Source organism: Olleya sp. NP1-10, from assembly GCF_055804415.1.
In genome coordinates this window covers 3090418-3148088 of sequence record NZ_CM147840.1, presented here as the reverse complement: position 1 = coordinate 3148088, position 57671 = coordinate 3090418, and the positions used below count along the sequence as shown (strand labels likewise).

Here is a 57671-nt window from a genome sequence, read left to right as displayed (position 1 = left end):
CTTGTTTTCTGGATCACCAATTACTAAACACAGTAAGATTGCAGTAGTACCACTTTTTATATTACACGATTAAATAATTTAGTTTAATGTAGGTATTATTTGGTCTTCTTCCAAAACGGTAAGTAATAATTTTGCGTATTGATTTATAATTTTACTGCTATTTTCAGGGTCAATAATATCTATATAACCTTTCCAAACTAAGGTTCTGTCTTTAGTTGGACACAAACAGTACACTGAGGTTTCTGCATTGTAGACTTGATATTCTTTATAATTATCGGGATTAAAATATTGATCCTGATACATTAAATAGTCATCCTTAAACTTGTTATGGTTTAACATTTGAAAATTTTTCTTGTATTGTATCTTGTTTTTTATAGCAGCTACTTTAGTAAATATGACAGCATCATAACCTTCGGTTAAAAGTTGATTTTCTATGACTTTTAATTCGGTTTCTGTGCGTTCTTTTTCTAAAAATGAAGTATCAAATTTAGTTAAGCTTGTATTAGCCTCTAAACCTCTTAAAGTTAATTGACTTTGTAGTTTGTTTTCAAATTTTGCTCTGACTTCATTATCTTTAGTAAGCCCTATCACTAAAACTTTGTTTAGAGTAAAGTCATTAGCTTCTGGACTAATCCAATGTTCTTTTAACTTAGTAGATGCACAATTTAAGAAAGTTAAGCTAAGTAAAAGTATGATTAATTTTTTCATGATTTTGTTACTGTTTATGATCTTGTTTATCAATTTTCATTAAGTCTTTTACTAATTTAAAAATTTCAAATTTTACAGCTTTATAATCGTAAAAAAACTGACTTATAATTTTAGTAAATGCAACATGATTTGTTTTGTATTGTTGTTCTTTGTCTAGCTCGTCAATACCATCAATCATGATAGTTAGTTGATCTTCATGAGTTGTTAAGTCTGTAATTAATTTATGATTACCTCTTTTAGTACGTTGTAAAGCAGTTGCTGCATTTTGTGCTTTAATATAAATATCGTCGTTACTTATTTTTTGAGAGTAATCTGATATTAGATCTTCTAAAAATAGCTGCTCGTCTTTAATAAAGTGTAATTCTGATAACCATGTTTTGGTCATTTCGTGCATGCGGTCTGCACTATACCATTGTGTTGTTGTGGGTTGAGTTTTCATGTTGTATAGGTGTTTAAGGATTAATTTGTATTATTTCTGGAATTATTAAAAACGGAATGTGAGGTTTTATTCCTATTTTCTTTATTACAGGTTCATGTAGTATTCTTTTAACAATATTGTGTTTGTAGTTTACCATTATAAGCAGGTCTATATTCAGTTTTTCAATAAATTCGTTAATTATGGTTTCTTTTTTATTGTAATTAGAAATAGAATGGTAATGGGTTTCAATACTATTAAATCCTTGTTTTAAAATAGATAGATTATACTTCTGAATTTTATTTAAAGGTCTGTTTCCTTTAATGTTTAAAACCCTTAAAATAGCATTATGCTCGACGGTTATTTGTTTGATTAGGTTTATTTCACTTTCACTATAAAACCTATTTAAATCCGTAGGAAATAACACTTGTTGTATGGGCTGATGATTAAAATCATCAGGAATTATAAATATTGGACTATTAGTAATGGCATCCATAATATATTTTGTAGTAGTCCCAAATAGACTTGGTTTAAGTTTACAAGTCTGTTTTGTACCCATAATAATTTTATGAATGGAATACTTTTTTAAGCAAGACTTAATAGCTTTTGGTAAGCTTAAAAACTCGATTAATGTTTCAAAACTGTGTAAATTGTTTGAGTAGTTTTTTAAAATTTGTTCTTTAAAATCTTGTAACTGAATATTTGATTGTTCTATGATGCTTTTTAAAGTTAAAGCCGACATGTTTTCAATTGTTGAAGGTTTTAAAGGGTGTGTATGTAGTAAATAAAATTTACATACTTGCGCTTGATAATATTGTAAAATATATACAATAGCATTCCATGAATTTTTAGAAAAATCTGTAGGTATTAGTATATGCTTCATAACAATCAATTTTAAGGTCTACTTAAAGTTAATTGATTGATAACTTATAAAATATGATATATATTAGGTTTAATAAAAAAGCCTCTTATAATTTAATTATAAGAGGCTTATGGTATTATATTTACTAGCTGTTTTAATCTATCCTAAATGTTAAAACAGGTAATGCTGCGTGGTTTGCAATGTCCTCAGAGATACTACCACTTAAAAAGTGACTAAATCCTGTACGACCATGTGTTGCAATAGCTATGGCGTCTGCTCCAGTAACATTAGCGTAACTAAGTACACCTTTTTCAACGCTATAATCTGAAATAAATTCTACTTCTGATAATTTATCTAAATTACCATCTGCTTTTTGTAAAAAGTTGACAACTGTTTGTTCCATTTCTGAAGTACTATTAAAGTTTTCTCCAGGAGTGTTAATATATACTAAATGAATATTAGAACCTAAAGTTTCAAATAATTTACTAGCTTTTAAATATGGATTGACACTACTTTCTGTAAAGTCTGATGCAAACACAACATTATCAAAACTTAAAGTCGTTGGCTTGTTTTTTATTACAAGAACAGGTACTTCTGCATTTCTTACAACTTTTTCAGTATTAGAACCAATAAAGATTTCTTTTAGTCCGCTAGATCCATGAGATCCCATTACAATTAAATCTGCGCTGTGTGATTTAGCAACTTCGTTAACTTCACTAAATACTTTAAAGTGTTTTACTATAGGTGTAACTGTAACGTCTTTTAGATAATCTTGCTCTAAAAATTCGTTAAAACGTTTTTCGGCTAATTTTAATAAAAATAATGATTCAGATTGTTGTTCAGATTCACCTTGTGTTAATATAGTTTCAGAGATTTCTAACATATGTAAAGCTAATATTTCTGCATTATATTTTTTAGCTAAAATAGCTGCAGATTCTAAAGCAAAGCTAGAGTGATTAGAAAAGTCTACTGGTACAATTATTTTTTTCATTTTTAGTTTTTTAAGAGGTTATGTTGTTAGTTTAAAAGTAATAAATTTTAAATATAAAATGGTTGTTTTTATATATTGTTTAACAACTTATATTGTCATTGAAAATAGTTGTGTTTCTGGTTTGTTACGTTGTAATAATACATCAAAAGCCATACATATATTTCGTACAAATGGTTTTCCTTTTTCTGTGATATAAATTTTATTAGTTTCTATAACTAGTAAACCATCGTCTTGCATTTCGCTTAATTTGTAAAGGACTTCTGGTAATTCTTCAAAATACAAGCTATCATCAATCCAATTAGTATTAAAGTGACACATTAAATTTAGTATATGCTGTCTGATAATTAAGTCTTCCTGGTTTAAAATATGTCCTCTGTAAACAGGTATGCAATTGTTGTCCAATAGGTCATAATAAGATGCTATACTTTTTACATTTTGTGCAAAAGCATACCAACTATCACTAATAGAAGACACACCAAGTCCAATCATTACTTTTGTTTTAGAGGAAGTGTAACCCATAAAATTACGATGCATAGTTTCTGACTGGCTAGCTTTATAAAGCGCATCTGTTGGTAAAGCAAAATGATCCATACCAATATCGTAATAACCAGCAGCAACCAATAATTGTTTTCCTAATAGGTATTGGTTTTGTTTGCTAGTTGCAGATGGTAAGTCACTATCCTTAAAACCACGTTGTCCATTACCTTTTATCCAAGGGACGTGTGCGTAGCTGTAAAAAGCAATGCGATCAGGTTGTAGTTGTTTGGTTTTATTAATAGTCTCTTTAACATGAGCTTCAGTTTGAAAAGGTAATCCAAAAATAATATCATGACTAATAGAAGTATAACCTATTTTTCTTGCTAATTGAGTTACTTTTTTTACGTTTTCAAAAGGTTGAATACGATGTATCGCTTTTTGAACAACAGGATTATAATCTTGTACACCAAAACTAACACGATTAAAACCTAAGTCATGTAGGATTTGTAAGTGACTTTCTGTGGTGTTATTTGGATGTCCTTCAAAGCTAAACTCGTAATTTTCAGCTAAGTTAGCTTTGTGTTTAATACTGTTTATTAAAAGTTTTAAGTTTTCAGAATCAAAAAAAGTAGGAGTTCCACCTCCAAGATGAAGCTCTTTTATTACAGGTTTTTCAACCAATAAATCACAATATAATTGCCACTCTTTTATAATTGCTTTTATGTATGGTATCTCTACATCGTGACGTTTAGTTATTCGTTTGTTACAACCACAAAACGTACAAAGACTTTCGCAAAAAGGAAGGTGTATATATAAACTAATACCTTCAGTGCTGTTGCTTTGGTCAAATGCTTTTTTTAAATTTTGTTTCCATTGTTTTAATGAAAAAGCTTCAGGATCCCAATACGGAACCGTTGGATAGCTAGTATATCTAGGACCAGAAACATTATATTTATTGACTAACGAGACGCACATATATTTTTTATTTATACTTCAAAATTAGGTGGTTTTAATCAAGTAGTATATGACAAATATCATGTCTTTAAATTTTGTCTTTTCAATATGAAATAGCTTTTCAAAGTCTATTAATGTTAATTTAAAACTAATTAGATTGCTGTTGTAACGATAATTCTTACATTTATTTAATTCAAAAAAATAATAATAAGACTCCCATATTTGAAAACTAAAAAACCAGCATACAAGAAAAAAAGATACCTTTTACCCATACTAGTTTTATTAATTTTGTTGGCAGTAAGACTGTATTTGCCAACGTATGTAAAAAATTATGTAAACAAAGTTTTAGCAGATATACCAGGTTATTATGGTGAGGTAAAAAGTATAGATATTTCACTTATAAGAGGAGCTTATGTTATTAACGGATTGTACTTAAATAAAGTAGATGCAAATACACAAGTTCCGTTTTTAAATTTCCCAAAATCAGATATTTCAGTAGAGTGGAAGTCTATTTTTGATGGTAAAGTAGTTGCTGAAATTATTATGAGCAACCCAGAAGTTATTTATGTGTTTGAAGACCAGCAATCCACACCTGAAGATGGATTGCCTGAAGTTGAAGATTGGACCAAAGCTTTAACGGACTTGGTACCATTAAAGATTAACCATTTTCAAGTACATAATGGAAAAGTCGCTTTTGTACAATTATCTGCAGAACCTAACGTAGATTTATCCATAAGTAAGTTAGAGTTAACAGCAGATAATTTACGTAACGTTATAGAAAAAGAACGCATACTTCCCTCTCCAGTTACAGCAACTGGAGTGTCGTTTGGTGGTGGACAAGTCCAGTTAAACGGAAATGTGAATATTATAAAAGAAATCCCTGATATGGATTTAGCATTTTCACTTGAAAAAGCTAATGCTACAGCATTAAATGATTTTACAAATTATTATGCAGGAATTGATTTTGAAAGTGGTACAGTAGAGTTGTTTAGCGAAATTGCAATTGCAGATGGATATCTAAAAGGTTACATGAAACCATTATTGACAGATAGTAAACTAATTGGTAAAGAAGATGGGTTTTTAGAAACCCTTTGGGAAGGATTAGTTGGCTTTTTTAAGTTTGTCCTTAAAAATCAAAAAACAGATACACTAGCCACCCAAATACCTATTGAAGGAGATTTAAATAATGTAGAAACTGGTGTTTGGACGACTATTGGTGGTATTTTTAAAAATGCTTGGATTAAAGCTTTTAGAGGTGAAACTGACGACACTATTAATTTTGATGATGCTATTGATGGTGCAGATCAATTAACCAGAGAAGAAAAAAGAGAAGCACGAAAAGTAGCTAGAGAAGAACGACGAGAAGCACGTAAAAATGAATACTAATTAATGTCCTACAATTTCAAATCTTTCAAATAATTGTAATCTATAATATTAAGGTCGTTAACGACAACATTAGCTTGACTGTAATCTTGGTTTTTTGAGTGTAAACTATCATAACCAATACAAAAACTACCAGCAGCTTTAGCAGCTTTAATTCCGTTTGTAGAGTCTTCAATAACAATACATTCCTCTTGATTATATCCAGCTAATTTAGCAGCTTTTTCAAAAATTTCAGGATGAGGTTTAGAGGCTTTTAAATCTGCGCCACTAATTTTAGCTTTAAAATACTGGTCTAATTCAAAACGTGTAAAGACTTTGTTTATAGTTCCCATAGACGCTGATGAAGCTAAAATTAAAGTAATTCCGTTATGGTGATAGTCCTTAATAATTTTTAAAACACCATCAATTAATTTTAAACTAGGATCACTATGGAATAATCCTGAAAAGATTTCCCGTTTACAAAGCATTAATTCTTTTGGATCGTTTTGTAAACCAAAAACATCACATAATTTTTTGCAAACATTGATAGTAGATTGTCCTGTAGTAGACTCGTATAATGCTTTTGATACCTCAATATTAAATTGATCAAACATCAAAAAATAGGCTTTTTTATGTAAAGGTTCAGTGTCTACAATAACACCATCCATATCAAATAATACTGCTTTAACCATTTGTTTTTTTATTTAATGCGAATATACTTATTATGAGCTTTTTTACACACTATATTTTTTTCTAAGTCCTAATTGCAATATTTTGCAGTACAATTTTAAAATATGATTTACTTATTTATTTTTATAGTATTTGTTGGACTAGTTGCGTATGCGTTTTATCTAATGAAGCCTAAAGCTCTCAAACAATTTCCTAAACATTGGCATAAATTATTATTAGATAATGTGTTGTTTTATAAAAAGTTATCAGTTAAAGATCAATCAGTTTTTAGACAACGCATGTTGTTGTTTTTAAGCGAGGTAAATATAGATGCAGTCAACACAACTATTGAAGATATAGATAAAGTATTATTAGCCTCAAGTGCTATCATACCAGTATTTGGATTTAAGGAGTGGAGTTACAATAATTTATCTGGTATCATTGTTTATCCAGATAAGTTTAATGCAGATTTACAGTTTTCTGATCTAGATAAGGATAAAAAAATATTAGGTATGGTTGGGACTGGTCGTTTTGATAAGCAAATGATTTTATCTCAAAAAGCCATTAGACATGCTTTTTTAAATAAAACAGATAAACATAATACTCCAATTCATGAATTCGTTCATTTACTTGACAAAATGGATGGAGATACAGACGGAATTCCAGAATACTTTTTAGGTAAAGAATATATACAACCCTGGTTAACTTTAATGCATGAAGAAATGGAAGCCATTAATAACGACCAATCTGATATAAGAAAATATGGAGGCACCAGTCAAGCTGAATTTTTTGCTGTAGCTTCAGAATATTTTTTTGAAAGACCTAAACTATTCAAGCAAAAACATCCTGAGTTGTTCAATATGCTTTCCATATGTTTTCAGCAATCTAAAGCTGTTAAAAATTGATTTGCCAATTAGTTTTACTGTAACTATTGGTTAACTTTACAATTAAAATTAATAATATGTTAGAGGAGTTACAACAGCATTATGGGTATTTGTTTGAAGATGAATTAATTCAAGAAATAAATAATGTTGGGACATATAAAGATATATCTGAAGGTTTTAAATTAATCGAAATTGGAGACTACATCAAGTCTATGCCTCTTTTAGTTAGTGGAGCAATTAAAATTTTAAGAGAAGATAAAGATGGTGACGAGTTGATTTTATACTTTATAGAGCAAGGCGATACTTGTGCAATGACTTTATCTTGTTGTCTTGGTAATGCTAAAAGCGAAATTAGAGCTATAGCAGAAACTGATACTAAATTAATTATGGTTCCGGTAGCTAAAATGGAAGAGTGGTTAGGTAAGTACAAGAGTTGGAGACAATTTGTATTACAAAGCTATCATAATCGTATGTCAGAATTGCTAGAAGCTATTGATACTATTGCATTTTTGAAAATGGACAAACGCTTGTTTAAATATTTAAAAGACAAAGCAATGGTAAATCATAACGAGTTAATACACGTTACTCATCAAGAAATAGCTAGAGACTTACATACCTCACGTGTGGTTATATCAAGGCTTTTAAAAACATTAGAACTTGATGGTAAAATTGAATTACACCGAAACAACATAAAAGTCATAGATTTATAATAGTGTAACCTTTGTTACTATTAATACTAAATATCATAGTTACATTTGACAATATAAATTTTCAAATTAATGGATTTACAGCAAATAGTAACATATTTAGGAGCCTTTTTAATTGGAGCTATATTAGGATTGATAGGAGGAGGAGGTTCTATCTTAACAGTACCTTTATTGGTCTATTTTTTAGGTTTTAATCCTGTAATAGCTACAGCATATTCATTATTTGTAGTAGGATCCTCATCATTAGTTGGTGTAATTCAAAAATTTAGAAAAGGCTTAGTCGATTTTAAAATTGGTTTAGCATTTTCATTTCCTTCTTTTTTAGCAGTCTATTTATCAAGACGTTTTCTTGTGCCTGCAATACCAGATAATCTTTTTACTATAGGTGGTTTTACGGTAACAAAAGCTATGGCTATCATGGTATTTTTTGCATTAATCATGTTTATAGCAGCTTTTTCAATGATTAAAACCAAAAAGGAGGTTACTAATGTTACTGTGTCTCAACCGTATTATAAAACCTTTATTCAAGGTATTATAATAGGGTTAATCACTGGTCTTATTGGTGCAGGAGGAGGCTTTTTATACGTTCCTGCTTTAGTACTTTGGGCAGGATTAGATATGAAAAAAGCAGTAGGTACCTCTTTAGTTATAGTCGCGATAAATTCATTAATAGGGTTTTCGGGAGATGCACAAACATTAGCAATAGATTGGCATTTTCTGTTAAGTTTTTCTTTATTAACTATAATAGGAATCTTAATTGGAGGCTATTTTTCTAAATTTGTATCAGGAAAAAAATTAAAAAAGAGTTTTGGTTGGTTTGTTTTAGTGATGTCTATTTACATTATTTTAAAAGAGCTAGTTTTAAAATAATGTAACAAAAGTTGCTGTACAAACTTAAAAACATTAGTAAATTTGAATAATTAAGTAAAAAAGTTTTGCCTTTTGGCGAAATTATTGATAATACAGATAAAAATAAAATATATGAAGGTAGAACAAATTTATACAGGATGCTTAGCACATGCAGCCTATTATATAGAAAGTAATGGAGAAGCTGCAATCATAGATCCATTAAGAGAAGTACAGCCTTATATTAATAAAGCAAAAGCAGATAATGCTAAAATCAAATATATTTTTGAAACACATTTTCATGCAGATTTTGTGTCTGGTCATTTAGATTTAAAAGCTAAATCTGTAGCTCAAATTGTATTTGGTCCAACTGCAAATCCATCTTATGACGCAATAATAGCAGAAGATGGTCAAATATTTGAAATAGGTGATTATAAAATAAAAGCACTCCATACTCCTGGTCATACTATGGAAAGTACAACGTACCTTTTAATAGATGAAAATAATAAGGAGCATGGTATTATAACAGGAGATACTTTATTTATTGGTGATGTTGGTCGTCCAGATTTAGCACAAAAAATAGCTTCAGATTTAACACAAGAAAAATTAGCTGGTTTATTATATGATTCGCTTCGTAACAAAATCATGCCTTTAAGTGACGATTTAATCGTATATCCAAATCATGGTGCAGGTTCTGCTTGTGGTAAAAATATGAGTAAAGAAACAACAGATACTTTAGGTAACCAGAAAAAAGTGAATTATGCCTTGCGTGCAGATATGACTAAAGAAGAATTTATAGCTGAATTATTAGATGGTTTGTCAGAACCTCCAGCATATTTTCCTCAAAACGTTATGATGAATATTCGAGGTTATGAAAGCTTTGATAAAGTCATGACAAAATCGCAAACGCCATTAGCTCCAAAAGCTTTTGAAGCAACAGCAAACGAAACGGAAGCCATTGTTTTAGACGTACGTCACCAATCAGAATTTATTAAAGGACACATACCTCGATCTATTTTTATTGGTATTGATGGTGGGTTTGCACCTTGGGTTGGTGCATTAATTGCAGACGTTAGTCAACCTATTTTACTAGTGGCTCCAGAAGGTAGAGAAGAAGAAGTTATTACGCGTTTATCTCGTGTTGGTTTTGATAACGTTATTGGTTATTTAGATGGTAGTTTTAAAGCATGGAAAGATTCTGGAATGGAGTATGATACCTTAACATCTATTTCTGCAGAAGAGTTTGCAAACAGATACCAAGAGAATAAAGATGTTATTTTTGATGTAAGAAAAGATGGTGAGTTTACAGCCGAGCATGTTGATGGAGCAAATCATACGGCTTTAGATAGTATTAATAGTCATTTAAGCCAATTCCCTGAAGACAAACCTTTTTATGTACATTGTGCTGGTGGTTATAGATCTGTAATTGCTGCGTCAATTTTAAAAAGCAGAGGTATACATAATTTAATAGATATAGCTGGTGGTTATGGAGCTATTAAAAAAACAAATATTCCTAGAACAGACTTTGTTTGTCCATCTACATTAAACTAAAAAACTTAGTTTTTTAGTTATAAAAAGCGCGTATTGCAATCTTGCAATACGCGCTTTTTATGTAACAAAAGTTACTAATAATACGTCCTGTATTTATTAATTTTATAGTAAATAAATTATAAATGAAACACATAATTATCATGTCAATATTTACAGCCCTTTTTGGTTCTAAAACATCAAATAACAATTATATTAAAGTATTAAGCGCTCAAGAGTTTAAAGCACAAATCACAAACAAAAATGTGCAGTTAATAGATGTTAGAACTCCAAAAGAATACAATTCAGGACATATTAAAAACGCAAAAAATATTGACTTTTTTTCAAGTAAATTTAATGCTCAATTTGATAAGTTAGATAAAGATAAAGCAATATATGTATACTGTAGAAGTGGTAGTAGAAGTAAGCAGGCTTCTAAAAAAATAGTAACCTTAGGTTTTAAAGAAATTTACGACTTAAAAGGAGGTTTTTTAAATTATAATTAGTTTCAAAAAAATATAAAACACATAAATATGAAAACATCAATAATAGTACAAAATTTAAAATGTGGTGGTTGTGCAAACACAATTCAAACTAAATTATCTGAAATTGAAAATATATCAGATATTAAAGTAGATGTAGAGGCAAGTAAAGTTCAATTTACTTACACTAAAGAGGAAGATGCTTTTGCAGTGCAAGACAAATTAAAAGTTTTAGGCTATCCTTCAATAGAAGATACAAATAATATACTATCAAAAGCTAAATCTTTTGTTAGCTGTGCAACTGGCAAGCTTTCAAAATAATAAAAGTTAAAATGAAAAAAGTAATTGCATTTGGAGTATTAATAGTTGCGATTTTGGGTTGTAAAAATACAAAAAGTGAAGCTTATTCTGTATTTGACAAGCAAATGGAAGCTAATAAGCATCCAGGGAAAAAGTTAATGGAAATTAATTGTTATACCTGTCACAGTCCATCTGCTAGTCAATCAGATAGGATTGGGCCACCAATGATCGCTATTAAAAAGCATTACATTGACAAAAATACAACTAAAGCACAATTTGTAGAAAATATGCAAGCATGGATTAAAAATCCTAATGTCCAGGAAGCAAAAATGATTGGAGCAGTAAAACGTTTTGGTGTAATGCCTAAACAATCCTTTCCAAAAGAAACAATTACTAAAATAGCCGAGTATATGTTTGATTACAGTATTGATCAACCAGATTGGTTTGAAAAGCATTATAATGAAGAAAAAGGGCATGGTAATGGGGTTGGAAACAGCCAACAAAAAGAGACTAAGCAGCAACAAGTAGACGTAAATTATCATGATTTACCTTATTCAGAACGTGGTCTAAAATATGCATTATCAACAAAAGCAGTATTAGGTAAAAACCTAATGGGTTCCATTCAAAAAAGGAACCTTAGGTGCTTTAGCTTTTTGTAACGAAAAAGCTTATCCACTAACAGATAGTATGTCAGTAATACATAATGCTACTATAAAAAGAGTGTCAGATAAGCCAAGAAATCAAAATAATTTAGCAAATAAAAAAGAATTGACGTATATTAATTCTTTTAAAAACGATATTAAAAATAATACAGAGCCTAATCCAATAGTTGATGTCCTAGATGATACAATACAGGTATATTATCCAATTATAACAAACAGCATGTGCTTACAATGTCATGGTAAACCAAATCAAGATATAGAAATGCCAACATTAAAGAGCCTTGCTAATTTATATCCTGATGATAAGGCTGTAGGTTATGATTTAAATCAAGTTAGAGGGATTTGGAGTATTAGGTTTGATAAATAAATGATATAAATAATGAGTAAATTTTCAGAAATAATCAATCAAGATCAACCTGTTTTAGTAGATTTTTATGCAGAGTGGTGTGGACCTTGTAAAACTATGAGCCCTATTTTAAAGGATGTAAAAGACAATTTAAAAGACCGAGTTTCGATTATTAAAATTGATGTAGATAAAAATCAAGAATTAGCATCTAAATATCAAGTTAGAGGAGTGCCAACATTATTGCTATTTAAAAAAGGAAAACAAGTTTGGAGACAATCAGGTGTGCTTCAAAAAAACCAATTAATTGATGTTATAACTGCTACCTATTAATGGATTTAAGCGCAGATTTTTGGGATAATAGATACCAATCCAATGATATTGGTTGGGATTTAGGTGCTATTTCTCCACCTTTAAAAGCTTATTTTGATCAGTTAACCAATTTGGATTTAAAAATTTTAATTCCTGGTGGAGGTAATAGTTATGAGGCTGAATACCTCTATGAGAAAGGTTTCAAAAATGTATATGTAGTCGATTTATCTAAAACAGCTTTAGATAATTTTAAAAAAAGAGTACCATCTTTTCCTATTTCAAATTTAATTTTAAACAATTTTTTTGACTTAAATCAGACGTTTGATTTAATTGTTGAACAAACTTTTTTTGTGCTATTAATCCCATTTTAAGAGCTGATTATTCTAAAAAAGCTTCAGAAGTATTAAACCTTGAAGGTAAGGTTGTAGGCTTATTATTTGATGCAGTTTTAAATACAACTCATCCACCGTTTGGAGGTCATAAAACAGAGTATTTAAACTATTTTAAACCTTATTTTAATATAAAGGTTATGGATGAAGCGTATAACTCTATAAAACCAAGAGCAGGTCGAGAATTGTTTTTTATTATTCAGAAAAATAGTAACTAAAAAGGTGTCTTAAAACTGATAAATGTCATATTAATTGTGATAGTACATTAGTAATTTTACAGTATTAATTAATGATACAATTTTTACATTATGATATCTCAAAACATTGCATTATACAATTGGAACAACGGAGTAATTATGATTGCTATTTTTGCTCTTGTTTGTTTAGGACTTATTGGTTTATTAGTAAGCTCTATGGCAAATAGTGATAGAAAAGATGACGAAGCAAAAGAAAGATAATTTAAAACATTACAGATAATAATTTAAAAAGCGCATATTATGCGCTTTTTTTTATGCAATAAAGTGTTTGTTTTAGCTATTGTTAACACTTATAATAGTATAGGGAATACGCATGGTTTAAGTCACAAATGTTACAAACCAACTTGCACTTCTAGAGTAATTTTATACTATAAAATAATTAAAACTCGATATACTATGAATACATTAGAAACAACACAACAAGAAGTTTTTGCAATGCCAAGAATAGGAGACAAGGCACCAGAATTTAAAGCAGTAACAACTCAAGGAGATATTAATTATCCTTCAGATTATAAAGGTAAATGGTCTATATTATTTAGTCATCCAGCAGATTTTACGCCTGTTTGTACGTCTGAATTTATGACATTTGCACATTTAGAAGAAAAATTTGAAAAAGCAAATTGTAGTCTTATCGGTTTGTCAATTGATGGTTTGTACAGTCACATTGCTTGGTTAAGAACGATTAAAGATAAAATTGAATTTAATGGAATGAAAAACATTGAAGTTAAATTTCCTTTAATTGAGGACATCTCGATGGAAGTAGCCAAAAAATACGGAATGATTCAACCAGGTGAAAGTAAAACGCAAGCGGTTAGAGCGGTCTTTTTTGTAGATCCAAACGAAACTGTTAGAGCTATCATTTATTACCCATTAAGTTTAGGTCGTAATTTTGATGAGTTATACAGAGCCTTAATTGCAATGCAAACATCAGACAAATTTAATGTAGCGACTCCAGCAGATTGGAATCCTGGTGACGATGTAATTGTATCTCCAGCTGGATCTTGTGGTGTCGCAGAAGAGCGTATGACCTCTACTGAGGATTTAGACTGTAAAGATTGGTTTTTCTGTACTAAAAAATTAGATAAGGATTTAGTATTGGATTCAATCTTAAAAAAGTAATTAAAACTAATTATAAATAACAAAAAAGCCTCATTTTCGAGGTTTTTTGTGATAAAGGTTACACAGCGTTTAAGCGTTGTGTCGTATTTTTATAGTCTAAAAACTAGGATATGGAAGACATGCTCTTTTACGATAGGTTGCAGTTTGCATTTACTATCACATTTCATTATATATTTCCGCAATTAACCATGGGATTATCATTATTGATTGTCTTTTTTAAATGGAAATTTTTAAGAAATAACATCGAAAAGTATAACAATGCAGCAAAATTTTTAATGAAAATTTTTGCGATTAACTTTACCATGGGAGTGGTTACAGGGATTCCAATGGAGTTTCAATTTGGTACCAATTGGGCTAAGTTTTCAGAACTTACAGGTGGTATAATTGGTCAAACGTTGGCAATGGAAGGGATGTTCTCATTCTTTTTAGAATCCTCGTTTTTAGCACTCTTTATTTTTGGTGAAAAACTAATGGGACAAAAACTACACTTTTTAACAGGTTTTCTAGTCTTTTTAGGGTCTTGGGCAAGTGGATGGTTTATTCTAGCTACTAATGCTTGGATGCAACATCCTGTAGGTTATGAGGTTTTAGAAAATGGTAAATTTGTTTTAGAAAACTTTTCAGCACTCTTTACAAATCCTTGGCTATTACCAGCCTTTTTGCACAATCAAATAGCGTCGGTGGTTACGTCTTCGTTTGTTGTAGCAAGTATTGGTGCCTTTTATGTATTAAGAAATAAACAAGTAGAATATGGGAAACTATTCTTAAAAACAGGTGTGATTTTTGGATTAATATCAAGTGTATTGGTTGCTTTTCCAACAGGTGATTGGAACGCTAAAAATGTTGCAGAATACCAACCAGCTTCTTTTGCTGCTATGGAAGGGATTTTTGAAACGGAAGAGGCTGGAGCCGAAATTGTTTTAGTTGGACAACCTAACATGGTCGAAAAAAAGCTAGATAATAAAATAGCAGTACCTAATATATTAAGTTTTTTAACCCATCAAGATTGGAATAAACAGATTCCAGGGATGGATCAATTTAAAGAAGAAGAGTTGCCAAGTAATATTCCTGCGCTTTATTATTCTTATCATATAATGGTTGGTTTAGGGACTATTTTTATTGGTGTTATGGCATTAGCGCTTTTCTTTTTATGGCGAAAAAAACTATACACATTAAAGCCATTATTATGGACCATTATGTTTTTAGTACCATTTCCTTATATCGCAAATCTTACAGGTTGGTATACTGCAGAACTAGGGCGTCAACCCTATCTAGTGTATGGTTTATTAAAAACTAGCGATGGGATTTCGCCAACAGTATCTTCAGGAAACACGTTATTTACATTACTTGGTTTTGTTGCTTTATATATGCTTTTAGGCTTGTTATTTCTAGTCTTAGTTGGTAAAACTATTAATCAAGGTCCAAAACCTCAAACACATTAATTATGGAAATATTTTGGTATATAGCAATCGCTATTGTTTTAGCTGTATTTTTTGTTTTAGATGGTTACGACTTTGGTACAGGAATCATTCATTTATTTTTTGCTAAAAACGAAGAAGATAAAGAAGTCATCGCAAAATCTGCTGGTTTGTTTTGGGATTCTAACGAGGTATGGTTAGTTGCAGCAGGAGGGATGCTCTTTATGGCGTTTCCAACATTTTACGCCTCCGTTTTTAGTGGTTTTTATTTGCCATTAATAATTGTGTTGTGGTTAATTATTTTTAGAGCAATAGGTTTAGAGTTTAGAGGGCAATTTAAATATCAAATGTGGAAAGATATTTGGGATACTTCATTTGGTGTCTCTAGTTTACTATTAGCCTTATTTTTTGGTATTGCTTTAGGCAATATTGTTAGAGGTGTCAATTTAGGAGGTGTAGAAAATGGAGTTTCAGCTTATGAAGGACACTATTTTTTCTTACCCTTATGGGATAGTAGTTTTAGTCCATTAAGTGAGACACCAGGAATTATAGATTGGTTTACAATTATTATAGGATTAATTTCTGTGGTAACCTTGGCTATTCATGGTGCTAATTGGGTGATTTTAAAAACCAATTCGTCAATTAATACTAAACTGAAAGGTGTTGTTTTTAAGTTGAATATCGCATTAGCAATTCTAACCATATTTTCATTAGTTGTATGGCAAATGGTTAATCCAAAGTCGTTAGATAACTTTATGGATAGACCATATTTAATAGTCTTTCCTATTATTTATCTTACGGGATTAATTGGATTGTTTTTTATTAAAAAGTTAAAAAAAGAAAGTCACGGTTTTATGTTTTCAACCTTATTAATTTTAGGCGGAATTACATCGTCATTGGCGTCTTTATTTCCGGTTATACTGCCTTCTATAAATACTACTCATCAGGATTTAACTATTTACAATACCGCAGCAGAAAATTATGGTTTGTCTGTAGCTGTAAATTGGGCAATTATTGGTTTTATTCTTATTGTTATTTACTTCATTATTCAAAAACGATTAATGGCAGGTAAAGTAGATAAAATGGATTACGGACACTAGTCTAAATTAATAATCATGACAGGGACTTTAATTTCATTAATTAGTATTCTTATCGGTATTATTGCTGCAAATACATTTGGTTATTTTAATAAAAAATATTCTTTTGGATTTATAGGTAATACGCTAGTTGGTGTTTTTGGAAGCATATTTTTTATCAAGTCTTTTGGTAGATTAGGTTTTGATCCATGGTCAATAATGCAAAATCAAGATATTAACAATATATTATTTATTATTAATTGTATTGTCTCTGCTTTTGGAGGTGTTTTAGGACTTGTAATTGCTAAAGTAATATATACAAAGTTGAATAGGTAGTTGTTTTCGGAGTATTAAATAAAAAGTTATCTTAGTTAAAGGTGGCTTTTTTTGTAAAACATATTATGGTAAAATAAAGTTGGAACATACCTGTTATTAGTTATGTAACATAAGTAGCTGTATAGATTTTAAGGATATAATATCTTTATTAAAAATTAACAGTTTATGTCTAAAATAGTCATTTTAGGAGCAGGTATTTCTGGTCATGTTGCAGCAACTCATTTACGTAGAAAACTGCCAAAAAAACATGAAGTAATTGTAGTATCTCCTAACAGTAATTACCAATGGGTCCCTTCAAATATTTGGGTTGGAATTGGTAAAATGAAATCAGAAAAAATTTACTTTCCATTAGCAACTTTGTATAAAAAGAAAGGTATTGGTTATAAACAAGCCAAAGCAATTTCGTTTTTTCCTGAAGGCGATAAAACTGAAGAAAAACCGTATGTTTTATCAGAATATGTAGCAGGATCTAATAAAGGTCAACAAGAAAAAATCACCTACGATTATTTGATTAATGCTACTGGACCAAAATTAAATTTTGAAGCTACACAAGGCTTAATTCCTGGACAAAACAAAACCTATTCTGTTTGTACTTATACACACGCAGACCATGCTTGGGAAGGTTTAAATAAAGTCATCCAGCAAATGAAAGCTGGTAAAAAAATGAAGATTTTAATCGGCACAGGACATGCCAAATCAACTTGTCAAGGAGCAGCTTTTGAATATATATTAAATGTAGAACAGGAACTACGTAAGCATAATGTGCGAGATATGGCTGAAGTCAAGTGGATTTCTAACGAATACCAATTAGGCGATTTTGGTATGGATGGTATGTTGTTAAGCTACGGAAGTATGACCATGAAATCTCATGAAATGGTCGAAATGGTTTTTGAAGACAGAGATATCAAATGGATACTTGGAGCTGGCGTTAATAAAATTGAAGATGGCATTGCACATTACGAAAATCTACAAGGAGAATATAAAACTGAAACCTATGATTTTGCCATGTTAATTCCTTCGTTTTCTGGTCATGGGTTTAAGGCTTTTGATAAAAATGAAAATGACATCACAGAAAAACTATTTAAAGGCTTTATGATTGTAGATGCCGATTACACTCCAAAACCATACGAAGAATGGTCTGTAAAAGATTGGCCTGAAACGTATCAAAATCCGAGTTATAAAAATATTTTTGCACCAGGAATTGCATTTGCACCACCACACGCGATTTCTAAACCAAGAACTAGCAAAAATGGAACCGTTATTTCACCAGCACCTCCACGTACTGGTATGCCCTCTGGTATTACTGCAAAGTTGGTAGCGGATAACATCATTGATTCTATAAAAAATGGAAAAGAATCCTTACATCACAAAGGAAGTTTAGGTAACATGGGAGCAGCATGTATTGCTTCTGCAGGTTACGGGATGCTATCCGGAAGCGGAGTAAGTATTACAACGTATCCAATTGTACCAGATTATGAGAAATATCCAAAAACACAAGGTAGACAATTAGGAAAAACCTTTGGAGAAATAGGTTTAGCAGGACATTGGTTAAAATTAGCATTACACTATGCTTTTATCTATAAAGCAAAAATGAAACCATTCTGGTGGTTGATTCCAGAATAGAAATCAAACTAAAGCAAGTTGATTCCTAATTAAAAAATATAAATATTATGACACAAAGAATATCAAAATATCAAAGATTTAAAATGATGAATCCAATCATTCAGTTTTTTAAATTCATTTATTTAAGTGTAAAAATAATGGTTGTGGTAGCAGGAGGACATGGTGGTACTAGAAAAGTTAACTGATTTGATTATCAGTTTTTAGTTGGTTAGTAAAAAGCATTTGTAATTAAATATAAATGCTTTTTTTTGCTATGGGTGTTGTTGTCTTCACTAATGACAATCACTTGTATTACACTTTTATTATCAATAAGACTATCTAATAAATTATGATTTATAGGCTTTTTTTATAAGGTCTACTACTGATAAAAATAAATAAGAACTTAATTATTTTTTCTTATTACAAGAAGTAATCAATTGACTAGGTAAATAACCATATGTTTTTTTAAAAGCGACCGTAAAATGTTGTGCATGTTTATAACCTACACTATATGATGTTTCAGAAATGTTATAATTTTTTTCAAGAATTAATTCTTTTGCTTTTTCCATTCTCACTTTAGTTATGTACTTAAAAATTGTTGTTTCCTTAACAATTTTAAAATCATGTTTAAGTTTTGATGCGTTAATACCTGTGATAGACTCTAGTTTTTTGATTGTTAGGTTTTTATCTAGGTTTTTGTTAATGTATTCTGTTAGATTTATTATGTTTTTATGATCAAATTCTGATAAAGAAATATTTGTTTTTTCATAATTATCCTCATTAGTTTTAGCTAAAAGTAATATTAGTAATTCATTAATTTTTGCTTCTAAATAACTTTTTTTAACTCTTCTGGATAGTTACAATCTATTATTTTATAAATATGTGTTTTTAATTCTGCAGAAATGGGTTTACTTTTTTCCACATTACAAAAGAGGTTTTATTAGAGATTGAAGTACCTAATTTATGTAGTATTTGTTTAAAATTTTTACCAATAATATTTTTTAAATATTGTTCAGTAAATAATATTTCTAAGGTTTTTCTATTATTTGTTTTGTAATTTAAAGTACCATTTACTTCTGGTAAGTAAAATAAGTTATAGTGTGCATTTGGTATAAAAATTTCTGTTTGGGACGGATCTAAGGGTAAATAATGGCTATATCCTTCTATTTCAAACTGTAACTTAAACAAAGGAAAATCATGTTGCACATCTATTTTATAATGTTCAGTTTCAAAATCTTTTATTAAAATCCTTAAACCATTAATACTTATTTCTGTACTTATTCCCTTTACTGCATTGTAATTAATTTGTGTTGTTTTTTCGGTGTAGTTAGAAGATTTAAAATCTTTTTCAAACGATTTTACTAATACATTTTTTTCAAAAATATCACTTTTAAGTATTGTTTTCATTTCTTCTTTTTACGTTGATAAAAAACCTTTTTACGTTGTATAACTACGTTTTTACATTTCTACATTTGCACAAAAATAAAACATTATTAATAATTAGTCTAAATAAGAACAAGTAATTTGTGTAAGTGTTTGGTATAAAAAATCTTACTAAATATAACGAGTAAAATTAATATTATGAGAATATCAAAAAATCTAAAAAAAATAACAGTAATCATGTTGTTTTTAATCAATACAACCTATGCTCAACAAAATACAGGGAGTATTTCTGGAAAAATTATAACTTCAGATGGTAATCCTGCAACATTTATAAATGTAATTATAAAATCAACAAACACTGGAACTGTTTCTGATATTGAGGGTAAATATTCGTTTAAGAATATTCCCTATGGAGATTATGTTTTAGAGTTTTCATTAATGGGTATGCAAACTAAATCAATTAATCTCACAGTAAATACTTCAGAAACAACAATCTCAGATGTTCAGTTAGATGAAAATCAAGAAGAGTTAGGAGAGGTTGTAATTATAGCCGAACGGTTAAATCAATTTGCACATAAAGAATCAGAGTATGTTGCTAGAGTTCCGTTAAAAAATATTAATAACCCACAATCTTATTCTGTAGTAACAAACGCATTATTAAAAGAACAAGTTAATACAGATTTAGCTTCTGCATTTAAAAGTATTACAGGTGGTGGTTATGTACAATCTAATGACGGAAATGTAAGTGTTTATTTAAGAGGTTTTAGATCTGATGTACATATAAGAAATGGTGGTATTGCTTGGATAAAAGCACCAATTGATCCTCAAAATATAGAAAGAATAGAGTTGGTTAAAGGTCCTGCTTCTTTATTTTATGGTGCTAATGTTAATAATATAGCCAACTTTGGAGGTATTGTAAATAAAGTAACAAAGCAAGCTTATAATGGTAAGAAGTTAGATTTAGGATATATTACTGGTAGAAACGATTTGAATAGAGCAACTGTAGATTATAACACGGTTTTAAGTGAAGAAAAAAATGTTTTCTTTAGATTTAATGGTGCTTATAATAGCGAAGCTAGTTTTCAAGACCAAGGTATTATTAAAGAGTTTATGTTTGCACCTTCTTTAACTTTTGAGGTTTCAGATAAATTAACAGTAAAAGCAAATCTAGAATATAACCAAAGTAAACGTAATTTAAATTTTGCAAGAGGTGTCTCTGGAGCATTAATTTCTGATACTGTAAATTCTTGGGATGATTTAAATTGGGATTATGATACCAATTATGGGACAAATGAAATGGCTGGATATTTTTCTTCTGTAGTGTCTCAAATAAACCTAAATTATAAATTATCAGATACTTGGACATCAAAAACAAATTTCACACAAGCAAGTTCATTTACAGATGCCAATTATTTAAGAGTAGTTATGGGAGGCGAAACAACTGTAAATAGATATTACTTACAATTAGACCCAAGAGAAACTCAAAACACACATATTCAACAAGACTTTTTAAATGTTTTAGAAGGTGACAAAATTGATAACAAATTTGTAGCAGGAATTAGTTACTTAAACAATTTAGATGATACACAACGTACTGGAGTTTGGAATTCGGTAGGTGATGTAGACACTACAAATCCAGTTATTACAGGGTTAACAAACGAACAATTTGAAGCAAATTTAGCAGATGGCACAAAAAATAAAACCATAACAAAGTTTCAAACTTTAGGTTTTTATGCATTTGATGCCATTACAATAAACAAACAATTAACCTTAACAGGAGGTTTACGTTTTGATCGTTTTATGGCAAGTAACACAGTATCTAACGGAGTAGAAGGTACAAATGGTTATAATCAAAATGCAATAAGTACAAAATTAGGTATAGCTTATAATCCTTTTGAAGACAAAGCATCATTATTTGTTAATTACATGGACGGATTAAACAATAATGCACCATCAGATAACGGAAACGGAGAAATTATTACTTGGGATCCACAAAGAGCAAAACAATTTGAAGTTGGTACAAAATTAGACTTCTTTAATGGTAAATTATTAAGTACAATTAGTTACTATAATATTAAAATAGACAATGATATTATTGTTGATGAAAACGGAATTAACTCACAAACAGGAGAAACTTTAAGTAAAGGTTTCGAAATTGATTTAATAGCAAATCCATTACCAGGTTTAAACATTGTTGCAGGTTATACTAAAAACAATGCTACTCTAGAAAAAGTAAGTTTTGGTAACGAAGCGGTTTTAGGAAACAGTTTAAGTTATACACCAGAAACAGTTTGGGATTTTTGGTTAAGTTACCAAATTTTAAAAGGAAAATCCAAAGGATTAGGTTTTGGTTTAGGTGCCAATCATATGAGCGAAATTTATAATAGTACAGCCAATAACTTTGGGTCAGAAGCTTATACAACTGTAGATGCTACAGTTTTTTATAAAAAAGACAATTACAAAATAAGTTTTAAAGCCGATAATGTTTTTGATAATGAATATTATAATGGTTATGGTATACCTCAAAAACCATTTAACTTTAGAGTTGCCTTAGCATATAGTTTGTTTTAATTTTGAATTTAAAAAGAAGCATGTACTTTAAAGTACATGCTTCTTTTTTATTAACGTAAATATTTATGAAAGCGATATTAGTTTTTCTTTTTTGTATTTTATCTTCTTTATCTCACGCTCAAAAAGTAGAAATTGGAGAATTAAAAACAATACAATCTAACATATTAGGTGAACAAAGGGAGTATTTTGTTTCATTGCCAGAAAATTACTCGAATAAGAATTTTTCTAATCAAAAATATCCAGTAATTTATCTTTTAGACGGAGAAAAGTATTTTAATGTAACCACAGGTATTGTTCAAAAATTATCTGACGGATATTACCCATTAATGCCAGAATGCATTGTTGTGGCAATAAAAAACACCAATAGATCTAGAGATTTAACCCCTACAAAAGTTACTACTTTGTCTTATGAAAATGGAGGTTCTCAAAAATTTGAATCTTTTATTATAGATGAGTTAATTCCTGTAATAAACAAATCGTATAGAACAATCGATTTTAAAATACTTATTGGACATTCTTTTGGTGGTTTATTTGCGTTTAATACAATGTTAAAAACGCCATCAGTATTTAATGCTTACATTATTTTAGATCCTAGTTTATGGTGGGATAATAACGTGCTTGTAAAAAAGTTAGAAACAAAATTAGCAACATTAGATTTTAAAAAAAGCTCTTTGTTTATTGCCAATGCAAATTCTAAAGGCAATCAAAAAAATCCTAGTAAACAGCATTTTGCTCATTTTGAAGCAAAAAAGAAAGCGCTTAAATTAATGGAACTTACAATTCCTAAAAACTTAAATTATCATGTTAAATATTATAAAGATGAAGATCATGGAAGTGTCGTATTACCAGCATTAATTGATGGATTAAGAACCATATTTAAAGGTTACAGAATTAATGTAAAAGAGTTAGTTAAAAAGCCATCATTACTAAAAGAACAGTACACTATTTTGTCTAATACTATTGGTTTTAATTTAAATCCACAAGGTCCTTATATTGACAGAGTTGTAGATTTGGCAATAAAATTCGGAGAAAACGAAAACGCAAAAATTTTAAATAAAATAAACTTAGAATTAGATTCTGAGAATGATTATTTAAAAAAGAAATTAGTTAACTAAAAAGTTGAATTCAATTAAAAATAAAATCATGAAAATAATAAGTAAAATTGTAATAATAGTAATCTTAACAATTGTTGCTAGTTGTAATAAAGAAGAAAGTAAAGGACGATTTAATTACCCAATGATTAAATCTAAAATTGCTTTAACCAAAGAACAAACTACAAAGTTTGATAAAATTACAACAGAGTATACAGAAAAAGCAAAACAAGCTTGGATAGATGCAAACGGAAATAAAGAAGCTGCATTGGCTGCACAGAAAATAGTTTTTGCAGAACAAGATGCTAAAATAAAAGCCTTTTTAGAAGATAAACAATACGAAACTTATTTTACAGAAGTAAATATAGAACGTGGTGGAAGAGAAAGTTACAACATGAAATTAATTAAAAAAGAATTAGATTTAGACAGTCTGCAATCTGTAAAATATGATGCAGCAAATGAAACTTTTTTTACCGTATTAAGAGATAATCACGATAATTATCATGGTAAGTTAGATGTTTACATGCAATATCATAAAGAAATTGATGTAAGTAGAAGAGCTGCTTTTGAAAAAATGATGACAGAAGAGCAGTTTAATAAATACTTAAAACTAATTGACGAATACAAGGTTGGTAAAATTGAAGAATAATCGTTTATCGAAATATTAAAGACTATAAATGAGAACATATTTGCTTCGTAAAAGAAGAAAAAAAGAATCGTTTTTTAAATATATCATGTCCGTGTTGCATTTGTGGCTCGGACTTTTATCGTCTATAATTATTTTTATTGTTTGTCTTACTGGAAGTATTTATGCCTTTAAAACACAAATAGAAAATCTTATAAATAAAGATGTTGTTTATTACAAATCAAAAGAAAACAGCCCTAAAATAGCTATTGATACAATTGTAAATAATTTTGATAAACAATTTGGTGGCGCAACAAGTATTACCGTTTTTAAGCAAGCAGATAAAAGTGTTTTAGTTTCATCATTTAGTAAACAGAGTAATGGTGTTTCAGCTTATTACAATCCTAATTCTGGAGAGTTATTAGGTACTAAAAATAAAACATCTATCGCTTTTTTCGATTTTATTTTAGAAGTTCATCGTTTTTTATTAGCAGGTGATACTGGTAAATTTATAAACGGAGTAGCGGTTTTAATTTTTATTTTTTTACTCTTTTCTGGTTTCATCATTTGGTTACCAAAAAAGCTAAATCAACTTAAAACAAGTTTAAAAATAAAGTTTAAAGCAAAGTTTCATCGCATAAATTACGATTTACATAGGGTTTTGGGATTTTATTCCATGCTGCTACTTTTTTTATGTCTGTTACAGGTTTATATGTTTCTTTTCATTGGGTAAAAAATGCTGTTATTGTAGGTTTAGGCGGAGATTCTATAGTTATTTCGGATTCTAATATTGCTTTAAAAAAATCGTTATCAAATTCTTTTGATACTATGTTTGATGATTTGTCTACAGAAGACATAACAAATAAAAAACAAAAAAGCAATTTACAATCGCTACTCGTAAAAACGGATAATGTTTTTAAGTATGATGGAACAAAAATAATTCAACTAGCAAATGAGAATTCTAAAAGTATCAATATCATTAAAATGAATACAAATAATTTGTTACATTTTTATGTTCCAGATAAAATAGAATTTTCAATTAATGGTAAAATTAGGAAACAAGAATTATTTACAAATTTACCGTTAAACAAACAGTTTAAGTTAATTGCTAAGCCATTACACACAGGAGAAATCATGGGTTTACCAACTATCATTATTTATTTTTTAATAAGTTTAATTGGCTGCTCTTTACCAATTACAGGCTTTATAATTTGGTTTAAAAAAGTAAAATAGTAAAATAGTGTTGTTAATAGTTTAAAATGAAATATTATGTTTGATGTGAGTAACAGATACAAGAAGATTATATAATTAAATCAGTTTTTATAAAATATTAGCTATAAAATGAATAAATAAAAGCATTAATTCCCTTTCAAACGTTGCCATAATTCTGATAGTAGCTTTTTACCGTCATTAGAATCTTTTTCTGCTTCAATAAATGAAACTTTACCAGAAGAATCAACCTCTAATTTGTATTTAAAAACAAAGTTTTCTGCTTTTGGTTTTAAACTTAATAACCCAAAGCGTAAATCGTTAAAATAAAGCGTGTTTTCTGTTTTAGTAATTGTGTACCAACCTTCAGTAATAGCAATCATTTGTTGTACACTTTTATCTTCAACCAAACGCCCCAATAAGTCGTGGTTTTTTGGATAGCTGTCAAACGTTATGGGTTGACTATCAAAAAACGAATAATTTCCTAGTAAAAAAGCATCTTCAGTTTGCACATTAGCGCTCCAAAGAATGGTGTTTAATGCAGATGGTCTAGTATCAATATCTAAATAAGCTATGTTTTGGTCTTTCAAAGCAGATTCAAATTTTGTGTAAGCTGCCCATTTTAAAAGTAGCGTAATGGCTAAGTACGTCGTACTTATTATTAATCCCATATTGTTATAAAAACGACGTTTTGCAGTGGTACGTTTTTGACGCATTGCTAAAATAACGAATATCAGAAAAGGAATTGTGTACAAAGGATCGACTACAAATATGTTTTTAAAAGCTAATCGTAAATCAAAAGGCCAAAACAATTGCGTTCCCCAAGTGGTGTGAGCATCTAATATAGGATGGGTTACAAATGCTAAAAAGAATAACCAAGTCCAGTTTTTAAAGTTGTTATAGGTTTCGTATCGCGTGACAATCCAAGCTAAAATAGGTGCGAAAAGTACTGAAAACACAATAGAATGGGTAAATCCACGATGTACATAAAGCGCAGTGATATTGTCTGTAAAAAAGGAGGCTAAGACATCTAAATCAGGAATAGTTCCTGCAATAGCACCATAAAGCATGGCTTTATTTCCAACTTTTCTACCTAAAACAGCTTCTCCTACAGCTGCTCCTAATACTATTTGTGTTAATGAATCCATATAGCATGCAAAAGTAAGGGATACCAATTTATTTATAACAAGACTTTGGTTTTATGTTGCTTTTTGCTTGGTAACTTATGTTACCGACCAGGCTATTTATGTAATGTAAATTTGTACTGTAAATTAATAATTGATGAAAAAACACATTTATATACCATTATTGCTTTTGGGGTTAACACTTTCTGTTCAAGCGCAACAAGTTGTTCCTATTGCAAAATCTGATGTTTTGTCTAAAGTATCGGAACAAAATACGAGTATAAAAATCTCTGAAGAAGACTTTAGACAAGCCAGAGCAGACTACAGACAAACCAATGCTGTGTTTTTGCCAAACATTACAGCAAGTCACACTGCAATGGCGACAACCAATCCTTTAATGGCTTTTGGTTCTAAATTAAATCAAGAGATTTTAACACAGAATGATTTTAGTCCTGCGTTGTTAAACAATCCTTCTCAAATTGAAAATTACGCAACCAAACTAGAAATTCAGCAACCATTACTAAATTTAGACGGTATTTACCAACGTAAAGCTGCTAAGTCTAAAATGGAAGCCATGTCTTTAAAAACAGAACGTACACAGGATTATTTAGCTTTTGAAGTTGATAAATCTTACATGCAATTACAATTAGCTTACAAAGCAGTAAGTGTTTTAGAGAAAGCTTTGGACGCAGCAAATGCTAATAAAAAACTAGCTGACGATAGCTTTAAACAAGGGTATTTACAACGTGCAGATGTATTAAATGTTGAAGTACGTGTCACTGAAGTTCAAAACCAATTACAAACCGCTAAAAGTAATGTGCAAAATGCGTCTAATTATTTGTCTTTTTTAATGAATGATGACGCTTATGTTGTGTACATGCCTAGTGACGATTTAACTATTGGTACATTTACAATGGAAGACAAAGCAGTGTCTGAAAACAGATCGGATATTAAAGCCATGCAATTAGCCTCAAACGCTTATGAAGCAATGAATAAAGCAGATAAAATGGCATTTTTACCACGTTTAAATGCGTTTGGAAGTTATGAGTTGTATGACGATCAAATTTTCCAAGGAAGTGCTAATGGTTATCTTTTCGGAGCACAATTAAGTTGGGATATATTTCAAGGCTCAAAACGTATTGGAAAAGCTCAAAAAAGTAAATCAGAATTCGAAAAATCTAAATTAGAGTATCAACAATATGTATCTAAAAGTAATTTAGAATTAAACAAAGCTAAACGTGCCTTTATAGATGCCGACAATAAGTTGAAATTAACAACTTTAGCATTGCAACAGTCAGAAGAATCTTTACGTATTAGAACAAACAGATTTAAAGAAGGTCTAGAAAAAACGTCCGATTTATTAATTGCCGAAACGCAATATGCACAAAAGCAATTGGAATACTACCAAACTATTTTTGAATACAATTACACACAAGCATACTTACAATTTTTAACTAAAGAATAATTAAAAAAATAAGATAATAGAGTCAAGAATCAAGAATGATTTACTAGAATCTAAATGTATAAATACGGTCACACTGAGCGCAGTCGAAGTGTCTTAAATAAAAAATAACAACCATGAAAAAAACATATACAATCCTAACACTTTCTATAGCGCTATTAATAGCGAGTTGTGGTAGCGAAGACAAAAAAACTGTTGTAGATAATTCGCCAGCAATTAACGTAACAACTAGTCAAGTATCAGCAAACAGTAACAGTCCTTTTTTATCTGTAAGCGGAAAAATCCAAGCCACAAATAGTGCAGATTTAAGTACTAGAATGATGGGTTATGTTAATAAAGTACATGTTAATGTTGGCGATAAAGTCCGTAAAGGACAGTTATTAGTATCTATTAATAATAGCGATTTACAAGCTAAAAGAGCTCAAGTAAATGCAGGAATTACAGAAGCAAATGCAGCTTTAAGTAATGCGCAAAAAGATTACAACCGCTTTAAAAACTTGTTTGCAGACAATAGTGCGTCTCAAAAAGAGATGGATGATATGACTGCTAATTACGAAATGGCAAAAGCTAGAGTAGAAGGTGCTAATCAAATGAAAAACGAAATCAACGCCCAATTTGCTTACAGTAATATTACTGCACCTTTTAGCGGAACAGTAACTAGTAAAAATGTAGAAGCTGGTAACATGGCAAATCCTGGTGTATCATTAATAAGTATAGAAACACCTGGGAATTTTGAAGTGATGGCAATGGTTCCTGAAACTGAAATTTCTGCGATTAAAAAAGGAGCTACTGTTGATGTTTTGGTTAAATCGATTAACAAAACCATAAAAGGAAAAGTAAAAGAAGTGAGCACTTCTGCTAAAAATACAGGTGGACAGTATTTAGTTAAAATAGATTTAGATAAAACAGTAGCCAATATATTATCTGGGATGTTTACTACAGTTCAATTTCCTGTAGAAAGAAAAGCAACGTCATCTATGGTTTTAATACCAAATGAAGCTATTGTCACAAACGGACAATTATCAGGAGTCTATACCGTAAGTCAAAGCAATACAGCATTATTACGTTGGTTGCGTTTAGGCAGAACTTTTGGAGATCAAGTGGAAGTGTTATCTGGTTTAAATGCAGACGAAGCATACATTGTTTCTGCTGAAGGTAAACTGTTTAATGGAGCGAAAATTACAATTCAATAACTAATAAGTTGCGTTAAGGATAGAAGAGGAAATCCTTTTTACGTCAGTTCGAGTGAATTTGCCTAAGCAAATTTGTATCGAGAACAAGTAAAAAGATTGTAACGGATAGCCTGTTAAAACGCCCAAAATAATAAATTAAAATGAAAGAAGGAATCGCAGGTAAAATTGCCAAAATCTTTATGCAGTCTAAGCTTACAGTGCTTTTAATGATTGTATTTATGGTGGTTGGTGTGTACAGTTCGTTTTTAATTCCGCGTGAAGAAGAACCGCAAATTGATGTGCCTATGGCAGACATTTTTGTAGGGTATCCTGGAGCAAGTCCTACGGAAGTAGAGTCACGGGTGATTAAGCCTTTAGAGCAATTAATTTCGAATATTAAAGGTGTGGAATATGTGTATTCTACGTCTATGAAAGAGCAAGGAATGGTCATCGTACAATTTTATGTTGGCGAAGATATTGAGCGCTCTTTTGTAAAATTATACAACGAAATTAACAAGCACATGGACCAAATGCCGGAAGGTGTTACTTTTCCGTTAGTAAAAACACGTGCGATTGATGATGTGCCAATGTTGGGTTTAACGTTGTGGAGTGAAAATTATGACGATTACCAGTTAAACCAAATGGCTCAAGAGTTGGAAGCCGAAATTAAGAAGATAAACGATGTAGCTATTACATATAAAATTGGTGGTAGAGATCGTCAATTACGTGTCGTTTTAGATAAGGATAAATTGGCTGCAAGTGGATTGGACTTCTTGTCAGTTTCGGAAATGATTAAAGCAAATAACAGCCAATTAAGTGCTGGAAGTTTTGATAAAAATGATACTGAGTTTTTAGTAAATACAGGCTCGTTTTTAGCTTCGGTTACTGATGTTGAAAATCTGGTGGTTGGTGTGCAACAAAATCAGCCTATTTATTTAAAGCAAGTCGCAAAAATTATTGATGGACCAGAAGTACCACAAAATTATGTGAGTTTAGGTTACGGAAAAGGAAGTGTGAAATCGGCAGATTATAAGTCGGAATATCCTGCAGTTACCATTTCTGTTGCGAAACGTAAAGGTGCTGATGCCATGAAAATAGCTGATGTGATTATTGCTAAAGTAGAACATTTACGTAGTACTTTAATTCCAGATGATGTACATGTGGAAGTTACAAGAAACTATGGAGAAACAGCATCGCATAAAGTATCAGAATTACTGTGGCACCTTATTGGGTCTATCTTTGCTGTAACACTTGTAGTGATGCTAGCAATGGGTTGGCGAGGTGGATTGGTCGTGTTTTTATCGGTTCCAATTACGTTTGCTTTGACCTTATTGAGTTACTATATGATGGATTACACGCTAAACAGAATTACTTTATTCGCATTAGTATTTGTAACTGGAATTGTGGTGGATGACTCCATTATTATTGCCGAAAATATGCACCGACATTTTAAGATGAAACGTTTGCCTTTTAAACAAGCAGCTTTGTATGCGATTAATGAGGTTGGTAATCCAACCATTTTAGCAACATTTACTGTTATAGCGTCAGTTTTACCTATGGCTTTTGTATCTGGACTAATGGGACCTTATATGGCGCCAATGCCAATTGGAGCATCCATTGCTATGATATTGTCTTTATTTGTTGCCTTAACTATTACACCTTATTTAGGCTATATTTTCTTAAGAGAAAAATATAAAAAAGGCGCAGAAGAGAAACCAGAAAAAGCAGTAGAAGACACACTTATTTATAAGGTGTACAACAAGTTTGAACGTCCTTTATTAGAAAGTAAAGGCAAGCGTTGGTTGTTTTTAGGCTTAACTTTTATGGGTTTAATGTTAACAATGGTGTTGTTTTTTACCAAATCGGTTGCTGTAAAAATGTTACCATTTGACAACAAAAATGAATTCCAAGTGGTTATTGATATGCCTGAAGGTACCACACTAGAAAGAACAGGAGTTGTAGCACAAGAGGTATCGCAATATTTAGCGACGCGACCAGAAGTGGTTAATTATCAAAATTACGTTGGTACATCTGCACCAATAACATTCAATGGTTTGGTACGTCATTACGACTTACGTGGTGGATCCAATATGGCAGATATCCAAGTGAATTTAATTGATAAAGGCGAACGTGATATTCAAAGTCACGGAATTGCTAAATTAATGCGTCCAGATATTCAGAAAATTGCAGCAAAATATAACGCCAATATTAAATTGGTTGAAGTCCCACCAGGACCTCCAGTTTTGTCAACCATTGTTGCAGAAGTCTATGGACCTGATTATAATGAGCAAATTAGAATTGCTAATAGCGTTCAAGAGATTTTAAAAAACACAGATGATGTTGTAGATATTGATTGGATGGTAGAAGCAGATCAAACTGAATATCAATTTAATATAAACAAAGAAAAAGCCATGCTATATGGTGTTGCGCCACAACAAATTGCTTACACGATGAATATGGCACTATCTAACAGAGCCATCACTAATTTATACGATGAAGATGCTGTAAACCAAGTTGGATTAATATTGGCTTTAGATGAAAAAGAGAAATCTACAATTAGTGATATTTCTCAACTTAAAGTAAAATCTAAACAAGGAAATATGATGCCTATCGCAGATTTGGTAACTATTACAAAAACAACTGCTGCAAAAAGTATTTATCGTAAAAACCAAAAACGCGTGGTTTACGTGATGGCAGATATGGCAGGAGATTTAGAAAGTCCTGCGTATGCTATTCTTGGAATGGAAGAAAAGTTAAAAGAGATTCCGTTACCAAAAGGTTATGAGTTAAACGAAATGTATTTAGGTCAGCCAGATTTTGAAGATAATTATACCGTTAAATGGGATGGTGAATGGCAAATTACTTTAGAAGTTTTTAGAGACTTAGGAATTGCTTTTTTAGGCGCTATTATCTTAATCTATATTTTAATTGTAGGATGGTTTCAAAATTTTAAAGCACCAATTGTTATGATGGTTGCGATACCATTATCGTTGATCGGAATTATTTTAGGACACTGGATTATGGGAGCTTTTTTTACTGCAACATCTTTTATTGGTATGATTGCTTTAGCAGGAATTATGGTAAGGAACTCGGTTTTACTTATTGACTTTATAAATTTAAGAACAGCGGAAGGCGTGCCACTTAAAGAAGCTTGTATTGAAGCTGGAGCAGTACGTACAACTCCAATTTTGTTAACAGCAGGTACTGTGGTTATAGGTGCATTTGTGATTTTATTTGATCCTATTTTCCAAGGATTAGCGATTTCGTTAATGGGAGGGACTATTGTGTCTACAGTGTTGACGTTGTTGGTTGTACCACTTGTTTATTATATGATAGAGAAGAAGAATTATAAATAAAGGGAGACTGTGTTATGAATAATGAGATTCTGAAACAAGTTCAGAATGACGTGTGGTTTGTAGATAAGATTAAGTAAGAAAAGTTGTGAATGATGTATTTCTGAAATAAGTTCAGAATGACTTGAATATTAAGTTTTAAATTTTAAAAAAGAAGAAAAATGTTAAATACATATTTTAGAGTAATTGTTGGTGTAATGGTATTGTTAAGTGTAGTGTTATCTGTTTATGTTAGCCCAAAATGGATGTGGTTTACAGTTTTTATAGGTGTAAACTTAATACAGTCTGCATTTACAAAATGGTGTTTGTTAGAAACAATATTAGTAAAGTTAGGTGTAAGAAAAGAAGGTGCAGGTTGTGGTATTAAATAACAAGAGCTTTATAAAAAGTTAATTCCTATAAATTTACTAGGGTAAAATTCCATAAATTAATTTGTAGCATGTATTTTTGCGCAAATTTTATTTATGGATTTTTTATTTCAACCATGGCATTGGTTTGTCTCTGGTTTATTGATAGCACTAATATTGCTATTTTTATTATTAATGGGAAAAAAGTTTGGAATGTCTTCCAACTTAAGAACCTTTTGTGCTGCTTGTGGAGCCGGAAAAGTCAGTGCTTTTTTTAGATTTGATTGGAAATCTGACCAATGGAATTTATTAGTTGTTTTAGGAGCAATGTTTGGTGGTTTTGTGGCATCACATTATTTGTCATCCGCAGATATGCCTGCTATTAGCGATGCTACAAAAGCATCATTGTCTAGTATAAATATTTCGACTGAAAACCAATACTTACCTGTCGAGCTATTTTCAATTTCCGCTTTAAGCGATATAAAAACCATTGCAATTTTAATTGTTGGTGGACTTTTAGTTGGATTTGGAGCACGTTATGCTGGAGGTTGCACGTCTGGTCATGCTATTTCTGGATTAAGTAATTTACAATTACCATCCTTAATTGCTGTTATTGGATTCTTTTTAGGTGGATTAGTAATGGTTCATTTAATATTCCCTTTAATTTTTTAATAATGAAACAGATACTATTTATATTAATTGGGTTTTTCTTCGGAGTTATTATGTTTAAATCTGAAGCTGCGTCGTGGTTTAGAATTTATGAAATGTTTAGGTTTGAGTCTTTTCATATGTACGGAATCATTGGAACTGCTTTAGCGTTTGGAATTTTGTTTGTACAAATTATAAAACGTTATAAAATCAAGTCTTTTGATGGTAATCAAATTAAAATTACACCCAAAGATAAATCGTTTTCAAGGTACATGTATGGTGGAATTATTTTTGGCTTAGGATGGGCTTTAGTTGGAGCTTGTCCAGGACCAATTTTTGTGCTAATTGGAGCAGGTTATTTACCTATAATAATTGTATTTTTATCTGCAGCTTTAGGAACTTTTTTATATGGTTTGGTTAAAAACAAATTACCTCATTAAATACTAAAACCCTAAATGTTGTAAAACACTTAGGGTTTCTTTTTAATTAAGTTAAACTGTTTACGCTGTAATAGTTTGCCCTGTTTGTGCTGAAAAGGAATCAGAGAAAACTGTGTCCACAAATATCCAATCTGATGTAGCGCTTCCTGGAGTAAAAGTTACTTGCATGTAACCACGTTGCGCTGAATCAAAATAATTTAAATCATCGATTAATATAGTAATAGCATCTTGAAAAGCACTTACAAAAGTAGGTTCAGAACCTAAATAGGTGTCAAAACCAGGTGATGATACAGAGGATGTTGCAAACTCAGTTGCGGTAACGTTTCCGCTATTGGATACTATCTGACTAGACCAAGCATTGTGTGTATCGCCAGCAAGAACGACTAATTTTTTTCCTGCAAAAGCTTCTAAAATAACTTCTCTTTCTGTTGGATAGCCATCCCAAGCATCTAAATTATATGGTAAAACGGTTTGTATTCTAGCTAATTCTTCAGGAGTTAAAGTAGGATCGTTATTTAAGACTCTTACTTTTAACTGAACTAATTCTGTTAGTTGTTGTTGGAATGCAGCCATAGTAGCGTCTGATGCAGATCCTGTTGCGCTTATTTCTGCTATAATTGTGCCTAATGCATTTAATAATTCTGCAGGAACCATCATTTTACCCATCAAGACTTGTTGACCTAATACTTGCCACTCAGCTGTGTTACTAGATATTTCTCCTAATAACCAGTTTTTTTGTGTTGTACCCAACATCGTTCTATTGGGATCCAACCATTCTTGTTGGTAAGTTGTTGCATCAAAATTACCTGAAGTATCAAAATAATCAGTAATACTTAATTGTTTATCACGACCTACTAAACGAGTATCTAACATAATTAAGTTAGCTAAATCACCTATTTGAAAGCTTCTGTAAATGATACTAATATCATTGGTCATGGCAGGAAGATACTCGCTATAAGCTTGTAAAGCACTTTGTTTTCTAGCTTCAAAAGACCCTTCGTCTTCTTGATGATTTTCGGCTCCATTTACATAAGTGTCGTTAGTGATTTCGTGATCATCCCAAACCGAAATAAATGGCTTTTTCTGGTGTAATAACATTAAGTTTTCATCGCTTCTGTATTGCTTATAACGGGTTCTGTAGTCGTCTAAAGTAATAATTTCATGTGCAGGATTGTGTGTTCTTCCTAGTGCAGCTGTATATTGATTGGTACCATATTCATTTTCACCATATTCATATATATAATCACCTAAATGTACTACAATATCTATGTCAGAATTAGCCATAGCATTATAAACATTAAATAAACCTGCAGCATAATTTGCGCAAGAGGTTACACCAAGTTTTACTTGATTTACATTACCTGTAGGTAATGTTATAGTTTCTCCAATAGATGAAACAGTTTGATCATTTAAATTAATAAAACGATAATATAATTTTTGGTCTGCTTGTAAATCTTGTACCTCTACAGCTACAGTAAAATCACGAGAGCTATCTGTTGTTACTTCTCCGCTTCTTACTAGAGTATTAAAAGAAGACTCTGTAGAAATTTGCCATACTAAAGATGCATTTGCACTGTCAGTAGAATATCTAGTCCATATAATCACTTGAGATTGTGTTGGGTCAAAACTAGCAACACCAAAGTCAAAATTAGATTGATTTAAGTTTTCTGGAATTAAAATTTGATCACTTATATCGTCATCGTTGGAGCAGCTAATAAAGTTTGGAATTAGAATAATTCCTCCAGTTGCTAATAATGAATTTTTTAAAAATGATCTTCTGTTAAATTGTTTAGCCATGATATGTTTTATATTATGCATGCATAGTTAATCTAACTGTGTTATTTGATAGTTACAAAGTTGTTAAGAATAAATTAAATGATTGTAGGTTGTAACATTTTGAGATTTAATGCGTCATATATATGTAAGTCAGTAATAAGATTTGCAAATCAATCATCAATCATCAATTTAAATCAAGTAGAAATGAAAACAGATAGACAATTATTAGTATTTACACATTTAAGTCAATTAGTAACTTTATTAATCGGTTTTGGTAGTTTATTATTACCATTAATATTATGGTTAACAAAAAAAGACAAAGTATATCAAATGGATACACATGGTAAAGCTATTGTTAATTTTCAATTAAGCCTAGTTGTATTATATATTGTTTGCGTACCTTTAATTTTGTTATTTGGATTAGGATTATTAGGCTGGTTTGTTTTAGGGTTAGCGTCTATAATTTATCCAGTATTAAATGCGATAAAAGTAAGCAATGGTCAAAATCCAGAATACCCTTTATCTTTTAATTTTATTAGTTAGTTATATTAATTTGATAAAGAAAAAAACGCAACCTGTAAGGGTTGCGTTTTTAGTTTAGAAAAAAAGAGACCTACAGAAAAAAATAAAACAGAATATGTGATTAAATATTAATTTTGTTAATCAGTCATTATGTCTCGTTTTATTTTTTACATATTATTAGTAAACATTTGTTTTTTGCAAGCTCAAAACCCTGTTTTTGTGCCCATGTCTAATGTTTCTAAACTTCCGGATGTTGAGTTTTATGATGTAATAGAAGACAAACAACACTATATTTGGTTAGCAGCAGATAAAGGTTTGTATAGGTATGACGGAAAAAATTACAAGCATTTTAGTCATCCTAAACAAAAAGCAAACTCCTTATTTCAGTTAAAACTTGATAGTAATGGTACTTTGTGGTGTAATAATATTTATGGACAAATATTTTATGTAGAAGACAAAAGCCTGAAACTTTTTCACGATGCCAGTAAATTAGTAATTGGTCAATTAGCACCTTTTACAATACACGAAGACTACATCAGGTTATTTACTGTAACAGGTATTTACGACATAGATATTACAACAAAAAAAACAACTAAGTTTTTTGATGCTATGTGCATTAGTAACTCTAATAGTAATACTACTAATTACACTTTTGCTATAAATGCTGAAGGAGATACAAAAGGACAGAGTATTTATAAATTCAATAAAAAGGAAAAGTCAAAATTATTTGAAATAACGAGTACTAAAAATATACAATCGCCAAAACTTTTCGCCTTTAACAATGTCATATTTTTTACGCACAAAAGTGAAAGTGGTAATATTATTTATTCTATTAACAAATCAAATAATTCAACAAAACAACTTAAAACACCATCAGAAATACGAAATGAAATCATTTACGGACTTCTAAAATTTAATGATAGATATTGGTTTTTAACTAGTTCAGGAGTATTTGTTTATGAGTTTAAAAAAGAAACGTTTATTTTTAGAGAACAACTTTTTAACACAGAATCTATCACTGATGTTGAAGTAGATTTTAATAATAATTATTGGTTTACAACTTTAGATAACGGTGTGTTTGTAGCTCCAAATCTTAATGTTAGACGCACAAATTTAGAATTTGTAGAGGCTAAAATAACATCGTCTGTAGCTTTACAAAACAATAAATTTGTGTTAGGAACCAATAATGGAAAACTTTTGTTTTATAAAGAAAATAAGCTTTATAAAACACTGCAACTACCAGGAAAAAAATTATTGGTAAATTATATTTTGATGAGCTAAAAAAACAATTAATAGTAAGTATTAATGCTTCAGAATCTTTTGTGGTTAATTTAAAAACCAATAAAATTACAGATTTTAATAATAGGTTTTCGGTTGCCAAAACATTTTCTAAAATTAATGATAGTATTTTGTTTTATGGTAATTATCGTCAAGGTATTGTTTATAAAAATCCTTTTAATAAAACTGAAAAAATAATTATTAAAGACAGTCGTGTAAAAGCTTCAACAGTAATTGGTAAAACGCTGTTTGTATCTTATATAGATGGTTTTTATAAGTATAATACAGTATCTTATTCTTCAGAAGAAATACAATATAAATTTAAAAGTTTATTGGTTAATTGTATTACAAAAAGTAATGAAGGTATATGGTTATCTACACAACATAACGGATTGCTTAAATTTAAAAATGATAGTCTAACAAAATTTGATCATAACTTACCAAATAACTTTCAAATAAACAATATACATTATGATGATGATGTATTATGGTTTTCATCCGATTCTGGCTTATTTCAGTATCAATTAAAAAACAACGCACTTAAATTATTAAGTACCCAAGATGGTTTAGATACAGCGGTTAATGATTTTTTAGTACTTAAAAATCAAATTATTATAATTCGTCCAAAAGCATTTTACACGCTTCCAAAGTCACAAAGCTTATTTAAAACATTTAAAACAGCTAAGGTTAGGATAGAGACAGTATCTATTAATGATCGTGATACATTGGTTAAAAACAACTATAATTTACCCTACAATCATAATAAAATAGGGCTAACTTTCAATTCTAACGGATTTCAATCTAATAAACATGTTAACTACCAATATCGTGTAAGTAAAATTGATACAAATTGGCAAAATATACCGATAAACACTCATTTTGTGAATTTTAATAGTTTACCAAGTGGAACATATAAATTTGAGCTAAAAGCTCAAAATATTAGCGCAAAACAATCTGTTTTTGCTATTCCAATAACGTTTAATATAGGAAAGCCATTTTGGCAAACCTATTGGTTTTATAGTTTAGTTTTACTGACCGCTTTTGGGGTAATTTGGCTGTATTTTAAATGGAGAATGAAACAAAAAGAGAGACAGCGTATTGCCGAAATTGATAAAATTTTAAGCGATAAAAAAATAACTAATTTACGTTTAGAAAATCTGCGTTCGCAAATGAATCCTCATTTTATTTTTAATGCTTTAAACTCTATTCAAGACTATATTGTATCAAACGAAAAAGAATTAGCAAGTTCATACCTAGTAAAATTTAGTCGCTTAATTAGAATGTATTTAGACTATAGTCAACTTAACGAAATCACTTTAGAAGAAGAATTAAATGCTTTAAAACTATATTTAGAATTAGAAAAAGTTCGTTTTGAGGACGAATTAGACTATAATATTAACATCGATAAGCAGTTAAATACAAAACAAATTAAAGTACCTTCATTATTCATTCAACCGTATATAGAAAACGCTTTAAAACATGGATTATTACACAAATTAAGCAATAGGCAACTTAAGGTTGAAGCTAAAATAATTCAGCAACACAAATTGCAAATTACAGTAGAAGATAATGGTATTGGAAGACAGAGATCTGAAAAATTAAAACGACCAAACCCACAACATAAACCTTTTGCTACAAAAGCCAACGAAGAACGTGTACATCTATATAAAAATAAATTAAAACGTGATATAACCATTGAAATTGAAGATTTATATAATGAAAATAATAAACCTTCAGGAACCAGAGTGATTATAACAATGCCAATTTAATACTACAATGAAAGCTATAATTATAGACGACGAGAAACGCGCCAGACATTTACTATTTAACCTAATAACAGTACATTGTAAAGGTGTTACTAGTATTGCAGAAGCGCAAGATTTAGCATCAGGTGTAGATTTGATAAAAAAGTCAAAACCAGACATCGTATTTTTAGATATCGAAATGCCAAATCAGTCAGGTTTAGATATTTTAGAATACTTCCCAAATCAAATAGATTTTAAAATCATTTTTGTAACAGCTTATAACCAATATGCTATTGAGGCTTTTAAACTTTCTGCTATTGATTACCTTTTAAAACCGGTTGACACTAATGAGTTGAAAGAAGCAGTTACAAAAGCTGAAGAAGCGATAAAAGCTAACAATTTAAACGATCAATTAAACAAGTTGCGTAACTCATTAAAGCAACTCTCAATAGACAAAATTGCATTAGAAATCCCTAAAGGGATTATGTTTGCTTCACATAGTGATATTGTATATTTTGAAGCAGATGGAATGTATACTAAAGTGCAATTAATGGATGGTAAACAAAAAACTATTTGTAAACCGTTAAAGCATTTTGTGGAGCAGTTAGAACAAAATACTATGTTTTTTAAATGTCATCGCTCATATCTAATCAATTTAAAGTATGTGGACGAATTAGTAAAAGATGATGGCGATTATTTATTGATGAATAATCAAAAACGTATTCCTATTTCAAAATCTAAACGCGATCAGTTTATAGATGTGATTAAGGAAACGTTTATGTGATTCTTTATTTATAATTTTTGACATTCATTTAGAAAAAAATCATCATTTTCAGAAAAAACCAAATTAAGAATGGTTGTTAAGTGCTTTATTTTGAAGTCTATAAAACACAATTCTTATGAAAAAAATAGTATTATTATTTGTTTTAGCATTGTGCTACAATACGTCGCACGCACAATTTGGTAAAATGCTTAAAAAGAAAGCTAAAGCAGCTGTTGAAAAGAAGATTAATAAAAAAGAAGAAACTAGCTCATCGTCAAATTCGGAAAATGCTTCAGGGATGGTTGGTAACACTTCATCTTCCTCTCAAAATTCATCAAAAACAGAATATACCGATGAAGAATTTAAAGCGGAATTAGTAAAAAAATATCCTAACGATCAAGCGAAGCAAGATTTATACTATCAAAAATATCTTGAGAAAAAGCAACAAGCAGCAGAAGCTAATAAACCGAAACAAGCCAATGCAATAAGTGACGACTTTTTATATATGTCTTATCCTTTTGCGATGACAAAAGGAATGAGCGCAGTTGGTGTCGATCGTGTAAAATTAAGACGTCAGATGACAGATATGGGTGACAATGTAGATATATTACCTGCACAAGATCCAGAATATGCTTGGTTACGCTTTTTAACCACACCAGAATTAGAAGCCATGTCTCCAGAAGGTTATATTGGTTACGAGCTAGTTTCAGGAATGTTTACAACCAAAGTTGGCGCAGACCGATCACAAACTTTAGAGCTTGGTACAGGTATGCCAATTTTGGTAAGAGGTATGCTTATTGCAGACAATGTGTTTGTTATTTATGCAGCATCTCATCAAGGTGGACACGCATTTAACGTACCATCATATATGCATCAAAACGATATTACGATACTTAATGTCATTGGTAAAGGCGAGCAACAATTTCATTTAGATTGGTTAGAAAAAGCGAAACCAATTGTAAAGGAATTTGAAGCGACGTTAAAAGCTAATTACGATGCTGCTGCAAAAGCTACTATGGATGCTATAAAAATGCCAAAAGCAGGTGGTATGAATAGTAATGCATCATTAGTGAGTTTTGCTAAAAATAATGTGTCTAAAACCATTGCAAAAGATGGCGCAAAACTATTAAAACTTAATATAGAGTCTAACGATTGGAGTATTGTTAAAAATAAATACACAGGTCACATTTTATATCGATGGATAAAAGGTGCATTTACCGAGAAAAATAAAAATAACGACTGTTATTTACAAGGTTTTTTAATTAAACAGCAATACAATGGTAGTGGTTATGGTAGCTCTCAATTTGGAGGTGTTATTCATGGACAAATGCCTTATGGACAAAAAATGAATTGCGAATAATTAAAATGTTTTTTAGTTATAGTTTTTAAAGTCTGCTTGATAAGCAGACTTTTTTATGTAATAACCCTAGGGATAATTTTGATAAATCATTTAGAAAGAAATTAAAGCTATTCAGAAAAAAGCAAATTAAAAACCTTTAGTGTTGCTGTTATTTTGTAGATGATATTAATATTAATCTTAACTACAATGAAAAAAACTTTACTCTTATTATCCTACTTAATGATAACTACATGGTGTAGTATTAATGCGCAAAATGTAAATATTCCCGATGCTAATTTTAAAAACTATTTACTGTCAGATTCAGTAATTAATTCTAATTCAGATTCTGAAATTTCTGTTGCAGAAGCACAAGCATTTTCGGGCGAATTATTAATAAATGGGCTCTCTATTTCAGACTTAACAGGTATTGAAGCTTTTGTTAATATTACAAGATTAGATTGTTATAGTAATAATTTAACCGCTTTAGATGTTAGTAATAATTTAACATTAACACGTTTACACTGTTCTGATAATCAAATAGAAACTTTAGACATTAGTGCAAACACATTAATTACAGATATACAATGTCATAATAATGGTGTTTTATATGAATTAAACTTAGCCAATGGAAATAATAGCAATATTAATTGGATGAAAGCTTATGGTAATAGTTTATCATGTATCCAAATAGATGCTAGTTTTACACCACCTGCAGATGCTGGAATTTATAGTCAAGGTTGGACAAAAGGTAGCTCAGGATTTTATAGTGATGATTGCGTAGCGTTAAACCAAATAGTAAATATTCCTGATGCTAATTTCAAAAGTTTTTTAGTAAACGATAGTAGTATCAATGTAAATAATGATACTGAAATTACAGTGGCTGAAGCACAAGCTACAACAGAGCTTCTTATCAATGGTCTATCTATTTCGGATTTAACAGGTATTGAAGCTTTTACCAATTTAACACGTCTTGATTGTTACACAAATAATTTAACAACTATAGATGTAAGTAATAACTTAGCCTTAACGCGTTTACATTGTGCTGATAATCAAATTGAAACATTAGATATTAGTGCCAATACACAGATTACAGACATACAATGTCATAATAACACTGTTTTATACCAATTGAATATAGCCAATGGTAATAACAGCTATATAAATTGGATGAAAGCTTATGGTAATCCAAGTTTAACTTGTATTCAAGTTGATGCAGGCTTTTCGCCACCAGCAAACAGTGGTTTGTACGTGGCAGGTTGGACTAAAGATAATCAAACAAGTTATAGTGAAAACTGTATACCAGCAGTTTATTATGTAGATGCAAATGCAACAGGCGTAAACGATGGTAGCTCATGGACAGATGCTTTTACAAACGTAACAGACGCTTTAGCACTTACAAATTTAAATGATGCTGTTTGGGTAGCAAAAGGAACGTATACATTAGCAGATAAAAATACGCCAATAGCTGTTAGTACAAATGAAGTAGATATTATTGGTGGTTTTGCAGGAACAGAAATGACTCTAGCAGATAGAGACTTAACAGCTATTCATACCACAAATGCAACCATTTTTACGGGAGATATTAATGGTGATGATATTGATGGAGATTTTACCTCAAACAAAACCGATAATGCGGAACGATTATTTGAGTTAAGAACAAGTAACGTGACCTTTGATGGTATTATTTTTGAAAACATTTACGATACATCACAATCTGGAGGCGTAGAAGAAAACGGTGTCATATTTATACCAAATAATTTAAATGCTAATAACTTAAAAATTAAAAATTCTGTATTCAGAAGTAATTATTCAAATGGCTATTTACTTAAAATTAGAAAATTTAATCAAGGATTACTTATTGAAAACACCAAATTTATAAACAACACCATTGTTAATATGGGATTGGTTCTCGTAGTATCTGATAGTACAAACGGTTATATTTTTACACGTTGGGCAAATGTATTAATAGCAGATAACGATATTAATCTTACAGCACTAAATATTTACAGAGAAGATTGGAATAACGGAAGCACTTTAGATGTTGTAATTAATAATAGTACGTTTGTTAATAACGATTATAACGGTACTTATGGCAATTCTATTACGGCATCAGGTAATGGTAGTGTAAACCTAAATGTTAATAATTCTATCTTTTGGGAGAATACTGTTAATGGAGCAGCAGCAACTAGAGATATTTCCGAAGGAATAGAAGAGCATTACGATGTATTTATTAGAAACTCTATTGCTAATGTACCTTCAAATGCAGGAACTTACGGGACATTTAGTACAACAAACGTGACCTCTTTAGATCCTGCAACAGATAACCTAAATTTAGATACTGAATATAAGCCAACATCAGCTTCAAATTATATTGTTGAACAAGGAGATAATATTTACTACGATGTAGCTTTATTTGGCGATTTAGATTTAGCAGGTAACGATAGAATATTTAACAATACGATAGATTTAGGTGCCTATGAGTATATTTCTACATTAAGTGTTGATGATGTTTCTTTAAATACAAATTCAGTAAGACTATATCCTAATCCTGTAAACGATAAATTATTTATAAAATCAGATAATGCAATAGATTCAATAACAATTTATAATGTTAATGGACAAATAATTAAACAAACAGAGATATTTCCTAATGGATTAGATGTTTCTGGTTTAAATGCAGGTTTATATTTTATAAATATTAAATCAGATAACAGAGAAAATATTAAAAAGTTTATTAAAAACTAAAAATTATTAACTGTAAGAAATAAAAAAATGAAAACAATTAAAATTTTATACATAAGTCTATTAGTAGTCTTTTTTGCATCTTGTTCATCAGATGATGATAATAACTCCAATGAAAACAATACTACAATAACAAATAAAATAACTGTAGGAGATTCTGAGTTTGAAATGAATACAGCAATTGTAGAGCCTACATTAAATAATTCGGTATTTTTAAGTTTAACAAATAGTACACAAGCACAAATTGAAGCGTCTTATAATGGTACAACACTTAATAATGTAGATTACTTTACGGCTAGAATAGGCCACTCAGATTTGACATCTAATGTCACTTATAATTTGTCTGAAATATCAAATTTAGAGTTTATTGTAAATGGAGATGTTATTAATTCTGAATATGAGAATGGTTTTAGTCAATTTTATAAAAGCGGTAGTGATGAGGATTTAGAGGTTACCCAAGGTAGTATTACAGTAACTAACTATTCTACAGATAATTTAACTTTAAATTTCACCTTTTTAAGAAATGATGGTACCGAAATTTCAGGAAACTATAATGGTTCATTTATATCTTTAGATGATGAAGAATAAATAATTTAATAGTTATATAAAAAAAACGCAACCCATTAGGTTGCGTTTTTTTTAGTGAATTTTATTGTTTTATAAAGTGATGATTAGATATATTAGTTAAAATAACTGTGCTATTATCTATAAATAAAAAACTTGTTGTCATTACTTCACCAGAATCTAAAGTAATATTTAATATATCATCATGAGTTGACCATGTAATATGTTTAGCACTTGAGATTATACCATTATCAGTTATGTGTAAATCTGTAATTAGCCCATCTCCATTATTACTAGTTAGGTTAATTTTATATTCTATATTAGGATCAATAAGATTATCAGATCTTAGCCATTCTCCTACCAATGCATTATTAGTTTCTGATGGAGTAGAGGTAGTATCATCATCACTATTACAAGACCATTGACTTAAGCAAATTACAGTTATAACTACTAATTTAATTAAATGCTTCATTGTATTGATTAATTAAGATGTCTTAACAACTTGAAAATTAGCAAATTGTTTCAGATAAATAGTCTTCAAATCTAATCTTTTATTCTGATAAGGGTCAAAAAAAGCAATTCAAAGATGAATTGCTTAATTTATTGGTTAAAGTGTATAGTTTTAGCTGTTAAGCATCACTGGCATTACTAACATTGTTACATGTTCACCTTCTTCTAAATCGTCAATTGGTGTTAAAATACCAGCTCTGTTTGGCATACTTAACTCTAATTGTACATCATTAGATCCAAGATTGTTTAACATCTCAGTTAAAAATCTTGAGTTAAACCCTATTTGCATGTCGTCACCTTGATAATCACAAGTTAAACGCTCTTCTGCTTTGTTAGAGTAGTCAATATCTTCTGCAGAAATGTTTAATTCTGCTCCAGCAATTTTTAATCTAATTTGATGTGTTGTTTTATTAGAGAAAATACTAACACGACGTACAGAGTTTAAAAACTGTGTACGATCAATAGTTAATTTATTAGGATTTTCTTTTGGTATTACAGCTTCGTAATTAGGGTATTTACCATCAATTAAACGACAGATTAAGACTGTGTTTTCAAAAGTAAACTTAGCATTAGAATCATTATAATCAATAGTGATTTCTTCTTCACTAGCTCCTAAAATTCCTTTTAATAAGTTTAAAGGTTTTTTAGGCATGATAAACTCGGCTACTTGAGACGCTTGAACATCTTCTCTTGTGTATTTTACTAATTTGTGTGCATCAGTAGCAACAAAAGTTAAACCTTCAGTTGAAAACTGAAAAAAGACACCACTCATTACTGGTCTTAAATCATCATTACCAGCAGCAAAAATAGTTTTATTAATTGCTGTTGCTAATACGTGACCAGGCATTTTTGTACTGCTTGGGTCCTCTAAACTTACAGCCTTAGGAAACTCGTTTCCGTCAGCATAAGCTAAGGCATATTTACCATGATTAGAGCTAATCTCTACAGTGTTGTTTTCTTCAATAACAAAAGTTAAAGGTTGCTCTGGAAAAGTTTTTAATGTATCTAAAAGTAATCTTGCAGGAATAGCTACGCTACCTTCGTTATCACTTTCTACGTCTAATACTGCAGACATAGTCGTTTCTAAATCACTTGCCGAAACGGTTAATTTTGTTCCGTCTAATTCAAATAAAAAATTATCTAAAATTGGCAGTGTATTCGAGCTGTTTATTACACCTCCTAAAACCTGTAGTTGTTTTAGTAAGTATGTACTTGATACAATAAATTTCATTTATATATGGAAATTAATACTATTAATAATTAGTCTTACAAATATATCGTTAATGTCTTAAATTATGAAACAAACTTATCAACACTTATTTAGCGTATTTTTTCTTACGGAAGTAGTTGAAAATAAAACCGAAAACAGCTAATAAAACCAATGGTAACAAGATGTTTATAAGTTGCCATTTTGTTTTTTGTAGGGCAATTTTTTCAGGATTTAAAAAGGCTACAGCTATTTCTTTGGATCTAATGTTTATAAGTCCTGTGTCGTCTAATAAATAATTTGCAGCATTTACTAAAAATTCTTTGTTGCCAAAGGTCTGTCCAGTATATTTATCAAAACCAAGCTCTTCAACACCATTACGACCAACTTCATTTTTAATAACATCACCATCGGATATTACAATCATTTTTGTTGGATTACTAGTGTCTTTTGTTACGTCTAAAGTTATTGGTTTTACTCGGTTTTTATAAGCCGACGTAAATGTACCTTCTAATAAAACTGCTAAGGTTTGTGGTCCTTTATTAAAGGTTTTGGGATCTAATTGGTTATTCACCATATCCAAACTGATCTCTCTTGGCGTACCTTCAATTTTACTTAAAGGCGCACTTTGTAGTAAAATGGTTTTTTTTGTACTACTTTTTATAGTATCCATTGGGTTTGCAAAATTAAACTTTAAAAAGTCTAAATTATGCACTATTGGATGTCTGCTGTTTCCTTTTGCTAAAGGAGAATAGGTCCAAGGATAGCTTTGGAACTGACTATTACTGCCTTCTCCTGATGCTAATGTAATTGGAGCAGAGTACATAGAGCTGACAATTAACGGATTAATTCTAACACCATATTTAAAGAAAAAATCGGTTAAATTTAGATCCATTGGTATTGCTACGTTTTTACCTAAATCGTTGTACAAACTATCTTTGTCCATTGCGACTTGTTCTAGCAACCAAAGACTTTTTCCACCACTCATAGTGTATTGGTCTAGTGCAAATTTCTCTTTTTCGGTAAATGCTTCTGTTGGCTTAGCCGAAATAATTAAATCGTATTCATTTAGTTTTTGTAATGTGCTTGTTGCATGATTAGCGACGCTATCTAACGTAAAAGGAGCTATAAAATAATAGTCTCTGATAGATTTTATATAATCTGCAATGTATTTATTTTCTAATTGACCATTACCTTTTAAAACAGCAATTTTGCGTCGTTTAGGATTAACTAATTTACTTAATCCATCAGCAAAAGCATATTCTAGTTGTTGTACTGAGTTTGTAACAAGTTGTTGTTGTGTGGCTCCAATAGTATTTTTAACTAAAGGGATTTTAACTGTTGTATCATTAAAACTTGCTAAAGCCCAAGGAAAAATAACTGCTTGGCTAGTTTTTCCGTTTTCCTTAACATTTAATTGCATTGGTGTTAATCCTCTTGCGTTTAGCTGTTGTATGCTTTGATCACGAGTGGCTTCATCTTCAATTGGATTTATAAAGCTGAAACTAATATTACTATTATAAGCTTTAAATTCTTCTAACAATTGTCTGGTTTCTAATTGAAGCTTTCTGAATTCTGACGGAAAGTCTTCCCCTTCTAAAAACACATCAATTATTATAGGCGAATCTGCTTGGTCTAATATCGCTAAAGCGGAAGGATTAAGCGTATAACGTTGATCTGTAGTTAAGTCAAAACGTTTGTAAACCTTTTGAGATACAACGTTAAGCAAAATTAAACCAACGACAAGAATTACGATATGTTTGATAGATTTATTCAAAAGTTTTTTCAAGTTGATAGATTTTTAATGCTGCTAATGTGTCTTTTTTAAACTGAAACTCAATGCATTCTTGTTGCTTATTAAAAGCACCAGGTTTAAAGCCCATATTATAGTTCCATTGGTCTTTGCTATTGGCTTTGATACTGTCATCCCAACCATACCATTCTGCAGCTCCAAAGTCTTTTTTAATTTCAGATTTAGTTTTACCAATTAATTGTTTATCATTATAGACTTGATCCATCATTTCAAAACGCAATTCAGGATACTCTTTCCAGTTTTCTGCATTAAAATGCTTTTGATGATAGTAGTCAGAAAAAATATTGACAATAGGATAAAACAAATAAAAATAAAGTAGAGGAGTAGCTACTAAAGTAATTAGAAGGCTAATCCATTTATTGTCACCAATTGTTTTTATAAATAGCCAAGCTAATATAAAAACAATAATAAATGATATAATTAATATAGGTGTAATTACCATGTTATTGCTTTTTAATGTTTAGTTTAGTTAAGGTTATAAAAAGTACAGTTACACTTAAAAAATAAATAATATCACGAGTATCTAAAACTCCACGACTGATACTTTTATAGTGTGCATTGATGCCTAAGTTTTCGACAATATTACTTGAGGTTACGTCTGCAATACCTTCAAAACCAATGTAAAAAAACAAGCATAAAAAAACAGCAATTATAAATGCTACAATTTGATTGTCTGATACAGTTGAGGCAAATACACCAATTGCAGTATATGTAGCTACTAAAAATAACAAACCAAAATAAGAGCCTAATGTGCTACCAAAGTCTAAATTCCCTGTAGGATTACCTAATTGGTAAACGGTGTATACGTAAAGTAATGTTGGTAATAAGGCTATTAAAATAAGTACTAAAGCACCAAAATATTTACCTAAAACTAACTGTAAGGTACTAATTGGTTTGGTTAATAAAAGCTCTAAAGTACCTTGTTTTTTCTCGTCACTAAAACTACGCATAGTGACAGCAGGAATTAAAAATATTAAGATCCATGGTGATAACAAGAAAAAGGACGATAAGTCTGCAAATCCATTATCAAGGATATTAAACTCGCCTTTAAATAACCATAAAAATAGTCCGTTTAATAGTAAAAATATGGCAATGACAAGATAACCAATAGGTGAGGCAAAAAATGAGTTGATTTCTTTTTTAAGTATGGCTAGCATTATTGGGTTATTTGTTTTTGTTTGATGTCGTTATATATTTCACTTTTCACTTTTCACTTCAGCGAAGCTAATTTGTCAACACTCCAAGCTTCAGGTTTAGCATTAAATAAAGGTTTAGTTTTAGCCCAAATTCCTTTAAATAGTTCAGAGTTGCGATAGTTTTCTAAATCGCTTTCTGCAGTCCAATAACTATACGTAAAAAAGACATTACTATTGTGTTTGTCTTGATAAAGCTCTAATAATTGGTTACCTTCAAAACCTCTTATTTTATGTTTTATAGTTTCAAAGTTAGCTAAAAAAGTTTCTATGTTTTCTTCAGCAAAACTTAATTTTACAATTCTTACAAACATATAATTTATATTAAAAATTATTAGGTATAGTTTCTTTTTCAAAGTTAATGGTTACTGTGTCACGCAAACCTAAACCCATTAAACTACTGGCACTTCCAACAGATTGATTGTTACTTTTATAAATGGCAATCTCCAGATAATTAGAACTATTAAAAACGACTAAACCACGACCTTCGTCATTACGTTTGTCCTCAGGTGTATCAAATTTAACGATGTCACTATATTTTTTATTGATTTTTTTGAATTTATAATTTCTTGCAGACACTTCATAAGTTCGTCCTTTTTGAAGGGTTTCAAAAAACGACTTTTTAATATTAGTTACCACATTTCCATAATTATCAATATATATAATACTACCTATAATTTGTGTTTGTTCCTCATTAACATAAGGCACTAAATTTTTGATAGGCTTAATGTTGTTTATGGTTTTTCCAATAACATCTAAAGTTCCACCTCTTGCTATATGGCATGCTACTTTTACAAAGACATCTAAAACAGGAAAACTAGTTTCGATTTTATCATGTATGTTTATCTCTACCAATTTTGTGTAGGCAATATCATTAGCAATCATACTCATAATTCCGTTGTTAGCACAAATAAAATAATGTTCGTCTAACTCAACAGCGATATGCTTGTTTTCTGGGTTAATTTCAGAATCAATTCCAATAACATGAATGGTTCCTTTAGGAAAACTACTGTAGGCATTTTGTATTATGTAAGCAGCTTCAGCAATATTAAAAGGTGACACAGAGTGTGAGATATCAACAATTCGTACATCAGATAATTCTGAGTAAATAGCTCCTTTTATTGCGCCAGCAAAGTGATCTTTCTCTCCAAAATCTGTAGTAAGCGTTATAATTGGCATGTAGTATTGTTGATATTTTTTTAACCTATAACACACAAAAAATGTGTAAGTTTGTTAGGTACACAAAACTAATAAATTTGTATAGATTAATTTAATAAATGCTACGCTTTTGAATGAAATAATTATTGAACTTGAAGAGATCTCTCCAAAAGATTTTTTTGGAACAGGTAATGAGAATATTACGTTATTAAAAAAAACTTTCCTAAATTAAAAATTGTCGCTCGAGGAAATAAGATTAAAGCTTATGGAGACGAGGATTTACTTGAAGAATTTGATTTAAGATTAAGTATGCTTTTTAAGCATTTTGCTAAGTATAATAAACTAGACGAAAATGTTATTGAGCGTGTATTAACAAGTAATAGTAGCGATGATTATTCGACATCAGAACAAAGCGGAGAAGTTTTAGTGCATGGCTCTAATGGTAAGCCTATTAAAGCCATTACTGCAAACCAGCGTAAAATGGTAGAGCTAATGCGTAAAAACGATATGGTTTTTGCTATTGGTCCAGCAGGAACAGGTAAAACTTATACAGGAGTTGCATTGGCAGTTAGAGCTTTAAAAAATAAAGAAGTAAAACGCATTATTTTAACACGTCCTGCTGTTGAAGCTGGTGAAAATCTAGGGTTTTTACCAGGAGATTTAAAAGAGAAATTAGATCCATACATGCAACCAATTTATGATGCATTACGTGATATGATTCCTGCTGAAAAATTAGCACAATATATAGAAAACGGTACCATACAAATTGCACCTTTAGCTTTTATGCGTGGACGTACTTTAGATCATGCATTTGTGATTTTGGACGAAGGACAAAACACGACGCATGCCCAAATGAAGATGTTTTTAACTAGAATGGGTAAAAATGCAAAGTTTTTACTAACAGGTGATCCAGGTCAAATAGATTTACCACGTCGTACAATTTCTGGCTTAAAAGAAGCTTTGCTAATTTTAAAAGGAGTAGAAGGTGTAGGAATGATATTTTTAGACGATAAAGATGTTGTCAGACACAAATTAGTTAAAAAGATTATTGCTGCTTATAAAAATATTGAAAACAGAGAATAATAATAAGTTTTCATAGATTTGCACGATATAGCAAATAACAGAATTTACCGATCAACAACACAACTAAATGAGTAATACAATAATTGATACTAATTTTGATTTTCCAGGACAAAAAAGCTTGTACAAAGGAAAAGTAAGAGCAGTTTATAATATAAATGACGAGGAACTTGTCATGATTGCAACCGATAGACTTAGTGCTTTTGATGTCGTGATGCCTAAAGGAATTCCTTATAAAGGACAAATCCTTAATCAAATAGCAACAAGCATGATGAAGGCAACTGAAGATTTAGTTCCCAATTGGTTAACAGCCACACCTGATCCTAATGTAGCTGTTGGGCATTTATGCGAGCCTTTTAAAGTAGAAATGGTGATACGTGGTTACATGTCTGGACATGCAGCGCGTGAGTATATAGCAGGTAAACGTATGCTTTGTGGTGTTACGATGCCTGAAGGTATGAAAGAAAACGATAAGTTTCCTGAACCTATTATCACGCCTGCAACTAAAGCAGAAATGGGCGATCATGACGAAGATATCTCAAGAGAAGACATTCTTAAAAAAGGAATTGTTACAGAAGAAGATTATATTGTTTTAGAAGACTATACGCGTAAATTATTTAAAAGAGGAACAGAAATAGCAGCGTCTAGAGGTTTAATATTAGTGGATACAAAATATGAATTTGGAAAAACCAAAGACGGAAAAATTGTATTAATTGACGAAATACATACACCAGATTCATCACGTTATTTTTATGCGGAAGGGTATCAAGAACGTCAGGACAACAATGAAGCACAAAAACAATTGTCAAAAGAGTTTGTTAGACAATGGTTAATTGCTAATAATTTTCAAGGTTTAGAAGGTCAAACGGTACCAGTAATGTCTGATGAGTATATCGAAACAGTTTCAGAACGTTATATTGAATTATATGAAAATATTATGGGAGAACCATTTGTAAAAGCAGATGTGACCAACATACAAGAACGTATTGAAACTAATGTTTTAGCGTATTTAAAATAAGATTTAGTGAATTAATAAGAATATAAAAAAGAGCTTGCATTTGCAAGCTTTTTTTATATAAAATATAGTTTAATAGCAAAATAAACACTTACTAATATAAATAAAGCTTGGTGAGTATCTCTTTTTTAAATTTAATATAATAATGCCTTTTTAAAATCGAAGTCCATTTCGATTTAAAACTTTTAAACAAAATTTTACTGTTTAGTATATTTTAAAAATAAACTAAAGTTGTTTTATCTAAAAAGTACTACTTATAGGCTACTAAAATATCAACTACCTTTTGCAAATCATTTTCGTTAATTTCCGTTTCAGGAGCTAAAGGAAATTGTTGTTGTCCAGGTCTACTTATAAAAGCAGCACGCCAACCAGCCCAAACTGCTCCTGCAACATCCCAACCATGTGCAGCAATTAGCATGCAGTCTTCATGTTTTACTTTCATTTTACTTGAAGCCCAATTATAAACATCAGTAAAAGGCTTAAACTTACCAACCGATTCTATGCTCAACAAGTCATCAAAATATTGAGTTAAACCAGCATTTTCAATTTTAGTTTTCAGACTTTCATCATCAGAATTGGTTAAAGCTATAAGTGTAAAACCTTCAGTTTTTAACATATTTAATGCGTTTTTTACTTCAGGATGTGGTGGTAAATTTTGTAAAGCATTTACAACAATACCTCTTGCTTTTTCTTCGGTAATTGTAATGCCATTATTTGCTGCTACCATTTGTAAAGCTGCAGCACCAATGTGTCCAAACGGTTTGTATTGTCTACTTGCAGAAACCACTAATGAGTATTGAAGTAGTGTTGTAAACCATAATGATAGCAAATGGTCTTGACCGTTTAAAAGGTCTTTAATTTCATTTTTTAAAGGTTTTAAATCTAAAAGTGTTTCGTTTACATCAAAAAATAATACTTTGGGTCTGGTTTTCATTAGTGTAGATTTTATTTTAATTGTTTTAAAGCAGATAATATTTCTAAAGGTTCTGCTCGCTGTGTATAATCTGCGTCTAAAAAGGCATAAGTAATTATTCCGTTGGTATTTATAACATAAGTTGCGGCTAAAGGTAATTCATTACTAGTATCTCCATTAACTTTGTTTAGCCCAAATCCAGCATTGTAAATAGTAGCAACATCGTCTGTTAAGGTGAAAACTACACCATATTGTTTACCAACAGTATTTTTTAAATCACTTAAAACAGTAAACTCAAGTTCGTTTTTTTCTGATGTACTTAGTGAGTTGTCCGGTAATTCCGGTGTTAAAGCTAAAAGCGTAGCGCCTTCTTGTTTAAATTCAGGTAATTTATCTTGTAAAGCATGTAATGTGATGTTGCAATATGGGCACCAACCACCTCTGTACCATGTTAAAACTACTGGTCCATTTTTTAATTGATCGTATAATGTGATGGATTTGTTTAAGGCATTTTTTAAAGTGAAATCATGCGCTTTGTCTCCAACTTTTAAAGCAGAATCTAAAACTCCTGAATTTGCAACACTAGAAATTCCATCTGCATATATTTGTTTCTTTTTGTCTGAGAATTTCGATGCACCTGCTTGACGAACTTCGTCTAACAAAATATCTAACTCCCCTTTTTTATTTGAACTCATACCTTTATTTACTTTTGAAAAATTATAAAATTAAACTGCTTGTTCAGCAATCAACTCAGTTAATACTTGTTTAAAAGTATCTACAGGTTGTGCTCCTGTTACTGCACTTTTTCGATTAAAAACTATAGTTGGTACCGAGTTTACTCCCATGTTTTTCCAATAGTTTTGTTTGTTTCTTACTTCTAAACGTGCTTCATCACTATCTAATTTCGCTAAAGCTTCATCTGCATTTAAACGAACTTCTAAAAGGGCTTCTTTTAAAACCTCTTTTTTTGAGACGTCTTTTCTATCACTAAAAAAGGCTTTAGTTAAGGTCATTTTTAATTCGGTTTGCTTTCCAAAATCCTTAGCATATTCCAATAAAATATGAGCATCAAAAGTATTAGCCATTCGCATCTCGTCAAAATAATCAAATTTAAAACCTAATTCTTCACCAGCATCAGTCATCATTTGTTGCGATTGTTTTTGTTGCTCTAATGTAGAACCATACTTTTCGGCTATATGTTCAATAACATTTTGACCTTCAGCTGGCATATTAGGGTTTAACTCAAAGGGTTGCCATTGGATGTCAATTTTATCTTCTACACCTAATTCTTGTATTGCTTTTTCTAAACGTTTGTAGCCAATGGTACACCAAGGACATACTACATCTGAAACGATATCTATTTTTAATTTATCTGCCATAATTAAAATGTTACTAATTCACTAATTTGAAGTTTACCTTGTACATTACTATAGTTTTTTACATCTGCTGCAAAGGTTTCACCATGTTGTCCAAAGGATTTTTTAAAAGCGTCAACGCTATCAAATTTTAAATGCGCAATAGCTACGTAAGGCGCTAATTCTTCTGGAGATCTGCTTGCTAAACCTAAGTCTAATTCTAATCCCTTTAATGCGTCACCAATTAATTTTGATACCATTGGTAAGTGCTTGTTTTTATAATATTCTGTATCAAACTGTACATCTTTACTGTTTGGATACATTACTGATACTTTTATCATTGTATTTGTTTTAAAAAAATAAACCTCCTGTAAAGATAACAGAAGGTTTACAGCTAATTAATGTAATTTAGGGATATTTGGGATAGTATTATTTTTTCCAAGCAAATTTTTTGAACGCCTCATCTACAGGTGTGTTTGCAATATGGTTTGTATAGTTACTTATTGTTTTTTGAGATAATCCTAAGATGATATCTAAAACGTGTTTTTCTTCATATCCAGCAGCATAAAAAGCATCTAAATCTTCTTGCGAAACATTACCACGATTTCTAACAATAGATAATGTCATAGTACGTAATGCCTCAAGTTTAGAATCTGCTAAAGGTTTTTCGTTACGTAATGCTTCAGTAATATCTGCATCTACTTTCATCATGTGTGCTATACCTGTATGTGCTGGTACACAGTAATGACAGCCATGCTCTACGTTAATAGCTTGCCAAACTACAGTTAATTCTTCTTCGTTAAATGAAGATTGTGTAAATAACTCATGCAATGTTTGGTAAGCTTGTAATAATTGAGGAGAAGCAGCTAAAACTCCATGTAGTCCAGGAATCATTCCGTATGCTTTTTGTGAGTTTTCTAATAATGGTTTTGCAGCTTCAGGTGCAGTCTCGATGTTGTGAATTTTTAATGTTGTCATAATTATTTATTTTAATGTTATGTTAATTATTTCTAAACGTTCGTTTAGTTATTGTGTAAAAAATGCTTTATAGATTTTTAAAAGTCATTTCAATGTAATCTTCAATTTCTTGCTTTGTGTTTACTCTAGCAGCAGCTGCTAAACCGTGTTTAGCTAATAATAAATAATTAGCTTGTTTGGTTACTGTGTCTTTAGATTTAGAAGGGTCCATTTTTAATTTTTCAATTATTATGGATTTTAAATTGTCCATAAATTGATTCATTTGATTAGTAATAGATTCATCTTCCTTATCAGAAAACTCATTATAAGTATTGGTTACAAAGCAACCTTTAACTTTGTCGTTTTTAAAATTTGAACTTACAGAATCATAAAAAAAATCTTTAATATCTTCAATTCCGTTGGTACCTTTTTTTAGTTTATCTAGCACAGTACTTACATTGGCTTTATAAAGTTTTAAACTTTCCAGAAACAAACCATGTTTGTTACCAAAACTAGAATATATTGAAAACTTGTTAATACCCATTGCTTTTTCAAGCATTTGCATGGAAGTAGTTTCATAGCCATTTTTCCAAAAAAGGGTCATTGCTTTTTCGACGACTTCAGTTTCATTATATTGTTTTGTTCGTGCCATTTTTAATTTCCGTGTAAACGATAATATCTAATTACTCTGCAAATCTAACCAATCGTTTAGAAATAAAAAAGCTATTAACATAACTTTAGTTTTTTAGCTTTAAATATAGGTTTCTGATTTTGTTATATAAATAGGTGTTGGTTTTGACGTAGTAAAAAGAAATAAAACAAACAACAACAATAAAAAGTAGTGCTCCAAAGATAGCTTGCGTAGGGTTTAGGCTTTTGTAAAAAAACTGTTTTAAACTAATTCCAGTAAAACTACCATATATGATCATAAAATGAATAACGTAAATGGATAGTGTTTTTTGACCAATTTTAGTGATTATGGCTTGCTTTAAATAGGTCTCAAAAGTATAAAACAATCCAAATATTAATAAGACATTGCCTAGTCTACTAAACAAATAATTATAGTTGGCACTTTTTGTAAATAATGGTAAATTAAACCAATGGTCTAATGTTTTTAAAATGGCACTGGAATAAAACATTAGTATAACTCCAACAATATAAAAGCTAATTATTTTAAATGTTTTATAATTGTTTTTATGTCCAAATTTATTGAATAGTATCGCTACAAATCCACCAAAAGCGACATAGCCAAACCAAGGGATTATATTAAAAACAGAACCATTTTGTGTGGTAAGGTAATTAACAAATAGTGCAGGCGCATTTTCTATTTTTAAAGTTCTGTATAAAGGCTCAGAAACAAAAATACCAAAGCATAATATTAGAAATAGGATAGCTAAAACCCATTCATTTTTAAAACAGATTTTATATAAAACAATTAATAAGATTAGTGATAATCCAATGCACTGTAATACGTCAACTTGTAAAAAACTCATATTGACTTCACCATACATCAAACTCCAAAACGAAAACCGTAAAGCATAGCCAAGTCCAATTAATAAAAATCCTCGATTTATTCCTTTTTTTATACGTTCAGCATCTGTTTTTTTTGCTTTAGCTT

At 30.3% G+C, this 57671-nt stretch carries 60 protein-coding genes and 2 pseudogenes (2 of these 62 only partly in view); 38 read left to right on the top strand and 24 right to left on the bottom strand.

The genetic code is table 11. The features are described from left to right. Positions 1 to 73, top strand: the 3' end of a protein-coding gene (locus AC0L4B_RS14830; RefSeq protein WP_473437613.1) for a universal stress protein. 755 nt of this gene lie to the left of the window's left edge; the window shows 73 of its 828 coding nt (coding positions 756-828); its start codon lies beyond the left edge, outside the window; the stop codon is at positions 71 to 73. A gap of 5 nt (positions 74 to 78) precedes the next feature. On the opposite strand, the gene AC0L4B_RS14825 is transcribed toward AC0L4B_RS14830, so the two are convergent. The 5 genes from AC0L4B_RS14825 to hemN form a co-directional block, all read right to left on the bottom strand. After that, positions 79 to 708 carry a hypothetical protein gene (locus AC0L4B_RS14825; protein ID WP_473437612.1) on the bottom strand — a complete coding sequence of 210 codons (630 nt, stop codon included), beginning with the start codon at positions 706 to 708 and terminating at the stop codon, positions 79 to 81. A 7-nt stretch (positions 709 to 715) separates the two neighbouring features. Continuing rightward, a complete protein-coding gene (locus AC0L4B_RS14820; protein ID WP_473437611.1) occupies positions 716 to 1147 on the bottom strand; it encodes a hypothetical protein in 432 nt (143 codons plus the stop codon). A gap of 13 nt (positions 1148 to 1160) precedes the next feature. Next, on the bottom strand, positions 1161 to 2006 hold the full coding sequence (locus AC0L4B_RS14815; RefSeq protein WP_473437610.1) for a universal stress protein: 846 nt from the start codon (positions 2004 to 2006) through the stop codon (positions 1161 to 1163). A gap of 133 nt (positions 2007 to 2139) precedes the next feature. Further along, positions 2140 to 2976 carry a universal stress protein gene (locus tag AC0L4B_RS14810; protein ID WP_473437609.1) on the bottom strand — a complete coding sequence of 279 codons (837 nt, stop codon included), beginning with the start codon at positions 2974 to 2976 and terminating at the stop codon, positions 2140 to 2142. Positions 2977 to 3063: 87 nt separating this feature from the next. Further along, on the bottom strand, positions 3064 to 4428 hold the full coding sequence (gene hemN / locus AC0L4B_RS14805; protein ID WP_473437608.1) for an oxygen-independent coproporphyrinogen III oxidase: 1365 nt from the start codon (positions 4426 to 4428) through the stop codon (positions 3064 to 3066). Positions 4429 to 4629: 201 nt separating this feature from the next. On the opposite strand from hemN, the gene AC0L4B_RS14800 reads away from it, so the two are divergent. Beyond that, the gene (locus AC0L4B_RS14800) at positions 4630 to 5793 is read left to right on the top strand and encodes a DUF748 domain-containing protein (RefSeq protein ID WP_473437607.1); all 1164 of its coding nucleotides are present in this window, start codon (positions 4630 to 4632) and stop codon (positions 5791 to 5793) included. Between the two features lie 8 nt (positions 5794 to 5801). On the opposite strand, the gene AC0L4B_RS14795 is transcribed toward AC0L4B_RS14800, so the two are convergent. Beyond that, the gene (locus tag AC0L4B_RS14795) at positions 5802 to 6461 is read right to left on the bottom strand and encodes an HAD family hydrolase (protein ID WP_473437606.1); all 660 of its coding nucleotides are present in this window, start codon (positions 6459 to 6461) and stop codon (positions 5802 to 5804) included. 102 nt (positions 6462 to 6563) lie between these two features. Between AC0L4B_RS14795 and AC0L4B_RS14790 the strand changes: the two genes are divergently transcribed. The 17 genes from AC0L4B_RS14790 (at position 6564) to AC0L4B_RS14710 (ending at position 18904) form a co-directional block, all read left to right on the top strand. Further along, the gene (locus AC0L4B_RS14790; RefSeq protein WP_473437605.1) at positions 6564 to 7343 is read left to right on the top strand and encodes a M90 family metallopeptidase; all 780 of its coding nucleotides are present in this window, start codon (positions 6564 to 6566) and stop codon (positions 7341 to 7343) included. Between the two features lie 56 nt (positions 7344 to 7399). Continuing rightward, a complete protein-coding gene (locus AC0L4B_RS14785; protein WP_473437604.1) occupies positions 7400 to 8032 on the top strand; it encodes a Crp/Fnr family transcriptional regulator in 633 nt (210 codons plus the stop codon). A gap of 69 nt (positions 8033 to 8101) precedes the next feature. Continuing rightward, positions 8102 to 8899, top strand: a complete 798-nt coding sequence (locus AC0L4B_RS14780) for a sulfite exporter TauE/SafE family protein (protein WP_473437603.1) — start codon at positions 8102 to 8104, stop codon at positions 8897 to 8899. 111 nt (positions 8900 to 9010) lie between these two features. Then, positions 9011 to 10426, top strand: a complete 1416-nt coding sequence (locus tag AC0L4B_RS14775) for an MBL fold metallo-hydrolase (protein WP_473437602.1) — start codon at positions 9011 to 9013, stop codon at positions 10424 to 10426. Between the two features lie 122 nt (positions 10427 to 10548). Next, positions 10549 to 10908 carry a rhodanese-like domain-containing protein gene (locus AC0L4B_RS14770; protein WP_473437601.1) on the top strand — a complete coding sequence of 120 codons (360 nt, stop codon included), beginning with the start codon at positions 10549 to 10551 and terminating at the stop codon, positions 10906 to 10908. A 27-nt stretch (positions 10909 to 10935) separates the two neighbouring features. Next, entirely contained in the window at positions 10936 to 11205 is a 270-nt protein-coding gene (locus AC0L4B_RS14765; RefSeq protein ID WP_473437600.1) for a heavy-metal-associated domain-containing protein, read from the top strand. 11 nt (positions 11206 to 11216) lie between these two features. After that, positions 11217 to 11843: a cytochrome c family protein gene (locus tag AC0L4B_RS14760; RefSeq protein WP_473437599.1), complete on the top strand. Its 627-nt coding sequence runs from the start codon at positions 11217 to 11219 to the stop codon at positions 11841 to 11843. A 28-nt stretch (positions 11844 to 11871) separates the two neighbouring features. Beyond that, a complete protein-coding gene (locus AC0L4B_RS14755) occupies positions 11872 to 12213 on the top strand; it encodes a Tll0287-like domain-containing protein (protein WP_473437598.1) in 342 nt (113 codons plus the stop codon). Positions 12214 to 12225: 12 nt separating this feature from the next. Next, on the top strand, positions 12226 to 12522 hold the full coding sequence (trxA, locus tag AC0L4B_RS14750; RefSeq protein ID WP_036600384.1) for a thioredoxin: 297 nt from the start codon (positions 12226 to 12228) through the stop codon (positions 12520 to 12522). Further along, positions 12522 to 12872, top strand: coding sequence for a methyltransferase domain-containing protein (locus AC0L4B_RS14745; protein WP_473437597.1), 351 nt, complete (start codon positions 12522 to 12524; stop codon positions 12870 to 12872). Before trxA ends, AC0L4B_RS14745 begins: the two co-directional genes overlap by 1 nt. Positions 12873 to 13198: 326 nt before the next feature. After that, complete coding sequence (locus AC0L4B_RS14740) at positions 13199 to 13348, top strand: hypothetical protein (protein ID WP_473437596.1); 150 nt, start codon at positions 13199 to 13201, stop codon at positions 13346 to 13348. Between the two features lie 195 nt (positions 13349 to 13543). Further along, positions 13544 to 14266, top strand: coding sequence for a peroxiredoxin (locus tag AC0L4B_RS14735; RefSeq protein ID WP_145001415.1), 723 nt, complete (start codon positions 13544 to 13546; stop codon positions 14264 to 14266). Positions 14267 to 14376: 110 nt separating this feature from the next. Then, positions 14377 to 15708, top strand: coding sequence for a cytochrome ubiquinol oxidase subunit I (locus AC0L4B_RS14730; RefSeq protein ID WP_473437595.1), 1332 nt, complete (start codon positions 14377 to 14379; stop codon positions 15706 to 15708). Between the two features lie 2 nt (positions 15709 to 15710). Then, complete coding sequence (gene cydB, locus AC0L4B_RS14725) at positions 15711 to 16784, top strand: cytochrome d ubiquinol oxidase subunit II (protein ID WP_473437594.1); 1074 nt, start codon at positions 15711 to 15713, stop codon at positions 16782 to 16784. Positions 16785 to 16799: 15 nt separating this feature from the next. Beyond that, a complete protein-coding gene (locus AC0L4B_RS14720; protein ID WP_473437593.1) occupies positions 16800 to 17096 on the top strand; it encodes a hypothetical protein in 297 nt (98 codons plus the stop codon). A 165-nt stretch (positions 17097 to 17261) separates the two neighbouring features. After that, on the top strand, positions 17262 to 18719 hold the full coding sequence (locus AC0L4B_RS14715; protein WP_473437592.1) for an NAD(P)/FAD-dependent oxidoreductase: 1458 nt from the start codon (positions 17262 to 17264) through the stop codon (positions 18717 to 18719). A gap of 47 nt (positions 18720 to 18766) precedes the next feature. Then, complete coding sequence (locus tag AC0L4B_RS14710; protein ID WP_473437591.1) at positions 18767 to 18904, top strand: hypothetical protein; 138 nt, start codon at positions 18767 to 18769, stop codon at positions 18902 to 18904. Between the two features lie 201 nt (positions 18905 to 19105). Here the strand turns inward: AC0L4B_RS14710 and AC0L4B_RS14705 are convergent, their stop codons facing one another. Both AC0L4B_RS14705 and AC0L4B_RS14700 read right to left on the bottom strand, forming a co-directional pair. Further along, positions 19106 to 19345: a helix-turn-helix domain-containing protein gene (locus AC0L4B_RS14705; RefSeq protein WP_473439448.1), complete on the bottom strand. Its 240-nt coding sequence runs from the start codon at positions 19343 to 19345 to the stop codon at positions 19106 to 19108. Between the two features lie 241 nt (positions 19346 to 19586). Further along, entirely contained in the window at positions 19587 to 20105 is a 519-nt protein-coding gene (locus AC0L4B_RS14700; RefSeq protein ID WP_473437590.1) for a hypothetical protein, read from the bottom strand. Positions 20106 to 20279: 174 nt separating this feature from the next. Here AC0L4B_RS14700 and AC0L4B_RS14695 point away from each other — a divergent pair, with 174 nt between their 5' ends. The 4 genes and pseudogenes from AC0L4B_RS14695 to AC0L4B_RS14680 all read left to right on the top strand — a co-directional run bounded on the left by AC0L4B_RS14695 (position 20280) and on the right by AC0L4B_RS14680 (position 25601). Continuing rightward, complete coding sequence (locus tag AC0L4B_RS14695) at positions 20280 to 22652, top strand: TonB-dependent receptor domain-containing protein (protein ID WP_473437589.1); 2373 nt, start codon at positions 20280 to 20282, stop codon at positions 22650 to 22652. Between the two features lie 65 nt (positions 22653 to 22717). After that, on the top strand, positions 22718 to 23767 hold the full coding sequence (locus tag AC0L4B_RS14690) for an alpha/beta hydrolase (protein ID WP_473437588.1): 1050 nt from the start codon (positions 22718 to 22720) through the stop codon (positions 23765 to 23767). A gap of 28 nt (positions 23768 to 23795) precedes the next feature. Beyond that, on the top strand, positions 23796 to 24392 hold the full coding sequence (locus tag AC0L4B_RS14685; RefSeq protein WP_473437587.1) for a hypothetical protein: 597 nt from the start codon (positions 23796 to 23798) through the stop codon (positions 24390 to 24392). Positions 24393 to 24420: 28 nt separating this feature from the next. Next, a pseudogene (locus AC0L4B_RS14680) lies at positions 24421 to 25601 on the top strand (PepSY-associated TM helix domain-containing protein). Between the two features lie 125 nt (positions 25602 to 25726). Here AC0L4B_RS14680 and AC0L4B_RS14675 read toward each other — a convergent pair. After that, on the bottom strand, positions 25727 to 26725 hold the full coding sequence (locus AC0L4B_RS14675; protein ID WP_473437586.1) for a metal-dependent hydrolase: 999 nt from the start codon (positions 26723 to 26725) through the stop codon (positions 25727 to 25729). A gap of 133 nt (positions 26726 to 26858) precedes the next feature. On the opposite strand from AC0L4B_RS14675, the gene AC0L4B_RS14670 reads away from it, so the two are divergent. The 6 genes from AC0L4B_RS14670 to AC0L4B_RS14645 all read left to right on the top strand — a co-directional run bounded on the left by AC0L4B_RS14670 (position 26859) and on the right by AC0L4B_RS14645 (position 34123). Then, a complete protein-coding gene (locus tag AC0L4B_RS14670) occupies positions 26859 to 28166 on the top strand; it encodes a TolC family protein (protein ID WP_473437585.1) in 1308 nt (435 codons plus the stop codon). Between the two features lie 113 nt (positions 28167 to 28279). After that, a complete protein-coding gene (locus AC0L4B_RS14665) occupies positions 28280 to 29356 on the top strand; it encodes an efflux RND transporter periplasmic adaptor subunit (protein ID WP_473437584.1) in 1077 nt (358 codons plus the stop codon). A gap of 140 nt (positions 29357 to 29496) precedes the next feature. Continuing rightward, on the top strand, positions 29497 to 32691 hold the full coding sequence (locus AC0L4B_RS14660; RefSeq protein ID WP_473437583.1) for an efflux RND transporter permease subunit: 3195 nt from the start codon (positions 29497 to 29499) through the stop codon (positions 32689 to 32691). A gap of 158 nt (positions 32692 to 32849) precedes the next feature. After that, the gene (locus AC0L4B_RS14655) at positions 32850 to 33059 is read left to right on the top strand and encodes a YgaP family membrane protein (RefSeq protein WP_473437582.1); all 210 of its coding nucleotides are present in this window, start codon (positions 32850 to 32852) and stop codon (positions 33057 to 33059) included. A gap of 93 nt (positions 33060 to 33152) precedes the next feature. After that, positions 33153 to 33707 carry a YeeE/YedE family protein gene (locus tag AC0L4B_RS14650; protein ID WP_473437581.1) on the top strand — a complete coding sequence of 185 codons (555 nt, stop codon included), beginning with the start codon at positions 33153 to 33155 and terminating at the stop codon, positions 33705 to 33707. A 2-nt stretch (positions 33708 to 33709) separates the two neighbouring features. Beyond that, a complete protein-coding gene (locus tag AC0L4B_RS14645; RefSeq protein ID WP_473437580.1) occupies positions 33710 to 34123 on the top strand; it encodes a DUF6691 family protein in 414 nt (137 codons plus the stop codon). A 60-nt stretch (positions 34124 to 34183) separates the two neighbouring features. Here AC0L4B_RS14645 and AC0L4B_RS14640 read toward each other — a convergent pair whose 3' ends face one another. Further along, positions 34184 to 35920 carry an alkaline phosphatase D family protein gene (locus AC0L4B_RS14640; RefSeq protein ID WP_473437579.1) on the bottom strand — a complete coding sequence of 579 codons (1737 nt, stop codon included), beginning with the start codon at positions 35918 to 35920 and terminating at the stop codon, positions 34184 to 34186. A 183-nt stretch (positions 35921 to 36103) separates the two neighbouring features. On the opposite strand from AC0L4B_RS14640, the gene AC0L4B_RS14635 reads away from it, so the two are divergent. The 7 genes from AC0L4B_RS14635 to AC0L4B_RS14605 all read left to right on the top strand — a co-directional run bounded on the left by AC0L4B_RS14635 (position 36104) and on the right by AC0L4B_RS14605 (position 44876). Next, on the top strand, positions 36104 to 36442 hold the full coding sequence (locus AC0L4B_RS14635; RefSeq protein ID WP_473437578.1) for a DUF4870 domain-containing protein: 339 nt from the start codon (positions 36104 to 36106) through the stop codon (positions 36440 to 36442). Between the two features lie 174 nt (positions 36443 to 36616). Next, the gene (locus tag AC0L4B_RS14630) at positions 36617 to 37702 is read left to right on the top strand and encodes a ligand-binding sensor domain-containing protein (RefSeq protein WP_473437577.1); all 1086 of its coding nucleotides are present in this window, start codon (positions 36617 to 36619) and stop codon (positions 37700 to 37702) included. 41 nt (positions 37703 to 37743) lie between these two features. Further along, a complete protein-coding gene (locus AC0L4B_RS14625; protein ID WP_473437576.1) occupies positions 37744 to 39468 on the top strand; it encodes a sensor histidine kinase in 1725 nt (574 codons plus the stop codon). A gap of 7 nt (positions 39469 to 39475) precedes the next feature. Continuing rightward, the gene (locus AC0L4B_RS14620) at positions 39476 to 40228 is read left to right on the top strand and encodes a LytR/AlgR family response regulator transcription factor (protein ID WP_473437575.1); all 753 of its coding nucleotides are present in this window, start codon (positions 39476 to 39478) and stop codon (positions 40226 to 40228) included. Positions 40229 to 40343: 115 nt separating this feature from the next. Next, positions 40344 to 41567, top strand: coding sequence for a hypothetical protein (locus AC0L4B_RS14615; RefSeq protein WP_473437574.1), 1224 nt, complete (start codon positions 40344 to 40346; stop codon positions 41565 to 41567). Positions 41568 to 41753: 186 nt separating this feature from the next. Beyond that, a complete protein-coding gene (locus tag AC0L4B_RS14610) occupies positions 41754 to 44291 on the top strand; it encodes a T9SS type A sorting domain-containing protein (RefSeq protein WP_473437573.1) in 2538 nt (845 codons plus the stop codon). A gap of 27 nt (positions 44292 to 44318) precedes the next feature. Beyond that, a complete protein-coding gene (locus AC0L4B_RS14605; RefSeq protein WP_473437572.1) occupies positions 44319 to 44876 on the top strand; it encodes a hypothetical protein in 558 nt (185 codons plus the stop codon). Positions 44877 to 44937: 61 nt separating this feature from the next. Here AC0L4B_RS14605 and AC0L4B_RS14600 read toward each other — a convergent pair whose 3' ends face one another. The 7 genes from AC0L4B_RS14600 to AC0L4B_RS14570 form a co-directional block, all read right to left on the bottom strand. Beyond that, the gene (locus AC0L4B_RS14600; protein ID WP_473437571.1) at positions 44938 to 45324 is read right to left on the bottom strand and encodes a hypothetical protein; all 387 of its coding nucleotides are present in this window, start codon (positions 45322 to 45324) and stop codon (positions 44938 to 44940) included. A gap of 150 nt (positions 45325 to 45474) precedes the next feature. After that, positions 45475 to 46593 carry a DNA polymerase III subunit beta gene (dnaN, locus tag AC0L4B_RS14595; RefSeq protein ID WP_028290995.1) on the bottom strand — a complete coding sequence of 373 codons (1119 nt, stop codon included), beginning with the start codon at positions 46591 to 46593 and terminating at the stop codon, positions 45475 to 45477. Between the two features lie 85 nt (positions 46594 to 46678). Continuing rightward, complete coding sequence (gldG, locus tag AC0L4B_RS14590; RefSeq protein ID WP_473437570.1) at positions 46679 to 48358, bottom strand: gliding motility-associated ABC transporter substrate-binding protein GldG; 1680 nt, start codon at positions 48356 to 48358, stop codon at positions 46679 to 46681. Continuing rightward, positions 48339 to 48824, bottom strand: a complete 486-nt coding sequence (locus AC0L4B_RS14585; RefSeq protein ID WP_473437569.1) for a hypothetical protein — start codon at positions 48822 to 48824, stop codon at positions 48339 to 48341. Before AC0L4B_RS14585 ends, gldG begins: the two co-directional genes overlap by 20 nt. A 1-nt stretch (position 48825) precedes the next feature. Then, on the bottom strand, positions 48826 to 49539 hold the full coding sequence (gene gldF / locus AC0L4B_RS14580; protein ID WP_473437568.1) for a gliding motility-associated ABC transporter permease subunit GldF: 714 nt from the start codon (positions 49537 to 49539) through the stop codon (positions 48826 to 48828). A gap of 53 nt (positions 49540 to 49592) precedes the next feature. Next, the gene (locus AC0L4B_RS14575) at positions 49593 to 49889 is read right to left on the bottom strand and encodes a putative quinol monooxygenase (RefSeq protein WP_054851242.1); all 297 of its coding nucleotides are present in this window, start codon (positions 49887 to 49889) and stop codon (positions 49593 to 49595) included. Positions 49890 to 49899: 10 nt separating this feature from the next. After that, positions 49900 to 50754: an SAM hydrolase/SAM-dependent halogenase family protein gene (locus tag AC0L4B_RS14570; protein ID WP_473437567.1), complete on the bottom strand. Its 855-nt coding sequence runs from the start codon at positions 50752 to 50754 to the stop codon at positions 49900 to 49902. Between the two features lie 109 nt (positions 50755 to 50863). Here AC0L4B_RS14570 and AC0L4B_RS14565 point away from each other — a divergent pair. Together AC0L4B_RS14565 and AC0L4B_RS14560 are read left to right on the top strand one after the other, a co-directional pair. After that, a pseudogene (locus AC0L4B_RS14565) lies at positions 50864 to 51816 on the top strand (PhoH family protein). 67 nt (positions 51817 to 51883) lie between these two features. After that, positions 51884 to 52831: a phosphoribosylaminoimidazolesuccinocarboxamide synthase gene (locus tag AC0L4B_RS14560; RefSeq protein ID WP_473437566.1), complete on the top strand. Its 948-nt coding sequence runs from the start codon at positions 51884 to 51886 to the stop codon at positions 52829 to 52831. Between the two features lie 247 nt (positions 52832 to 53078). Here the strand turns inward: AC0L4B_RS14560 and AC0L4B_RS14555 are convergent, their stop codons facing one another. From AC0L4B_RS14555 to AC0L4B_RS14525, 7 genes are all read right to left on the bottom strand, one after another. Then, positions 53079 to 53762 (bottom strand): haloacid dehalogenase type II, encoded by a 684-nt coding sequence (locus AC0L4B_RS14555; RefSeq protein ID WP_473437565.1) that lies wholly within the window; start codon positions 53760 to 53762, stop codon positions 53079 to 53081. Between the two features lie 11 nt (positions 53763 to 53773). Further along, positions 53774 to 54436 carry a peroxiredoxin-like family protein gene (locus AC0L4B_RS14550; RefSeq protein ID WP_473437564.1) on the bottom strand — a complete coding sequence of 221 codons (663 nt, stop codon included), beginning with the start codon at positions 54434 to 54436 and terminating at the stop codon, positions 53774 to 53776. A gap of 30 nt (positions 54437 to 54466) precedes the next feature. After that, positions 54467 to 55120 (bottom strand): DsbA family oxidoreductase, encoded by a 654-nt coding sequence (locus AC0L4B_RS14545; RefSeq protein WP_473437563.1) that lies wholly within the window; start codon positions 55118 to 55120, stop codon positions 54467 to 54469. A gap of 2 nt (positions 55121 to 55122) precedes the next feature. Beyond that, the gene (locus AC0L4B_RS14540; protein WP_473437562.1) at positions 55123 to 55437 is read right to left on the bottom strand and encodes an EthD family reductase; all 315 of its coding nucleotides are present in this window, start codon (positions 55435 to 55437) and stop codon (positions 55123 to 55125) included. 88 nt (positions 55438 to 55525) lie between these two features. Further along, positions 55526 to 56074 carry a carboxymuconolactone decarboxylase family protein gene (locus AC0L4B_RS14535; RefSeq protein WP_473437561.1) on the bottom strand — a complete coding sequence of 183 codons (549 nt, stop codon included), beginning with the start codon at positions 56072 to 56074 and terminating at the stop codon, positions 55526 to 55528. 67 nt (positions 56075 to 56141) lie between these two features. Then, positions 56142 to 56705, bottom strand: a complete 564-nt coding sequence (locus AC0L4B_RS14530) for a TetR/AcrR family transcriptional regulator (protein ID WP_473437560.1) — start codon at positions 56703 to 56705, stop codon at positions 56142 to 56144. 85 nt (positions 56706 to 56790) lie between these two features. Further along, positions 56791 to 57671, bottom strand: the 3' portion of a protein-coding gene (locus AC0L4B_RS14525; protein ID WP_473437559.1) for a heparan-alpha-glucosaminide N-acetyltransferase domain-containing protein. 208 nt of this gene lie beyond the right edge of the window; only the last 881 of its 1089 coding nucleotides appear in the window; the start codon falls outside the window, past its right edge; its stop codon occupies positions 56791 to 56793.

What these genes read in the sequence shown, in the direction of transcription:
- AC0L4B_RS14600 (WP_473437571.1), bottom strand. Translation starts at nt 45,324, where the DNA reads ATGAAGCATTTAATTAAATTAGTAGTTATAACTGTAATTTGCTTAAGT.
- AC0L4B_RS14775 (WP_473437602.1), top strand. Translation starts at nt 9,011, where the DNA reads ATGAAGGTAGAACAAATTTATACAGGATGCTTAGCACATGCAGCCTAT.
- AC0L4B_RS14795 (WP_473437606.1), bottom strand. Translation starts at nt 6,461, where the DNA reads ATGGTTAAAGCAGTATTATTTGATATGGATGGTGTTATTGTAGACACT.
- AC0L4B_RS14715 (WP_473437592.1), top strand. Translation starts at nt 17,262, where the DNA reads ATGTCTAAAATAGTCATTTTAGGAGCAGGTATTTCTGGTCATGTTGCA.
- AC0L4B_RS14740 (WP_473437596.1), top strand. Translation starts at nt 13,199, where the DNA reads ATGATATCTCAAAACATTGCATTATACAATTGGAACAACGGAGTAATT.
- AC0L4B_RS14550 (WP_473437564.1), bottom strand. Translation starts at nt 54,436, where the DNA reads ATGAGTTCAAATAAAAAAGGGGAGTTAGATATTTTGTTAGACGAAGTT.
- dnaN (WP_028290995.1), bottom strand. Translation starts at nt 46,593, where the DNA reads ATGAAATTTATTGTATCAAGTACATACTTACTAAAACAACTACAGGTT.
- AC0L4B_RS14695 (WP_473437589.1), top strand. Translation starts at nt 20,280, where the DNA reads ATGAGAATATCAAAAAATCTAAAAAAAATAACAGTAATCATGTTGTTT.
- AC0L4B_RS14660 (WP_473437583.1), top strand. Translation starts at nt 29,497, where the DNA reads ATGAAAGAAGGAATCGCAGGTAAAATTGCCAAAATCTTTATGCAGTCT.
- AC0L4B_RS14535 (WP_473437561.1), bottom strand. Translation starts at nt 56,074, where the DNA reads ATGACAACATTAAAAATTCACAACATCGAGACTGCACCTGAAGCTGCA.
- AC0L4B_RS14700 (WP_473437590.1), bottom strand. Translation starts at nt 20,105, where the DNA reads ATGAAAACAATACTTAAAAGTGATATTTTTGAAAAAAATGTATTAGTA.
- AC0L4B_RS14790 (WP_473437605.1), top strand. Translation starts at nt 6,564, where the DNA reads ATGATTTACTTATTTATTTTTATAGTATTTGTTGGACTAGTTGCGTAT.
- AC0L4B_RS14575 (WP_054851242.1), bottom strand. Translation starts at nt 49,889, where the DNA reads ATGTTTGTAAGAATTGTAAAATTAAGTTTTGCTGAAGAAAACATAGAA.
- AC0L4B_RS14820 (WP_473437611.1), bottom strand. Translation starts at nt 1,147, where the DNA reads ATGAAAACTCAACCCACAACAACACAATGGTATAGTGCAGACCGCATG.
- AC0L4B_RS14770 (WP_473437601.1), top strand. Translation starts at nt 10,549, where the DNA reads ATGAAACACATAATTATCATGTCAATATTTACAGCCCTTTTTGGTTCT.
- AC0L4B_RS14645 (WP_473437580.1), top strand. Translation starts at nt 33,710, where the DNA reads ATGAAACAGATACTATTTATATTAATTGGGTTTTTCTTCGGAGTTATT.
- AC0L4B_RS14655 (WP_473437582.1), top strand. Translation starts at nt 32,850, where the DNA reads ATGTTAAATACATATTTTAGAGTAATTGTTGGTGTAATGGTATTGTTA.
- AC0L4B_RS14585 (WP_473437569.1), bottom strand. Translation starts at nt 48,824, where the DNA reads ATGGTAATTACACCTATATTAATTATATCATTTATTATTGTTTTTATA.
- AC0L4B_RS14605 (WP_473437572.1), top strand. Translation starts at nt 44,319, where the DNA reads ATGAAAACAATTAAAATTTTATACATAAGTCTATTAGTAGTCTTTTTT.
- AC0L4B_RS14735 (WP_145001415.1), top strand. Translation starts at nt 13,544, where the DNA reads ATGAATACATTAGAAACAACACAACAAGAAGTTTTTGCAATGCCAAGA.
- AC0L4B_RS14810 (WP_473437609.1), bottom strand. Translation starts at nt 2,976, where the DNA reads ATGAAAAAAATAATTGTACCAGTAGACTTTTCTAATCACTCTAGCTTT.
- hemN (WP_473437608.1), bottom strand. Translation starts at nt 4,428, where the DNA reads ATGTGCGTCTCGTTAGTCAATAAATATAATGTTTCTGGTCCTAGATAT.
- AC0L4B_RS14780 (WP_473437603.1), top strand. Translation starts at nt 8,102, where the DNA reads ATGGATTTACAGCAAATAGTAACATATTTAGGAGCCTTTTTAATTGGA.
- AC0L4B_RS14685 (WP_473437587.1), top strand. Translation starts at nt 23,796, where the DNA reads ATGAAAATAATAAGTAAAATTGTAATAATAGTAATCTTAACAATTGTT.
- AC0L4B_RS14785 (WP_473437604.1), top strand. Translation starts at nt 7,400, where the DNA reads ATGTTAGAGGAGTTACAACAGCATTATGGGTATTTGTTTGAAGATGAA.
- AC0L4B_RS14690 (WP_473437588.1), top strand. Translation starts at nt 22,718, where the DNA reads ATGAAAGCGATATTAGTTTTTCTTTTTTGTATTTTATCTTCTTTATCT.
- AC0L4B_RS14760 (WP_473437599.1), top strand. Translation starts at nt 11,217, where the DNA reads ATGAAAAAAGTAATTGCATTTGGAGTATTAATAGTTGCGATTTTGGGT.
- trxA (WP_036600384.1), top strand. Translation starts at nt 12,226, where the DNA reads ATGAGTAAATTTTCAGAAATAATCAATCAAGATCAACCTGTTTTAGTA.
- AC0L4B_RS14670 (WP_473437585.1), top strand. Translation starts at nt 26,859, where the DNA reads ATGAAAAAACACATTTATATACCATTATTGCTTTTGGGGTTAACACTT.
- AC0L4B_RS14815 (WP_473437610.1), bottom strand. Translation starts at nt 2,006, where the DNA reads ATGAAGCATATACTAATACCTACAGATTTTTCTAAAAATTCATGGAAT.
- AC0L4B_RS14545 (WP_473437563.1), bottom strand. Translation starts at nt 55,120, where the DNA reads ATGGCAGATAAATTAAAAATAGATATCGTTTCAGATGTAGTATGTCCT.
- AC0L4B_RS14710 (WP_473437591.1), top strand. Translation starts at nt 18,767, where the DNA reads ATGACACAAAGAATATCAAAATATCAAAGATTTAAAATGATGAATCCA.
- AC0L4B_RS14620 (WP_473437575.1), top strand. Translation starts at nt 39,476, where the DNA reads ATGAAAGCTATAATTATAGACGACGAGAAACGCGCCAGACATTTACTA.
- AC0L4B_RS14720 (WP_473437593.1), top strand. Translation starts at nt 16,800, where the DNA reads ATGACAGGGACTTTAATTTCATTAATTAGTATTCTTATCGGTATTATT.
- AC0L4B_RS14560 (WP_473437566.1), top strand. Translation starts at nt 51,884, where the DNA reads ATGAGTAATACAATAATTGATACTAATTTTGATTTTCCAGGACAAAAA.
- AC0L4B_RS14675 (WP_473437586.1), bottom strand. Translation starts at nt 26,725, where the DNA reads ATGGATTCATTAACACAAATAGTATTAGGAGCAGCTGTAGGAGAAGCT.
- AC0L4B_RS14825 (WP_473437612.1), bottom strand. Translation starts at nt 708, where the DNA reads ATGAAAAAATTAATCATACTTTTACTTAGCTTAACTTTCTTAAATTGT.
- AC0L4B_RS14730 (WP_473437595.1), top strand. Translation starts at nt 14,377, where the DNA reads ATGGAAGACATGCTCTTTTACGATAGGTTGCAGTTTGCATTTACTATC.
- AC0L4B_RS14610 (WP_473437573.1), top strand. Translation starts at nt 41,754, where the DNA reads ATGAAAAAAACTTTACTCTTATTATCCTACTTAATGATAACTACATGG.
- AC0L4B_RS14530 (WP_473437560.1), bottom strand. Translation starts at nt 56,705, where the DNA reads ATGGCACGAACAAAACAATATAATGAAACTGAAGTCGTCGAAAAAGCA.
- AC0L4B_RS14755 (WP_473437598.1), top strand. Translation starts at nt 11,872, where the DNA reads ATGTCAGTAATACATAATGCTACTATAAAAAGAGTGTCAGATAAGCCA.
- AC0L4B_RS14615 (WP_473437574.1), top strand. Translation starts at nt 40,344, where the DNA reads ATGAAAAAAATAGTATTATTATTTGTTTTAGCATTGTGCTACAATACG.
- AC0L4B_RS14570 (WP_473437567.1), bottom strand. Translation starts at nt 50,754, where the DNA reads ATGCCAATTATAACGCTTACTACAGATTTTGGAGAGAAAGATCACTTT.
- cydB (WP_473437594.1), top strand. Translation starts at nt 15,711, where the DNA reads ATGGAAATATTTTGGTATATAGCAATCGCTATTGTTTTAGCTGTATTT.
- AC0L4B_RS14765 (WP_473437600.1), top strand. Translation starts at nt 10,936, where the DNA reads ATGAAAACATCAATAATAGTACAAAATTTAAAATGTGGTGGTTGTGCA.
- AC0L4B_RS14635 (WP_473437578.1), top strand. Translation starts at nt 36,104, where the DNA reads ATGAAAACAGATAGACAATTATTAGTATTTACACATTTAAGTCAATTA.
- AC0L4B_RS14650 (WP_473437581.1), top strand. Translation starts at nt 33,153, where the DNA reads ATGGATTTTTTATTTCAACCATGGCATTGGTTTGTCTCTGGTTTATTG.
- AC0L4B_RS14555 (WP_473437565.1), bottom strand. Translation starts at nt 53,762, where the DNA reads ATGAAAACCAGACCCAAAGTATTATTTTTTGATGTAAACGAAACACTT.
- AC0L4B_RS14665 (WP_473437584.1), top strand. Translation starts at nt 28,280, where the DNA reads ATGAAAAAAACATATACAATCCTAACACTTTCTATAGCGCTATTAATA.
- AC0L4B_RS14640 (WP_473437579.1), bottom strand. Translation starts at nt 35,920, where the DNA reads ATGGCTAAACAATTTAACAGAAGATCATTTTTAAAAAATTCATTATTA.
- AC0L4B_RS14745 (WP_473437597.1), top strand. Translation starts at nt 12,522, where the DNA reads ATGGATTTAAGCGCAGATTTTTGGGATAATAGATACCAATCCAATGAT.
- AC0L4B_RS14540 (WP_473437562.1), bottom strand. Translation starts at nt 55,437, where the DNA reads ATGATAAAAGTATCAGTAATGTATCCAAACAGTAAAGATGTACAGTTT.
- gldF (WP_473437568.1), bottom strand. Translation starts at nt 49,539, where the DNA reads ATGCTAGCCATACTTAAAAAAGAAATCAACTCATTTTTTGCCTCACCT.